At 73.1% G+C, this 57,671-nt stretch carries 47 protein-coding genes (1 of these 47 only partly in view); 27 read left to right on the top strand and 20 right to left on the bottom strand.

What is annotated here, in order from left to right; genetic code table 11:
• Together ACF073_RS21460 and ACF073_RS21455 are read right to left on the bottom strand one after the other, a co-directional pair.
• On the bottom strand, positions 1-1,038 hold the 5' portion of the coding sequence (locus ACF073_RS21460) for an APC family permease (RefSeq protein WP_392072212.1). 474 nt of this gene lie to the left of the window's left edge; only the first 1,038 of its 1,512 coding nucleotides appear in the window; it begins with the start codon at positions 1,036-1,038; its stop codon lies beyond the left edge, outside the window.
• A gap of 136 nt (positions 1,039-1,174) precedes the next feature.
• Positions 1,175-2,011 (bottom strand): diacylglycerol kinase, encoded by an 837-nt coding sequence (locus ACF073_RS21455; RefSeq protein WP_392072211.1) that lies wholly within the window; start codon positions 2,009-2,011, stop codon positions 1,175-1,177.
• Positions 2,012-2,208: 197 nt separating this feature from the next.
• Between ACF073_RS21455 and ACF073_RS21450 the strand changes: the two genes are divergently transcribed.
• Positions 2,209-3,492 (top strand): adenylosuccinate synthase, encoded by a 1,284-nt coding sequence (locus ACF073_RS21450; protein ID WP_392072209.1) that lies wholly within the window; start codon positions 2,209-2,211, stop codon positions 3,490-3,492.
• 82 nt (positions 3,493-3,574) lie between these two features.
• On the top strand, positions 3,575-3,802 hold the full coding sequence (locus ACF073_RS21445) for a hypothetical protein (protein ID WP_392072208.1): 228 nt from the start codon (positions 3,575-3,577) through the stop codon (positions 3,800-3,802).
• Positions 3,803-4,009: 207 nt separating this feature from the next.
• On the opposite strand, the gene ACF073_RS21440 is transcribed toward ACF073_RS21445, so the two are convergent.
• From ACF073_RS21440 to ACF073_RS21430, 3 genes are all read right to left on the bottom strand, one after another.
• Entirely contained in the window at positions 4,010-4,660 is a 651-nt protein-coding gene (locus ACF073_RS21440) for a hypothetical protein (protein WP_392072206.1), read from the bottom strand.
• A gap of 114 nt (positions 4,661-4,774) precedes the next feature.
• The gene (locus ACF073_RS21435) at positions 4,775-5,470 is read right to left on the bottom strand and encodes a GntR family transcriptional regulator (RefSeq protein WP_392072204.1); all 696 of its coding nucleotides are present in this window, start codon (positions 5,468-5,470) and stop codon (positions 4,775-4,777) included.
• A gap of 155 nt (positions 5,471-5,625) precedes the next feature.
• Positions 5,626-6,984, bottom strand: coding sequence for an aspartate aminotransferase family protein (locus ACF073_RS21430; protein WP_392072201.1), 1,359 nt, complete (start codon positions 6,982-6,984; stop codon positions 5,626-5,628).
• Between the two features lie 189 nt (positions 6,985-7,173).
• On the opposite strand from ACF073_RS21430, the gene ACF073_RS21425 reads away from it, so the two are divergent.
• Complete coding sequence (locus ACF073_RS21425; protein ID WP_392072472.1) at positions 7,174-9,153, top strand: serine/threonine-protein kinase; 1,980 nt, start codon at positions 7,174-7,176, stop codon at positions 9,151-9,153.
• 107 nt (positions 9,154-9,260) lie between these two features.
• Here the strand turns inward: ACF073_RS21425 and ACF073_RS21420 are convergent, their stop codons facing one another.
• Positions 9,261-10,010, bottom strand: coding sequence for an SLATT domain-containing protein (locus ACF073_RS21420; protein ID WP_392072199.1), 750 nt, complete (start codon positions 10,008-10,010; stop codon positions 9,261-9,263).
• 271 nt (positions 10,011-10,281) lie between these two features.
• Between ACF073_RS21420 and ACF073_RS21415 the strand changes: the two genes are divergently transcribed.
• From ACF073_RS21415 to ACF073_RS21385, 7 genes are all read left to right on the top strand, one after another.
• Positions 10,282-10,623 (top strand): YbaB/EbfC family nucleoid-associated protein, encoded by a 342-nt coding sequence (locus ACF073_RS21415; RefSeq protein ID WP_392072198.1) that lies wholly within the window; start codon positions 10,282-10,284, stop codon positions 10,621-10,623.
• A 73-nt stretch (positions 10,624-10,696) separates the two neighbouring features.
• Positions 10,697-11,296: a recombination mediator RecR gene (gene recR / locus ACF073_RS21410; RefSeq protein ID WP_030342446.1), complete on the top strand. Its 600-nt coding sequence runs from the start codon at positions 10,697-10,699 to the stop codon at positions 11,294-11,296.
• The gene (locus ACF073_RS21405; RefSeq protein WP_392072195.1) at positions 11,289-11,951 is read left to right on the top strand and encodes a DUF5063 domain-containing protein; all 663 of its coding nucleotides are present in this window, start codon (positions 11,289-11,291) and stop codon (positions 11,949-11,951) included. The genes recR and ACF073_RS21405 overlap by 8 nt, the downstream gene beginning before the upstream one ends.
• Before the next feature lie 195 nt (positions 11,952-12,146).
• Positions 12,147-13,418: an aspartate kinase gene (locus tag ACF073_RS21400; RefSeq protein ID WP_392072194.1), complete on the top strand. Its 1,272-nt coding sequence runs from the start codon at positions 12,147-12,149 to the stop codon at positions 13,416-13,418.
• Complete coding sequence (locus ACF073_RS21395; protein ID WP_392072192.1) at positions 13,418-14,485, top strand: aspartate-semialdehyde dehydrogenase; 1,068 nt, start codon at positions 13,418-13,420, stop codon at positions 14,483-14,485. The genes ACF073_RS21400 and ACF073_RS21395 overlap by 1 nt, the downstream gene beginning before the upstream one ends.
• 324 nt (positions 14,486-14,809) lie before the next feature.
• Positions 14,810-15,490: a SigE family RNA polymerase sigma factor gene (locus ACF073_RS21390; protein WP_392072190.1), complete on the top strand. Its 681-nt coding sequence runs from the start codon at positions 14,810-14,812 to the stop codon at positions 15,488-15,490.
• A 173-nt stretch (positions 15,491-15,663) separates the two neighbouring features.
• Positions 15,664-16,782: a hypothetical protein gene (locus ACF073_RS21385; protein ID WP_392072188.1), complete on the top strand. Its 1,119-nt coding sequence runs from the start codon at positions 15,664-15,666 to the stop codon at positions 16,780-16,782.
• A gap of 57 nt (positions 16,783-16,839) precedes the next feature.
• Here ACF073_RS21385 and ACF073_RS21380 read toward each other — a convergent pair whose 3' ends face one another.
• Entirely contained in the window at positions 16,840-17,628 is a 789-nt protein-coding gene (locus ACF073_RS21380; RefSeq protein ID WP_392072187.1) for an SURF1 family protein, read from the bottom strand.
• Positions 17,629-17,785: 157 nt separating this feature from the next.
• Between ACF073_RS21380 and ACF073_RS21375 the strand changes: the two genes are divergently transcribed.
• Positions 17,786-19,606 (top strand): prolyl oligopeptidase family serine peptidase, encoded by a 1,821-nt coding sequence (locus ACF073_RS21375; protein ID WP_392072185.1) that lies wholly within the window; start codon positions 17,786-17,788, stop codon positions 19,604-19,606.
• Between the two features lie 39 nt (positions 19,607-19,645).
• Here the strand turns inward: ACF073_RS21375 and ACF073_RS21370 are convergent, their stop codons facing one another.
• The gene (locus ACF073_RS21370) at positions 19,646-21,556 is read right to left on the bottom strand and encodes an NAD-binding protein (protein ID WP_392072470.1); all 1,911 of its coding nucleotides are present in this window, start codon (positions 21,554-21,556) and stop codon (positions 19,646-19,648) included.
• 159 nt (positions 21,557-21,715) lie between these two features.
• On the opposite strand from ACF073_RS21370, the gene ACF073_RS21365 reads away from it, so the two are divergent.
• Together ACF073_RS21365 and ACF073_RS21360 are read left to right on the top strand one after the other, a co-directional pair.
• Positions 21,716-22,735: a permease gene (locus ACF073_RS21365; RefSeq protein ID WP_392072183.1), complete on the top strand. Its 1,020-nt coding sequence runs from the start codon at positions 21,716-21,718 to the stop codon at positions 22,733-22,735.
• The gene (locus ACF073_RS21360) at positions 22,732-23,496 is read left to right on the top strand and encodes a TIGR03943 family putative permease subunit (RefSeq protein ID WP_392072181.1); all 765 of its coding nucleotides are present in this window, start codon (positions 22,732-22,734) and stop codon (positions 23,494-23,496) included. Before ACF073_RS21365 ends, ACF073_RS21360 begins: the two co-directional genes overlap by 4 nt.
• 34 nt (positions 23,497-23,530) lie before the next feature.
• Here ACF073_RS21360 and ACF073_RS21355 read toward each other — a convergent pair whose 3' ends face one another.
• Positions 23,531-25,579 (bottom strand): NAD(+) synthase, encoded by a 2,049-nt coding sequence (locus ACF073_RS21355; protein WP_392072179.1) that lies wholly within the window; start codon positions 25,577-25,579, stop codon positions 23,531-23,533.
• 201 nt (positions 25,580-25,780) lie between these two features.
• Here ACF073_RS21355 and ACF073_RS21350 point away from each other — a divergent pair, with 201 nt between their 5' ends.
• Together ACF073_RS21350 and ACF073_RS21345 are read left to right on the top strand one after the other, a co-directional pair.
• Positions 25,781-26,800, top strand: a complete 1,020-nt coding sequence (locus ACF073_RS21350) for an ATP-binding cassette domain-containing protein (protein ID WP_392072177.1) — start codon at positions 25,781-25,783, stop codon at positions 26,798-26,800.
• Complete coding sequence (locus ACF073_RS21345) at positions 26,797-27,591, top strand: ABC transporter permease (protein WP_392072175.1); 795 nt, start codon at positions 26,797-26,799, stop codon at positions 27,589-27,591. Before ACF073_RS21350 ends, ACF073_RS21345 begins: the two co-directional genes overlap by 4 nt.
• A 92-nt stretch (positions 27,592-27,683) precedes the next feature.
• Here the strand turns inward: ACF073_RS21345 and ACF073_RS21340 are convergent, their stop codons facing one another.
• From ACF073_RS21340 to ACF073_RS21330, 3 genes are all read right to left on the bottom strand, one after another.
• Positions 27,684-30,842, bottom strand: a complete 3,159-nt coding sequence (locus ACF073_RS21340) for an ATP-binding protein (protein WP_392072173.1) — start codon at positions 30,840-30,842, stop codon at positions 27,684-27,686.
• Positions 30,843-30,896: 54 nt separating this feature from the next.
• A complete protein-coding gene (locus tag ACF073_RS21335) occupies positions 30,897-31,175 on the bottom strand; it encodes a hypothetical protein (protein WP_392072171.1) in 279 nt (92 codons plus the stop codon).
• Between the two features lie 697 nt (positions 31,176-31,872).
• A complete protein-coding gene (locus ACF073_RS21330) occupies positions 31,873-33,450 on the bottom strand; it encodes a Na+/H+ antiporter (protein ID WP_392072169.1) in 1,578 nt (525 codons plus the stop codon).
• A gap of 235 nt (positions 33,451-33,685) precedes the next feature.
• Here ACF073_RS21330 and ACF073_RS21325 point away from each other — a divergent pair, with 235 nt between their 5' ends.
• From ACF073_RS21325 to ACF073_RS21285, 9 genes are all read left to right on the top strand, one after another.
• Positions 33,686-36,181 carry an ATP-binding protein gene (locus ACF073_RS21325; protein ID WP_392072167.1) on the top strand — a complete coding sequence of 832 codons (2,496 nt, stop codon included), beginning with the start codon at positions 33,686-33,688 and terminating at the stop codon, positions 36,179-36,181.
• Positions 36,181-36,981 carry a DUF4118 domain-containing protein gene (locus ACF073_RS21320; protein WP_392072165.1) on the top strand — a complete coding sequence of 267 codons (801 nt, stop codon included), beginning with the start codon at positions 36,181-36,183 and terminating at the stop codon, positions 36,979-36,981. Before ACF073_RS21325 ends, ACF073_RS21320 begins: the two co-directional genes overlap by 1 nt.
• A gap of 174 nt (positions 36,982-37,155) precedes the next feature.
• A complete protein-coding gene (locus ACF073_RS21315) occupies positions 37,156-39,009 on the top strand; it encodes an APC family permease (protein WP_392072163.1) in 1,854 nt (617 codons plus the stop codon).
• Between the two features lie 256 nt (positions 39,010-39,265).
• Positions 39,266-39,355, top strand: coding sequence for a K(+)-transporting ATPase subunit F (gene kdpF / locus ACF073_RS21310; RefSeq protein ID WP_016434100.1), 90 nt, complete (start codon positions 39,266-39,268; stop codon positions 39,353-39,355).
• An 8-nt stretch (positions 39,356-39,363) separates the two neighbouring features.
• Positions 39,364-41,025 carry a potassium-transporting ATPase subunit KdpA gene (gene kdpA / locus ACF073_RS21305; RefSeq protein WP_392072161.1) on the top strand — a complete coding sequence of 554 codons (1,662 nt, stop codon included), beginning with the start codon at positions 39,364-39,366 and terminating at the stop codon, positions 41,023-41,025.
• Between the two features lie 41 nt (positions 41,026-41,066).
• Positions 41,067-43,166 carry a potassium-transporting ATPase subunit KdpB gene (kdpB, locus tag ACF073_RS21300; protein WP_392072159.1) on the top strand — a complete coding sequence of 700 codons (2,100 nt, stop codon included), beginning with the start codon at positions 41,067-41,069 and terminating at the stop codon, positions 43,164-43,166.
• 5 nt (positions 43,167-43,171) lie between these two features.
• Complete coding sequence (locus ACF073_RS21295; RefSeq protein ID WP_392072157.1) at positions 43,172-43,879, top strand: potassium-transporting ATPase subunit C; 708 nt, start codon at positions 43,172-43,174, stop codon at positions 43,877-43,879.
• Between the two features lie 91 nt (positions 43,880-43,970).
• Positions 43,971-44,654 carry a response regulator gene (locus ACF073_RS21290; protein ID WP_392072155.1) on the top strand — a complete coding sequence of 228 codons (684 nt, stop codon included), beginning with the start codon at positions 43,971-43,973 and terminating at the stop codon, positions 44,652-44,654.
• A 1-nt stretch (position 44,655) separates the two neighbouring features.
• Positions 44,656-47,199 (top strand): DUF4118 domain-containing protein, encoded by a 2,544-nt coding sequence (locus tag ACF073_RS21285; protein WP_392072153.1) that lies wholly within the window; start codon positions 44,656-44,658, stop codon positions 47,197-47,199.
• Between the two features lie 246 nt (positions 47,200-47,445).
• Here the strand turns inward: ACF073_RS21285 and ACF073_RS21280 are convergent, their stop codons facing one another.
• Entirely contained in the window at positions 47,446-48,012 is a 567-nt protein-coding gene (locus tag ACF073_RS21280) for a universal stress protein (RefSeq protein ID WP_392072151.1), read from the bottom strand.
• Between the two features lie 274 nt (positions 48,013-48,286).
• Here ACF073_RS21280 and ACF073_RS21275 point away from each other — a divergent pair, with 274 nt between their 5' ends.
• The 3 genes from ACF073_RS21275 to ACF073_RS21265 all read left to right on the top strand — a co-directional run bounded on the left by ACF073_RS21275 (position 48,287) and on the right by ACF073_RS21265 (position 51,954).
• A complete protein-coding gene (locus ACF073_RS21275) occupies positions 48,287-48,643 on the top strand; it encodes an SAV_915 family protein (protein WP_392072149.1) in 357 nt (118 codons plus the stop codon).
• 14 nt (positions 48,644-48,657) lie between these two features.
• The gene (gene lysA, locus ACF073_RS21270; protein ID WP_392072147.1) at positions 48,658-49,983 is read left to right on the top strand and encodes a diaminopimelate decarboxylase; all 1,326 of its coding nucleotides are present in this window, start codon (positions 48,658-48,660) and stop codon (positions 49,981-49,983) included.
• A gap of 153 nt (positions 49,984-50,136) precedes the next feature.
• Positions 50,137-51,954, top strand: coding sequence for an amino acid permease (locus ACF073_RS21265; RefSeq protein WP_392072145.1), 1,818 nt, complete (start codon positions 50,137-50,139; stop codon positions 51,952-51,954).
• Positions 51,955-52,217: 263 nt separating this feature from the next.
• On the opposite strand, the gene ACF073_RS21260 is transcribed toward ACF073_RS21265, so the two are convergent.
• The 7 genes from ACF073_RS21260 to ACF073_RS21230 form a co-directional block, all read right to left on the bottom strand.
• On the bottom strand, positions 52,218-52,703 hold the full coding sequence (locus ACF073_RS21260) for a DUF5994 family protein (RefSeq protein ID WP_392072143.1): 486 nt from the start codon (positions 52,701-52,703) through the stop codon (positions 52,218-52,220).
• A gap of 190 nt (positions 52,704-52,893) precedes the next feature.
• Positions 52,894-53,271, bottom strand: a complete 378-nt coding sequence (locus tag ACF073_RS21255) for a hypothetical protein (protein ID WP_392072141.1) — start codon at positions 53,269-53,271, stop codon at positions 52,894-52,896.
• Positions 53,272-53,321: 50 nt separating this feature from the next.
• Entirely contained in the window at positions 53,322-53,609 is a 288-nt protein-coding gene (locus tag ACF073_RS21250) for an SCO5918 family protein (protein WP_392072139.1), read from the bottom strand.
• 172 nt (positions 53,610-53,781) lie between these two features.
• Positions 53,782-54,189 (bottom strand): CBS domain-containing protein, encoded by a 408-nt coding sequence (locus ACF073_RS21245; RefSeq protein WP_392072137.1) that lies wholly within the window; start codon positions 54,187-54,189, stop codon positions 53,782-53,784.
• Between the two features lie 89 nt (positions 54,190-54,278).
• Entirely contained in the window at positions 54,279-55,838 is a 1,560-nt protein-coding gene (locus tag ACF073_RS21240; RefSeq protein ID WP_392072135.1) for a DEAD/DEAH box helicase, read from the bottom strand.
• A gap of 227 nt (positions 55,839-56,065) precedes the next feature.
• On the bottom strand, positions 56,066-56,269 hold the full coding sequence (locus ACF073_RS21235; protein WP_031482971.1) for a cold-shock protein: 204 nt from the start codon (positions 56,267-56,269) through the stop codon (positions 56,066-56,068).
• A 233-nt stretch (positions 56,270-56,502) separates the two neighbouring features.
• Positions 56,503-56,841 (bottom strand): MerR family transcriptional regulator, encoded by a 339-nt coding sequence (locus tag ACF073_RS21230; RefSeq protein ID WP_392072132.1) that lies wholly within the window; start codon positions 56,839-56,841, stop codon positions 56,503-56,505.
• Between the last annotated feature and the right edge of the window lie 830 nt (positions 56,842-57,671).

Raw genomic sequence — 57,671 nt, 5'->3', positions numbered from 1 at the left:
GATGGTGTGCCGCAGCGAGGGCACGATGCCCTCCCGGCCCAGGGCGTACAGATAGCGGGCGGCGCAGTTGTGGAAGGCCATGCCGCAGGCCAGCGAGCCGGTGATCATCAGCCACTGCATGACGTCGACCGCCCAGTGGCCGACATAGCGCTCGGTGGGGTTGAAGAACATCGCGAGCGGGTTGGCGGAGGACGCGGCCCGCACCGCCTCCGCCTCGCCGTTGCCGGTGATGGCCATCCAGGACACGAGGACGTAGAAGACCCCGACGCCGAGCACGCTGATCATCGTCGCCTTGGGGATGATCCGCTTGGGGTCGCGGGACTCCTCGCCGTACATCGCCGTCGACTCGAAGCCGACCCAGGACCAGAAGGCGAAGAAGAGCCCGAGGCCGGCGGAGGTGCCCTTGAAGGCGTTGACCGGGTCGACGGGCGCGAAGGTGAAACCGTGCGGCCCGCCCCCGTGCAGGGCGACCGAGACCGCCATGGCCGCCAGCACCGTCACCTCGGTCGCCAACAGCACCACCAGCAGTTTCTCGGCGACGCTCACCCCGAACCAGGTGCCGGTGGCGTTGATCGCGAGCATCAGGACGGCGAAGGCCCACCAGGGCACGTCGAGGCCGGTCTGGTCCTGGAGCGTGGTCGTGGCGAAGGTCGAGAAGATCCCGATCAGCGCGGGCTCGAAGACGACGTACGCGAAGGTGGCGAGCAGCCCGGAGGCCAGCCCGGCGGTGCGTCCGAGGCCGTAGGAGATGAATCCGTAGAAGGCGCCTGTGGAGGTGATGTGTTTCGCCATCGAGGTGAAACCGACGGAAAAGATTGCCAGGACGACCATTGCGACGAGATAGCTCGCGGGCGCCCCGACGCCGTTGCCCGACGACACCATGAAGGGCACGTTGCCGGTCATCGCGGTGATCGGCGCGGCGGTGGCGACCGCCATGAACACCACGCCCAGCAATCCCACGGCATTGGGTTTCAGCCGGTGAACCGGTCCGTCGTCACCGTTCTCGGTCGCCGGGGCGACGCCCTCGTCCACAGCCATCGGGTGGCCCCTTCCCTGTCCTGTCCGTGGGTCCTGATGGAGCAGGATGATGGACGGAGCAGGGGCTCGGGAAGGGGTCGGCGCGGTTAAATATTTGTCACTAGACCTTTAGGAGGGTGGTGTGGCAGGGTGCGGGTCACCGGTCGGCCGGCAGGACGAGCCCCCAGGCTCCCTCCGCCACCCGCCAGGTCCGCCTGCGCACCGGCCCCGAGACCGCCGTGTCCGCCCGGTAGCGGAAGTCGGCCCCGGTGACCGTCACCGTGCGCCCGGCGGCCAGCAGGGGCGTCGCCTCCGCGCCCACCGACAGGGGCCGCACCTCCACCGAGGCCACCCCGTCCGTGCCCGCCGTCACCGACACCCCCTCCACCGGCTGGTCCAGGCCGATCACCGTCTGCCCGTCGACCTCCACCCGGAGCCGGGCCGCGCAGGGCGCGGGCACTCCGGGCAGCCGGACGGGCCGGGACGCGGCCAGGGTGCGCACCAGGGAGCGGTACCAGGTCCGGCCCGGGATCGCCGGCACCGGCTCGGCGTCGGCCGCCCGCACCGGCGGAATGCCCAGCCGCCCGAGGACGACCCCGTCGCTGTCGTCGACCAGCAGGTCGAGGCGGTGCTCGATCCCGTCGAGCACCGCACGCGCCGCCGCCACCGCGCCGCCCGGCACCCCCAGCGACTCGGCGAGCGCCGTGTCCCCCACCGGCACCACCGACAGCGCGCATCCGGCCAGCTCCCGCTGCCGGTGCAGCAGGGTGACGGCCCGCACCAGCGCCGCGCCGTCACCGATGACGACCGGCCGTCTCGAACCCCTCCGGCCCAGTGCGCGGGCGAACTCCTCGGGCCCCTCGGGCAGACACACCTTGGCCGCCGCACCCGCGCTGAGCACGTCTTTCGCGATCCGTACGGCCTCTCCGTCCGTCTGCCGTGCCGCTGGATCGATGATCACAAGCAGCTGATCGGACGTCGCGAAAGTCGCCACCTCGGTCCTGCCTCGCTTCCTCGGGTAGCATCTTTGTGCAAGAGCCCCTTGCGCTATTGCGCCAGGGGCTTCGTCTATTCCGGGGCATCCGGTCCGACGGTTGTGCGACCGATGACGGTCGCGGTGGTACGCGGCGGTGAACCTTACGCCGGGGCCCCCGACCTTGGACATGCCCCGCCCGGAAGGGGTGTACGCGCGTGCCCGCACTTGTGCTGCTCGGTGCTCAGTGGGGTGACGAAGGCAAGGGAAAGGCGACGGACCTGCTCGGTGGTTCCGTCGACTATGTAGTGCGCTATCAGGGCGGCAACAACGCCGGCCACACGGTCGTCGTGGGCGACCAGAAGTACGCACTGCACCTGCTCCCTTCCGGAATCCTCTCGCCCACATGTGTTCCGGTCATCGGCAACGGCGTCGTCGTCGACCCGTCGGTCCTGCTCTCCGAGCTGAGCGGTCTGAACGAGCGTGGCGTCGACACGTCCAAGCTCCTGCTCAGCGGTAACGCGCACATCATCACGCCGTACAACGTGACCGTCGACAAGGTGACGGAACGCTTCCTCGGCAAGCGCAAGATCGGTACGACCGGCCGCGGCATCGGCCCGACCTACGCGGACAAGATCAACCGCGTCGGCATCCGGGTCCAGGACCTCTACGACGAGTCGATCCTGACGCAGAAGGTCGAGGCGGCTCTCGACGTCAAGAACCAGGTCCTCACCAAGCTCTACAACCGGCGCGCGATCGCGGTCGACCAGGTGGTCGAGGAGCTGCTGGGCTACGCCGAGCAGATCAAGCCGTACGTCGCCGACACGGTGCTGGTCCTGAACCAGGCCCTGGAGGACGACAAGGTCGTCCTGTTCGAGGGCGGCCAGGGCACCCTGCTCGACATCGACCACGGCACGTACCCCTTCGTCACCTCCTCGAACCCGACCGCGGGCGGCGCCTGCACCGGCGCCGGCGTGGGCCCGACGAAGATCAGCCGGGTCATCGGCATCCTCAAGGCCTACACGACCCGGGTCGGCGCCGGCCCGTTCCCCACGGAGCTCTTCGACGAGGACGGCGAGGCCCTGCGCCGGATCGGCGGCGAGCGGGGCGTGACGACCGGCCGTGACCGTCGCTGCGGCTGGTTCGACGCGGTCATCGCCCGCTACGCGACCCGCGTGAACGGCCTGACCGACTTCTTCCTCACCAAGCTGGACGTGCTCACCGGCTGGGAGCAGATCCCGGTCTGCGTGGCGTACGAGATCGACGGCAAGCGCGTCGAGGAGCTGCCGTACTCGCAGTCGGACTTCCACCACGCGAAGCCGGTCTACGAGACGCTGCCCGGCTGGTCCGAGGACATCACCAAGGCGAAGTCCTTCTCCGACCTGCCGAAGAACGCGCAGAACTACGTCAAGGCGCTGGAGGAGATGTCCGGCGCCCCGATCTCCGCGATCGGCGTGGGCCCGGGCCGCGACGAGACGATCGAGATCAACTCGTTCCTGTAGGCACCGCGCACGGACGCCCGCCGACCGGCCCTCGGGCTAGATCGGCGGGCGTTTCCGCGTCCCGCGCGGAGACAATCGGTAGATGAGCGACCTCCGGAAGTCGCCATGCCGGGGACCGTACGGCGGTGAGGGCCACCGGGCCGAGGGCACGGACTGCTCCGACCCGGCCGTCTTCGAGGTGGCCCGGCACAACAGGCCCCCGCTGCTCGTGTGCCCGGTACACCTCGGCCCCGCCCTGCTGCTGGCGAGCGGCGTCCTGTGGCCCCCGTCCATCCGCCTCATCGGCCGCCCGCCCGGCCTCCAGGCGTAGCGCGCGCCGCCGCTGCGGTGCGAGCCGCTCGCTCCGCTCACCGTCCAGGCGGTCCTTCGGCCGGCTCCTCCCGGCGGCGTCGCACGTTCTCCCGGGGCCGTCTGCTCGACACGGGCCGACACCTGTGCGTGACGCCTCACCCGGTCCGGCGGGTACTTCGCCGCGGCGGTGCGGAAGGCGGTACCGCCCCGCCGCAGCGCGGTCGCGTCAGCTGAAGACGATCATCGAGCCCTGGGCGAGGGAGCGGGTCGCGGCGGCGTGCAGGCCCAGCCAGACGTGGCGTTCGCGGGCGAACGGGCTCGGGTCGTACGGCGCCGGGACGGCCGGCTCCTCCAGCTCGGTCGGGGCCGCCGGAGGGGTCGGGGCCGCCGGGGGGTTGGCGGGGTCGATGCCGATCGACGGTGCCACGTACTGCAGTTCCCGCAGCAGGCTCTGCGCCGAGCCCAACGGGCCGCCGCCCGCGAGGAGTTCCTCGTTGGACAGCGGGTGCGGGAAGTCCACGGGGACGTACGCGCCCGCGTGGTCGTAGTGCCAGACCAGGTGGGACTGCTGGGCCGTGGACTCGAACATCTCCAGCAGCTGCTCGTAGTCGCCGCCGAGCTCGTCCACCGGCGTCACCGGCAGTCCGCACACCTGCAACAGGTAGACCCGGCGCAGGAAGTGCAGGGCGTCGTAGTCGAAGCCGGCCACCGGGGCGACGTCCCCGGACAGGCCCGGCATGTACTGGTACACCGGCACCGGCGGCAGGCCGGCCTCGGCCAGGGCCTTGTTGTACTGCGCGAGTTCCTCGGCGAAGGGGTTGTCCGGGGTGTGGCACAACACGTCCACGAGCGGTACCAGCCACAGGTCACAGGCCAAAAGAGGGCTCCTCGCATCGGCAGGCGCGTGATCACGCACGGCAGCATGTGGTCAGGGAAGGGTAGTCCGTACCGGCCCGGGGAGGCTCCCCCCTGTACGGGCCGTATCGCTCACTTACCCGTTGGTCAGGTGTTCCAGCAGGGCCAGCGAGTGGGCGTTGGCGTCGGTGACGATCGCGCGGGCGGTCTCGGCCTCGCGCCGGGCCAGCGCGTCCACCAGCTCGGTGTGCCCGGCCCAGAGCCGGCCGCGCAGATCGGGCAGCCGGAGCAGGTGCTGCACCGCGCAGACCCAGGACTGCACGCGCAGCCGGTGCAGGAAGTCGCCGAGGTAGGGGTTGCCGAACAGGGCGCTCAGCTCCCGCCAGAACCGCAGGTCGTAGCCGATGAGGACGGTGAGGTCGCCCGCGGTCGCGGCCCGCTGGGCCTCCTCGCCGCGGCGGCGCACGGTGGCCAGGGCCGCGGCGGTGCGCGGATCGTCCGGCGGGGTGGCGAAGGCCGGGTGGCCGGCGGTGAGGGCCTGGAACATGCCGTCGGTGACCAGGATGCGGGCCTCGATCATGTTCCGGTAGTCGGTGACCGAGTACTCGGGCACCCGGAACCCGCGGTGCTGGTCCGCCTCAAGGATGCCCTGCGCCGACAGGTCGACCAGCGCCTCGCGGACGGGCGTGGCCGAGACGCCGTACTGGTCGGCGATCTCCTTGACGGTGAACGCCCGGCCCGGACGCAGCCGCCCCGCCAGCACCTCGTCACGGAGCGCGTCCGCGATCTGCTGGCGCAGGGTGCTGCGCGTCACGGTGCCGTTGCCGGGCATGGTGCGTGCCTCTCCTCACACGTCCGGGTGACGTACTCGTACGTACGCGCGATCCCCGCGCGTACCTCTTCCTACGAGCACGTCACCTTACGCGTTCGGATCGGCGGGGCGGCAGCCGTGGTTCGCTCACGCCCCGTGACGTCCCGCGCGGATCGTCACACGGTGTATTCGTCCGCCACGGCCAGGGCGGCGTCGAGCGCGGCCAGGCCCTCCTTCAGCTCGGCCTCGGTGACGTTGCACGGCGGGACGACGTGCGTGCGGTTCATGTTCACGAAGGGCCACACGCCGTGCTTCTTGGCGGCGGCGGCGAACGCGGCCATGGGGGCGTTGGCCTCGCCGGCCGCGTTGTACGGCACCAGCGGCTCCCGGGTCTCCCGGTTCTTCACCAGGTCCAGCGCCCAGAACATGCCGACGCCGCGCACCTCGCCGACGCTCGGGTGCCGCTCGGCCAGCTCCGCGAGGCCGGGGCCGACGACGCTCTCGCCGAGCCGCCTGGCGTTGTCGACCACGCCCTCCTCCGCCATCACGTTGATCGTGGCGACGGCGGCGGCGCAGGCGAGCGGGTGCCCGGAGTAGGTGAGACCGCCGGGGTACGGGCGCTTGCCGAAGGTCTCCGCGATCTTCCCCGAGACGGCCACACCACCGAGCGGCACATAACCCGAGTTCACGCCCTTGGCGAAGGTCATCAGGTCCGGTACGACACCGAACAGGTCGGCGGCGAACCACTCACCGGTGCGGCCGAAGCCGGCCATGACCTCGTCCAGGACGAAGACGATCCCGTACTTGTCGCACAGCTCGCGCACCCCGGCCAGATAGCCCGGCGGCGGGACCATGATCCCGGCGGTGCCGGGCACGGTCTCCAGGATGATCGCGGCGATCGTCCCCGGGCCCTCGAAGGCGATCGTCGTCTCCAGGTGCTCCAGGGCCCGCGCGGTCTCCTGCTCCTCGGTCTCGGCGTAGAAGCGGGAGCGGTAGAGGAAGGGCGCCCAGAAGCGGACGACACCGGCCGCGCCGCTGTCGGAGGCCCAGCGCCGCGGGTCGCCGGTGAGGTTGACGGCCTGCTGGGTGCCGCCGTGGTACGAGCGGTACGCCGAGAGCACCTTGGTGCGGCCCGTGTGCAGCCGGGCCATGCGCACCGCGTGCTCGACGGCGTCGGCGCCGCCGTTGGTGAAGAAGATCTTGTCCAGGTCGCCGGGGGTCCGCTCGGCGATCAGCCGGGCCGCCTCCGAGCGCGCCTCGACGGCGAACGCGGGCGCGAACGTCGTCATCCTCGCGGCCTGCTCCTGGATCGCCGCGACGACCTTGGGGTGCTGGTAGCCGATGTTGGTGAAGACGAGTCCGCTGGTGAAGTCCAGGTACCGGTTGCCGTCGTAGTCCCAGAAGTACGACCCCTCGGCGCCGGCGACGGCGAGCGGGTCGATGAGGTCCTGGGCGGACCAGGAGTGGAAGACGTGCGCACGGTCCGCGGCCTTCACTGCGGCGCCGGCTTCGGGGCTGGTGGGCTGAGGGGTCATGCCGGTGAGGGTAAATGTCCGCGATGCGGAAGCGACATCGGCGTCTTGTTCCGTGGACGGGAGGAATCCGCGACAGGTTGTCCACAGGCGGGCCCGTTACGGAACCGTAGACACAGGCCCGGGCCAGCGGTCGTATCACCACACTATTCTCGGTCGGTGCAGACCTATGGGGGGGAAGGCGGCGCGGGGATGGAGAAGCTGGGACCGGGGGATCCACAGCAGATCGGGTCCTACCGGCTGCTGGCGCGGCTCGGCGCGGGCGGCATGGGACACGTCTATCTGGCCCGCTCGGACCGGGGGCGGACCGTCGCCGTGAAGCTCGTCCGCCGGGAGCTGGCCGAGCAGGAGGAGTTCCGGGCGCGGTTCCGGCAGGAGGTGCGGGCCGCGCGGCGGGTCGGCGGGTACTGGACGGCACCCGTGCTGGGCGCCGACCCCGAGGCGGCCGTGCCGTGGGTGGCGACCGGGTACGTGGCCGGGCCGAGCCTGCACCAGGTCGTCGGGCAGGACCACGGGGCGCTGCCCGAGCGGTCGGTGCGGATCCTGGCGGCGGGGCTCGCGCACGCGCTGAAGGACATCCACGCGGCCGGGATCGTGCACCGGGACCTCAAGCCGTCGAACGTGCTGGTGACCATCGACGGGCCCCGCGTGATCGACTTCGGGATCGCGCGGGCGCTGGAGACGACGGCCGCCGGCGGGGAGGGGCTCACCCGGACCGGGTCGCTCGTCGGGTCGCCCGGCTTCATGGCGCCCGAGCAGGTGCGGGGCGACCGGATCACGCCGGCCTGCGACGTGTTCTGCCTCGGGTCCGTGCTCGCCTACGCTGCGACCGGGGCGCTGCCCTTCGGCAACGCCGACAGCGGGGCGCACGCGCTGATGTTCCGCATAGCCCAGGAGGAGCCGGACCTGACCGGGGTGCCGGAGGGGATGGCCGACCTGGTGCGGGACTGCCTGCGCAAGGACCCGGCGGCCCGGCCCTCGCTGGACACGATCCTGGAGCGGACCGGGGTGGAGGACACCGTGGCCGAGGGGCGCTCCCGGGACCCCTGGCTGCCCGGCTCCCTGGTCGCCCAGCTCGGCAGACACGCCGTACAGCTGCTGGAGGTCGAGAACCCGGAGGGGGGTTCTTCGGCGCCGGGGGCCGACGCGCCGTCGGCGGGTGCCGGGGCCGGTGCCGCTGTCGGTGCGGCCGGGCGGTCCGTCGCGGGAGGCGGGGGGTCGCCCGAGCACGCCGCCGTGTCCGACGGAGGGCCGGCCGGGGACCGCCGGCCGCCCGCCGCCGCCCCCGCCCGGACTCAGCCGCCCCGCGCGCCGCAGGCGCCTCCCGCATTCGGGGCCGCGCCGGGAGCGGCGTACGGGAACGCCGCGTACCCCCAGCAGCACCCGCACCTCCCCCAGCTGCCGTCACAGCCACCCCAGCAGTACCCGCAGCCGTCCCGGCAGCAGCCGCCCCAGCACGCCGCCTACGGGTTCCCGCAGCAGGCCGGCGGCGGTGCCTGGGGCGGGGGACCGCAGCCGTACAACCCGTACGCCGGCGGCGGGCTCGGATCCACCCCGCCCTACGGGCCGACGACCGTCGGTGCGCCCGGGGAGCCGGAGCCGCGCAACCCGCGGTCCACCGCGCTGCTCATCGTGGTCGCGCTGGTCGTGGCGCTGGGCGCGGGCGGTTCGGTGTACGCGCTGATGACGAAGGGCGGCGGCACCGAGGAGCGGGGCGGCGGCCCGGCGCCCACCGCCTCCGCCGGCTCGCCGGCCGGCTCCGGCGGTCCCACGCCGACCGGCTCGGCGCCCTCCCCGTCCGCCTCCGCCACGCCCGGGACGATCCCGGCCGGCTATCTGGGCACCTGGCGGACGAGCCTCGACAACGCGAGCGGAACGAACACCCGCGAACTGACCATCCGCCAGGGCGGGGTGGGCGAGCCGGTGCTGACGCTGGTCGCGGACGGCCCCACCGACGGCGGCGGGTCGTACCACTGTGTCTTCGCGGCGAATCTCGCCGAACGGCCCGGCAGCGGCGGCCCGCTGGAGATCGGACCGTCCTTGGTCACCAGCGGCGAGCCCGCCTCGGCCTGCACCCCGGGTGAGGCCACCGAGGTCACGCTGCTGCCGGACGGTCGGCTGAAGCGGGCGAAAGCCGGCGGCGGGGAGAGCCTGACGTACACCAGGCGGTGAGCGTCCTGCGGCCGGCACCCCGGCCGCGAGCTGTGCGCGTGGCCCCGGGCCCGCGTGACCCCGGGCCCGTGTGCCCCCGGGCCCGCGTGGACCTCGGGACCGCGCGGCTAGCGCGGCTCCGGCGGCCGTTGCCGGGGCATGTTCGGGCGGCTCCCGTTCGCCGGCGGCAGGGGGAAGCGGCCCGCCGCGCCCCCGGCCTCCTGCCGCGGCACCGACGCCACCGCCGTCTGGATGCCCAGCGGCGCCGAACCCGTCCGGAACTCCACCATCCAGTCCGTCGTCTCCGTGCGGACCAGCTCCGTGATGTCCTCCGAGAAGCGCCGCAGCACCGAAAGGCACCGCTCGGCCGCCTCGCTCGCCGTGCCCTCCGCCGGGCCCAGCACCTCCCGCACGCTCTCCGACGCCCAGTCGAACTGGAGCGCCTGGAGCCTGCGCTGCACCGCCTGTGCGGTGGCGACGTCCCTCATCCAGCCGGACGTGACCCCGAAGTACCGGTCGATGCCGACGCAGGCGACCGCGAGCAGCACCGCCGGGCAGCCCCAGGGGGCCGCTCCGCCGGCCGCCCCGGTGAGATCCAGCAGGGGCAGCGCCGCCCCGGCCACCGCACCGGAGGCCGCCCCGACCCGCAGCACGCGCGCCCCGCGCCGCTTCCAGACCCGGTCCCGCAGATACCAGGCCGCCGTCTCCAGGGCCCGCCGCTCCACCCACCGGTACAGCTCGTCCAGCCGCTCCGCGGGCTCGCCCCAGTCCCCGAGCGGGAAGGACCGCCCGGTCAGATCGCCCGGCCGCAGACCGGCCGCACCCTCGCCCCGCCCGTCCTGAGGCGGACCCTCGGGCTGCATCTCCGGCTGACCCACCCGGCACTCCCTACTGATCACGACCGGTCACGTTGCGTGACATTCCATGCCGACGCGCGGGCACCTTCCTACCGCCCAATGGGTGGCGGAGAGGGAGCTTTCCCGACTTTTCCGCCCGGAAGAGGGCCTTGATCAGGTATAGGCCACTCGTCATTCTCACTCGAAAGAGTGGCGGGGCAGTGGCCGCGTGGACCACGTAGGCTCGTTGACGACGGAGAACAGCGTCGGATCCGACGACGGACGACGACGCGGAAGACGCGAGGAGCTGATCGTGATCCCCGGTGGCCAGCCCAACATGCAGCAGTTGCTCCAGCAGGCCCAGAAGATGCAGCAGGACCTGCAGCGGGCGCAGGAGGAACTGGCGGACACGGAGGTCGACGGGCAGGCCGGCGGCGGCCTGGTGACGGCCACCGTGACCGGTGCCGGTGAACTGCGCTCCCTGAAGATCGACCCCAAGGCGGTGGACCCGGAGGACACCGAGACCCTCGCCGACCTGGTCGTCGCGGCCGTCCAGGCGGCCAACGAGAACGCGCAGGCGCTCCAGCAGCAGAAGCTCGGCCCGCTGGCCCAGGGGCTCGGCGGCGGCAGCGGCATCCCGGGTCTGCCGTTCTGACGCCGCCGCCTTCCGGGCGAGGGCGCGAGCCGACTACCGTACGTACCGAAAGGTCTCCAGGAAGGGCAATCCGTTGTACGAAGGCGTGGTCCAGGACCTCATCGACGAGCTGGGGCGGCTGCCCGGCGTCGGTCCCAAGAGCGCGCAGCGGATCGCCTTCCACATCCTGCAGGCCGAGCCGACGGACGTGAAGCGGCTCGCGCAGGCGCTCCTGGAGGTGAAGGCGAAGGTCCGCTTCTGTGCGACCTGCGGCAACGTGGCGCAGGAGGAGCTGTGCGGCATCTGCCGCGACCCGCGCCGCGACCCCTCCGTCATCTGCGTGGTGGAGGAGCCGAAGGACGTCGTCGCCATCGAGCGCACCCGCGAGTTCCGGGGCCGCTACCACGTGCTCGGCGGCGCGATCAGCCCGATCGAGGGCGTGGGTCCCGACGACCTGCGTATACGGGAACTTCTCGCACGGTTGGCCGACGGGACGGTCACGGAGCTGATCCTGGCCACGGACCCGAATCTGGAAGGCGAGGCGACGGCGACGTACCTCGCCCGCATGATCAAGCCCATGGGCCTGAAGGTCACCCGCCTGGCCAGCGGCCTCCCGGTGGGTGGCGACCTGGAATACGCGGACGAGGTGACCCTCGGCCGCGCCTTCGAGGGGAGACGACTCCTAGATGTCTGACGCCACGCTGCACGCCTCGTCGCAGAACCCGGACGACTTCGCGGTCCAGGTCGCGGACCAGGTCGAGAGCTTCCTGGTGGCCGTCACGGAGGTGGCGAGAGGGGACGAGCCCGGCTCGACGGTCCCCTTCCTCCTCCTGGAGGTCTCCCAGCTCCTGCTGGCCGGCGGCCGTCTCGGCGCCCATGAGGACATCGTTCCCGACGAGCGCTACGAGCCCGACCTGGGCCCCGAGCCGGACGTGGACGAGCTGCGGGAGAACTTCGCCCGGCTGCTGGAGCCGGTCGACGTCTACTCGGAGGTCTTCGACCCGTACGAGCCGCGCAGGCTCCCGGTGCCGGCCCGGATCTCCGACGATCTCGCCGACATCATCACCGACCTGAGGCACGGCATGGCCCACTACCGGGCGGGCCGCACCACCGAGGCCCTGTGGTGGTGGCAGTTCTCCTACTTCTCCAACTGGGGCTCCACCGCCTCCGCGGTGCTGCGCGCGCTGCAGTCCGTCCTCATCCACGTCCGCCTGAACCAGCCCCTGGAGGAGCTGGACGGCCTCGACACGGACCAGACCACCATGGGCGACGAGACCCTGGAGTTCGAGGCGGGCCGGGTCATGGCCGAGGAGATCGGCACCCCGCTGGGAATCCGGCAGGGGAAGTAGCCGCCGCCGGGCGGCCGTGACTGTGACCCGGGGCACTTTCCCGCGTGGTACGGCGGAGGCTGGGCAGGTGCCGGACGCGGGCGTCCGAGGGCCCGCCGGCCCGGTGCCGCATGTCTCACCATGCGGGAGCAGGGCGGTGGAATTCGGACGCTCGTTAGACTGAGCCGACATAAACGAACCGAGCGAGGAGCGCACGTGGGCCTTGTCGTGCAGAAGTACGGAGGCTCCTCCGTAGCCGATGCCGAGGGCATCAAGCGCGTCGCCAAGCGGATCGTGGAAGCGAAGAAGAACGGCAACCAGGTTGTCGTCGTCGTTTCCGCGATGGGCGACACGACGGACGAGCTGATCGATCTCGCCGAGCAGGTCTCTCCCATGCCTGCCGGGCGCGAATTCGACATGCTGCTGACCGCCGGAGAGCGGATCTCCATGGCGCTGCTGGCGATGGCGATCAAAAACCTGGGCCACGAGGCGCAGTCCTTCACCGGCAGCCAGGCAGGCGTCATCACCGACTCGGTCCACAACAAAGCCCGGATCATCGACGTCACGCCGGGCCGGATCCGCGACTCCCTGGACAGGGGCAACATCGCGATCGTCGCCGGATTCCAGGGCGTCAGCGCCGACAAGAAGGACATCACCACGCTCGGCCGCGGTGGGTCCGACACGACGGCCGTGGCACTGGCCGCCGCGCTCGACGCCGAGGTCTGCGAGATCTACACCGACGTCGACGGCGTGTTCACCGCCGACCCGCGCGTGGTGAAGAAGGCGAAGAAGATCGACTGGATCTCCTTCGAGGACATGCTGGAGCTGGCGGCCTCCGGCTCCAAGGTGCTCCTCCACCGCTGTGTGGAGTACGCCCGCCGCTACAACATCCCGATCCACGTCCGGTCCAGCTTCAGCGGACTGCAAGGCACGTGGGTCAGCAGTGAGCCGATTGGGGACATGAAGGTGGAGCAGGCGATCATCTCCGGTGTCGCGCACGACACCTCCGAGGCCAAGGTCACGGTCGTCGGTGTGCCGGACAAGCCGGGCGAGGCCGCCGCGATCTTCCGGACCATCGCCGATGCCGAGATCAACATCGACATGGTCGTGCAGAACGTGTCCGCCGCCTCCACCGGTCTGACGGACATCTCCTTCACCCTGCCGAAGACCGAGGGCCGCAAGGCCATCGACGCGCTGGAGAAGAACCGTCCCGGCATCGGCTTCGACTCGCTGCGCTACGACGACCAGATCGGCAAGATCTCCCTGGTCGGCGCCGGTATGAAGACCAACCCGGGCGTCACCGCCTCCTTCTTCGAGGCGCTGAGCAACGCGGGTGTGAACATCGAGCTGATCTCCACCTCCGAGATCCGTATCTCGGTCGTCACGCGCGCCGACGACGTGCCGGAGGCGGTGCGCGCCGTGCACACCGCGTTCGGGCTCGACTCCGACACCGACGAGGCCGTCGTGTACGGAGGCACGGGCCGCTGATGGCACCGACCGGGAAGCCGACGCTCGCGGTCGTGGGGGCGACCGGAGTCGTCGGCGCGGTCATGCTCCAGATCCTGTCCCAGCGGGCGGACATCTGGGGCGAGATCCGGCTGATCGCCTCCCCGCGCTCGGCCGGCCGCAAGCTGGCCGTGCGCGGGGCGGAGGTCGAGGTGACGGCCCTGACGGAGGACGCCTTCGCCGGGGTCGACATCGCGCTGTTCGACGTCCCGGACGAGGTCGCCGCCGAATGGGCGCCGGTCGCCGCGGCGCGCGGCGCCGTCGTGATCGACAACTCCGGCGCCTTCCGGCTGGACCCGGACGTGCCGCTCGTCGTCCCCGAGGTCAACGCGCACGCGGTACGGTCCCGCCCGCGCGGGATCGTCGCCAACCCCGGCTGCACGACCCTGACGATGATCGTCGCCCTGGGCGCGCTGCACGCCGAGTTCGGGCTGCGGGAGCTGGTGGTCTCCTCGTACCAGGCGGTGAGCGGGGCCGGGCGGGCCGGTGTGGAGACGCTGCGCGCCCAGCTGTCCCTGGTCGCCGGAACCGAGCTGGGCACCACCCCCGGGGACGTGCGGCGGGCCGTCGGGGACGACACCGGGCCGTTCCCGGATCCGGTCGCGCTCAATGTCGTCCCGTGGGCCGGGTCGCTGCGCGAGGACGGCTGGTCGTCGGAGGAGATGAAGGTCCGCGACGAGTCCCGGAAGATCCTCGGCCTGCCGAAGCTGCCGGTCGCCGTGACCTGTGTGCGGGTGCCGGTGATCACCACCCACTCGCTGACCGTCCACGCCCGCTTCCAGCGCGAGGTCGGCGTCGACGGCGCCCGCGAGATCCTCGCCACCGCGCCGGGCGTGGTGCTCTGCGACGATCCGGCCGCGGGCGAGTTCCCCACCCCCGCCGATGTGGTGGGCACCGACCCGACCTGGGTCGGCCGGCTGCGGCGGGCCCTGGACGACCCGACCGCGCTCGAACTCTTCGTGTGCGGCGACAACCTGCGCAAGGGCGCCGCGCTGAACTGCGTGCAGATCGCGGAACTCGTCGCGGCCGGGACGACCGGCCCCGCATAGGCGGTTTGTAGGACCTGTGTAAGAAGTGTGGCCGGGAGCATGGTCCAATCCACTTGAACCGTCCCCCTGGGCTGACAGAGGATTTCACTCCCCGCCTTCCGCAACCGTACGGAGGGCGGGGAGCGTCTTTGCGGTCACCCTTGCGGGGCCTGGGGACGTGATGATCCTGGCGTGGGGACGCCGTGATCGGGGCGTGGGGACGCCCGTTCAAATGGGACATAAGGGAAGAGCGGGACGCATGACGGCACTTGAGGCACGGCCGGTTGTCGCACATGTGACGCCCGGCACGTACAACCCCGGAGGGGGGAAGCGTGTCCAACTGGCGTGGCAGAGGTACTCGAACTCAGTGTGGCCCGCGGCGGTACGGCCCTGCGGCCCCGTGCGGCGCTCCGGCCCCGCACGCCCGGCGGCATGCCGGTGATCGCGCCCATGCCCGCAGCGCGGCCCGCCCGCATTCCCAGTCAGCGTGACGGCGCCGAGGACTCCGCGGGCTCCGTGGCGACCGAGGCGGCCGGCACGACCGTCGACCACCTCACCGAGACCTACCGGGCGCACTACCGCTCGCTGCTGGGTCTCGCCGCCCTCCTCCTCGACGACACCGCCTCCTGCGAGGACGTCGTCCAGGAGGCCTTCATCCGCGTCCACTCCGCGCGCAAGCGGGTCCGCGACCCCGAGAAGACCCTCGCCTATCTGCGGCAGACGGTCGTCAACCTCTCCCGGTCCACGCTGCGCCGGCGCATCCTCGGCCTGAAGCTCCTCTCCAAGCCGATGCCCGACATGGCGAGCGCGGAAGAGGGCGCCTACGACCAGCTGGAGCGCCGCGACCTCATCAAGGCGATGAAGGGCCTCCAGCGCCGCCAGCGCGAGGTCCTCGTCCTGCGCTACTTCGCGGACATGACCGAGGCCCAGGTCGCCGAGACGCTCGGCATATCCCTGGGCTCGGTGAAGGCGTACGGCTCGCGGGGCATCGCGGCGCTGCGGGTCGTCATGGAGGCATCGGCATGAGCGGCAACGCCGAGGAGGGCGATCCACATGACAGTGACCCCCGTGAGCGCCACTCCCCTGACAGCCATTCCCATGAACCCCACTCCCATGAACGTCACGAGCCCTACGCCTGGCACGAGCCGACAGGGCGCGACGGGCAAGAGCACACGCAATCGCACGCTGGGAACGGAACTGTGAACCACGGCCCCGAAGGCAAGGGCCCCGAGCGGCGCGGCCCGGGCATCGACGGACTCGACGGACTCGACGGATGCGACGGGCTCGACGAACTCGACGGGCTCGGCTCGGACGAGCTGGCCCTGCGCCGCCTGCTGCACTCGGCGGTCGACGACGTCGAACCGCGCACCGGCACCCTGGAGCATCTGCGCCGGGCCGTCCCCGCACGCCGCGCCCGCAAGCGGCAGGCGGTGGTCGGCATGGCCGCCGCGGCCCTGTTCATCGGCACCGCGATCCCCGCTCTCGTGCACGTCTCGCACGCCGGCGGCTCCGACCCCAACACCGCCATGGCCGGCCAGTCCTCCCAGGCCCAGGGCGGCACCGGCCAGGGCAAGGACAAGAACGTCGGCAAGGGCGGCGAGAAGGACCACGGGAGCACGTCGGTCAAGCCGGGCAAGGAGCACGGCAAGGGCGGCAAGAAGGACCAGAAGGGCACCAGCGGCGGCGGCTCCGCCGGCGGCGCCGACCCCTCCGCCACCCTGTCCTCGGGCACCCCGGTGTGCACGGCGGCCCAGCTGGGCTCGGCCACCGGCACCGCCAACGCCCCGGACACCGCCGGGGTCGTCTACGGCACCTTCCGCGTCACCAACACCTCGGGCGCCGCCTGCACCGTGGCCGGCGCGGGTTCCGTCACGCCGGTCGCCCAGGGCGCCGCCGACCCGGCCAAGATCGTCTCGGCCCGGCACGCGGCCGGGGACGCGGCGACCTCGCTGCCCGACCCGTCCCTGGAAGTCACCACGCTGGTCCTGCAGCCCGGCGAGGCGTACGTGGAGCAGTTCGCCTTCGTGCCCTCGGAGACCTGTCCCACCACCGGCGGCGGCAGCACGGGAGGCTCCGACACGGGCGGTGCGACGCCGGATCCGTCGACCACCCCGGACCCGGCTGCCTCCGGCGGCTCGACCGACACCGGCAGCGCGACGACGGGCACGACCACCCAGCTGGTCACCGAGGACGGCACGGCCGACGGCAGCGTCGCGGTCACCCACACGGCGGAGGGCGGCGCACCGACGGCCACGGCGGTGGTCCCGGGGGCGTGCGCCGGGACGGTGTACTACACCGGGGTGCTGGCCGGGGTCTGACGCGCCCGTGGGGCGTCAGACCCGCCCCCGGACGCCCCCGGCCACTGCCGGCGCCGGTCAGGCGCTCGGGCTCGCCACCGCCGCCTGCTCCTTCGCCGCCTCTTCCTCCGGCACCAGGCCCAGCGCGGCGTCCCGCTGGAACTCCAGCTCCCGCCGCATCAGCCGGAACCACATGAACACCACGAACCCGGCGAAGACGAACCACTCGCCGGTGTAACCGAGGTTCTGGAACGCCTTCAGATCGAGCCCCGAACCCTGCGGCGCGGCGGCGGGCACGGCCGTCATCCCGGCATCGGCCTTGTCCAGCGTGATCCACGCGTCGTACAGCTTGTACGGCACCAGGTTCACCAGCGACGCCGAGCTGATCGCGGCCGTCTGCCCGGCCGGGAGCCCGCTGTCCCCCGGCGCCTCGGACGCCTGCAGCGCACCGGTGACGGTGACCTCCCCGGCGGGCGCCGCGGGAGCCTTGGCCGCGTCCGCCGTGCCCGGCAGCCACCCCCGCACCACGGGCAGCGCCTTGCCGGAATCGGTGCGCAGCAGGGTGAGGACGTAGAAGCCGTTCTTGCCGTCAAGCTCCCGGCCGGGCACCAGCAGCTGCTCGCCGTACCGCCCGGTGGCGCTGGCCCGCCGCCCCGAGGTGCTCTTGTCGACGGGCAGCAGCGACCGCAGCGGGCGCGCGGCCTCGTGCCGGTCGGCGGTGGCCTGCTCGGTCAGGGTGCGGTGGTCCTGCACCCGGCCCTCGAACCGGCTCAGCTGCCACGACCCCATGAAGACGCAGAAGGGGATGGCGAGCAGCACGAAAACGTTGATGCCCCACCAGCGGGGTGTCAGCAGAAAGCGGTACACACCCCCACGGTACGGCGCCCGGCCGCGCGCTCCGGCCGGGGGGCGGCCCTTGCGCGCGCCTCCGGGCGGCCCGGGACACGGAAGTTATCCACAGGCTGCGCACACCCGGCACCCAATTGTCGTCGCGGCCAGGCAGTATGGGCGCATGACTGGGGCCATGAGTGAGAGCGGCGGCACGCCGAACACGCAGCACACACCGGACATGCCGGACTGGGAGAAGCGCTTCCGGGCGCCGCGGGTCTCGCTGCCCGACTGGGCGCAGGACGCGCCGGACCGCTCCCTGTTCGTGTCGAACGCGACGGGGACCTACGAGCTGTACGCCTGGGACCGCGCGACGGGTGAGCAGCGGCAGGCGACGGACCGGCCGAACGGCACGACGGACGGCGTGCTCTCCCCGGACGGCGCGTGGATCTGGTGGTTCGACGACAAGGACGGCGACGAGTTCGGGATCTGGCGCCGCCAGCCCTTCGCCGGCGGTCCGGACGAGGCGGCCGTGCCCGGTCTCGACCCGTCCTACCCGGCCGGTCTCGCCCTGTCCCGCGACGGCCGCACGGCGGTCGTCGGCCGCTCCACGGACGAGGAGGGTACGACGATCCATCTGGCCCGCACGGGCGCGGACCCGGTGGAGATCTACCGGCACCGCGAGTCGGCCGGCGTCGGCGACCTCGCGCACGACGGCTCCCTGATCGCCATCGAGCACACCGAGCACGGCGACGCCATGCACGCGGCCCTGCGGGTGCTCCGCCAGGACGGCACGACGGTCGCCGAGCTGGACGACACCAAGGGCGGCACCGAGGAGCTGGGCCTCGAAGTGCTGGGCTTCGCCCCGGTCGACGGCGACACCCGGCTGCTCATCGGCCACCAGCGCCGGGGCCGCTGGGAGCCGCTGGTGTGGGACGTGGCCTCGGGCACGGAGACGGACCTGGCCCTGGAGCTGCCGGGCGACGTCGGCGCCGAGTGGTATCCGGACGGCTCGGCCCTGCTCGTCGTCCACGGCTTCGAGGCCCGCAGCGAGCTGTTCCGGTACGACCTGGCGGACCGCGAGCTGACCCGCATCCCCACCCCGCCCGGCACGGTCTCCGGCGCGACCGCCCGGCCCGACGGCAGCGTGGAGTTCCTGTGGTCGTCGGCGGCCGAGCCCCCGGCGGTGCGCTCCACGGCCGGCGGCGTGGTGCTCGACCCGCCCGGCCTGGTCTGCCCGCCCTCGGTGCCGGTGGAGGACGTGTGGGTGGAGGGCCCCGGCGGCCGTATCCACGCGCTGGTCCAGAAGCCGGCCGGCGCGACCGGCCCGCTGCCCACGGTCTTCGATCTGCACGGCGGCCCGACCTGGCACGACAGCGACTCCTTCGCCGCGGGCCCGGCCGCCTGGGTCGACCACGGGTACGCGGTGGTCCGCGTCAACTACCGCGGCTCCACCGGCTACGGCCGCGCCTGGACCGACGCCCTCAAGCACCGGGTCGGTCTGATCGAACTGGAGGACGTGGCCGCGGTGCGCGACTGGGCGGTCTCCTCCGGTCTCGCCGACCCCGCCCGCCTGATCCTCACCGGCGCCTCCTGGGGCGGCTACCTCACCCTCCTCGGCGTCGGCACCCAGCCGGACGCCTGGGCCCTCGGCATCGGGGTGGTGCCGGTCGCGGACTACGTCACGGCGTACCACGACGAGATGGAGTCCCTGAAGGCCATGGACCGCACCCTGCTGGGCGGCACCCCCGAGGAGGTCCCGGAGCGCTTCGAGGCGTCCTCCCCGCTGACCTACGTCGACCAGGTCAAGGCCCCGGTCTACATCTCGGCGGGCGTCAACGACCCGCGCTGCCCGATCCGCCAGATCGACAACTACGTCAAGCGGCTGGAGAGCCGTGGCGCGGCCCACGAGGTGTACCGGTACGACGCGGGGCACGGCTCGCTGGTGGTCGACGAGCGGATCAAGCAGGTCAGACTGGAGATGGAGTTCGCGGAACGGCACCTGGGCGCGCGCTAGGCGCACCGAGCGGCGCGACCCGCGGGTGGCACGGAGGGCTCACCGCAGCTCCGCCAGCCCCCTGCGGGTCGCGGCGACCACCACCCGGTCGCCCTTCTCCAGGACGTGCTCGGGCGAGGTGTCGGTGCGGCCCTCCAGCGCCAGCACCCGCCAGGAGCCGGCCCGGAACGCCTCCCGTACGGTGCGGCCCTCCAGCTGGGGGTGGCCGTCCACGTCGACGGCGGCGAACAGCAGGACCCGCCGCTCGACCGCGATGGCGCCCAGCACCTGCCGCCCGAGCATCGCCCCGGCGAACGCGGGGGCGGCCAGATGCGTGACGCTGCGGCTGCGCGTCAGGGCGTGCGGGTACGCGATCCGGAGGGTGCGGTACACGGCGGTGGCGAAGTCGTCGTCGTACAGCCGCAGCACCACGCGCAGATCGGGCCGTACGGTCCTGGCGTACAGCACCGCCTCCAGGTTGGTGGTGTCCGCGCTGGTCACCGCGAGCAGCGCCTCGGCCCGCTGGATCTGGGCGGCCTCCAGGACGCCTTCCTGGGTGACGTCGCCGAGCACCACCGGCACCCGCAGCCGGCGGGCGGTGGCGAGCCCCCGTGCCTCCGGGTCGGCTTCCACGCACACCACGGGGATGTTCAGCTCCCGCAGCCGGGTCAGCACCCGGGTGCCGATCTTGCCGAGCCCGAGCAGCACCACGTGCCCGCTCAGGCCGCGCGGCGGCTTGCGCAGACCGGAGGCGGTGCGGAAGGTGCCGAGCGCTTCGAGGCCGGTGGCCAGCAGCACCGGCAGCAGCAGCAACCCGACGAGCGCGGAGAGGAGTTGGAGGAGCTGGCGGCCGAGGGGCTCCTTGAGGGCCGGGTCGTCGATCGCGAACAGGTCGAGGAGGGTGATGTAGCAGGCGCGCAGCGGATGGATGCCGGTCACCAGCCACAGGGCGACGGCGAGGCCGGCCACGCATCCGACCAGACCGGCCAGGGACCAGCGCAGCCGCCGGGAGAAGAGCGAGGCCAGCGGCATGACGCCGGTCATCCGGCGGCTGGGTGCGGCGGACTCCGTGCCGGTCGGGGTGGAGACGTGCTCCAGCACCACCGCCTGGCGCCCGGCGGCCCGCCGCACCTCCTCGTCGTCGGGGAGCAGCCGGGGCTGTTCCCCGGCGACGCCCGGTCCGTCCGGGCCGTCGGCGCCGGCCGGGTCGCCGCCGGACAGCAGGGCGAGGGTGAAGCGCCCGGCATCGGTGCCGGGTCCGTCGGCGGTGAGCGGCCGTTCGACGGCCCGCAGCAGCAGGCCCTCGGTCTGGACGACCTTGCCGGTGCCGGCCACGGCGGTGGCGGCCAGCGCGGGGGCGGCGGTGTCGGCGTCGGACAGGACGGTCGTGGAGGCCTCGACACCGCTGCCCGCACTCGCCGTTCCGCCCGCCCCGTCCGTTGCGCCGGTGCCGCCCGGTTCGTCCCCGGCGGCCAACGCGGCCGCCTGGTCGAGGAGTTCCTCGATGTGCTGGCCCAACCGCCGGTTGTAGAGCCGCAGGACGAGCCGCAGCCGGGGATTGAGCCGGCGGGCGGTCAGCGCGGCCCGGATGTTGGTCTCGTCGTCGTCGTACACGAGGGCCAGCGCGGTGGCCCGGGCCACCCCGGCCTCGGCGAGCACCGCCTCGGTCAGCTCGGCCGCCTCCAGCACCCCTTCGCCGTCCGGGCGTCCGCCGGGCGCGGTGCCGGGCGGCTGGCCGTTCCCGCCGGTCCCGCCCGTCCCGCCGGTTCCGCCGGTCCGGCCGACGGAGCCCACCGCGGCGTTGACCACGCGGTCGAACAGCGCAGCGGAGGCGGCCCGGGCCCGGCCGACCACCGGGGGCCGGGCGGTGCGGCCGTTCGGCGGCACGACAAGGGTGACCTGCTCGCCGTAGACCCCGCGCAACTCGGCGGCCAGCCGGTGCGCGAGCCCGTCGTCACCGCACACCACCATGTGCGCCGGCGGGCCCTGGGGCCACCCTTGGTACGGAACGCTCGCCACAAGGGAAAAGAGTGCCCCAAGGAGATGTGCGGTTCCAGCAAGTGAGTGAACGTTCGCGCCGGGGCCCGCGTACGGAAGGGGAGCGAGCGCAGCAGCCGGAGGTAACCGCCCGTGGCCATCACCGAAGACGCCCCGCCGGGCACGGACGCGCACCGTGCCGGGCCGCCGCCCGACCGCGCGGGCCGACGGCTCAGTTCCCCGCTCGTGCTGGTGCTGACCCTGCTGCTGGCGGTGCTGGCGCAGTCCCCGATCCGCGGGGCCCTCGGCTCCCCGGCGATGCAGAGCTGGATGACGGTGTTCGTGGCGGTGACCGTGCAGGCGCTGCCCTTCCTGGTGCTGGGCGTGCTGCTGTCGGCGGCGATCGCGGTGTTCGTCCCGGCGTCCTTCTTCGCGCGCGCCCTGCCGCGGCGGCCCGCACTCGCCGTGCCGGTGGCGGGGCTGGCGGGCGCGGTGCTGCCGGGCTGCGAGTGCGCGTCGGTGCCGGTGGCGGGCGCCCTGGTCCGCCGGGGTGTGACCCCGGCCGCCGCCCTCGCGTTCCTGCTCTCGGCGCCCGCGATCAACCCGGTGGTGCTGACCGCCACCGCCGTCGCCTTCCCCGGGCACCCGGAGATGGTCCTGGGCCGGTTCCTGGCGAGCCTGCTGGTGGCCTGTGCGATGGGCTGGCTGTGGCAGCGGCTGGGCCGTACGGACTGGCTGCGCCCGCCGGCCCGGGGCGCGCACGAGGGCGCCACCAAGGGGGAGGCGTTCTGGGGGTCGGTCCGGCACGACATCATGCACGCGGGCGGCTTCCTGGTGCTCGGCGCGACGGCCGCGGCCACCCTGAAGGCGGCGGTCCCGGCGGACTGGCTGAGCGCGGCGGCCGGTGTCCCCCTGGTCTCGGTGCTGGCCCTCGCCGTGCTCGCCGTCGTCCTCTCCATCTGCTCGGAGGCGGACGCGTTCGTCGCGGCCTCCCTCACCCAGTTCTCCCCGACGGCGAAGCTCGTGTTCCTGGTGGTGGGCCCGATGATCGACCTCAAGCTGTTCGCGATGCAGGCCGGCACCTTCGGCCGCGGCTTCGCGCTCCGGTTCGCGCCGGCCACCTTCGCGCTGGCGATCACGGGCGCCGTGCTGACCGGGGCGGTGCTCCTGTGAACCGCCAGGCCCAGGCGGCCGTGCTGTTCCTGCTCGGCGCGGCCCTGCTGCACGCGGGCGCCACCGATCTGGCGCTGCGCTACGTCAAGGCGGACCTGCGCCCGCTGCTGCTGGCCTCGGGCGCGGTCCTGATCGCGGCGGCCCTGGCGACGGCCTGGTACGAGCGCCGCGGCGGCCGGCGGGACCCGCAGCCGCGTCCCCGCTCCCGCCCCGAGGCCGGGCCCGGACCGCGGGGCCGAGAGCCGCACGCCCACCCCGAGCCCCGTACGGCCTGGCTGCTGCTGCTCCCGCTGCTCGCCCTCATCCTGATCGCGCCGCCGGCCCTCGGCTCGTACAGCGCGCTGCGCACCGGTACGGCCCTGCAGAAGCCGTACGCCTACGCCCCGTTGCCCGCCGGCGACCCGGTCCCGCTGTCCGTCGTCGACTACGCCTCCCGCGCGGCCTACGGCCACGGCCGCTCCCTGCACGGCCGCCGGGTCCGGGTCACCGGCTTCCTGGCGCTGGACCACGCGGGCCGGCCCTATCTGGTCCGGATGGCCCTCAACTGCTGCGCCGCGGACGCCCAGCCGGTGAAGATCGCGCTCACCGGCGAGCTGCCTCCGGTCCTCCGCCCGGACGCCTGGCTGGAGGTGACGGGCACCTACACCCCCCGGCTGGCCCGCGACCCGGTCAACAACGGCCCCGTCCCGTATCTGAAGGCCGCCTCCGCGCGGCCGGTCCCGGTGCCGCACGACCCGTACGACGAGACCTGGAACACCTGAGCGCCCGGCGGGCGGGCCGGCCGGCCCGGAGCCGTCACCGCCCGGTGTGCTCCGTCAGGTCGAAGCGGTTCAGGTCCCGCAGCCACGCCTCGGCGTTGCCGTCGGACGGGGCCCGCCAGTCGCCGCGCGGGGAGAGCGAGCCGCCGGCCGACACCTTCGGCCCGTTGGGCATGGCCGAGCGCTTGAACTGCGAGAACGCGAAGAAGCGGCGGCAGAACACCTCGAGCCAGTGCCGGATCTCGGTCAGGTCGTACGCCACCCGCTTGGCCTCGGGGAAGCCGGGCGGCCAGGCGCCGGCCGCCGCGTCGTGCCAGGCGTGCCAGGCCAGGAAGGCGATCTTCGAGGGCCGCAGGCCGTGCCGCAGCACCTGGAAGAGGGTGAAGTCGTGCAGCGCGTACGGGCCGATCTTCGACTCGGTGGACTGCATCTCCTCGCCCGGTACCAGCTCGGGGCTGATCTCGGTGTCCAGGATCGCGGCCAGGATCCCGCCGGTCTCGTCGTCGAACTGGCCGCTGCTGATGACCCAGCGGATCAGATGCTGGATCAGGGTCTTCGGCACCCCGGAGTTGACGTTGTAGTGGCTCATCTGGTCGCCGACGCCGTAGGTGGACCAGCCGAGCGCCAGCTCGGAGAGGTCGCCGGTGCCGAGGACGATGCCGCCGCGCTGGTTGGCCAGCCGGAACAGGTAGTCGGTGCGCAGACCGGCCTGCACGTTCTCGAAGGTGATGTCGTAGACCGGCTCGCCGGCGGCGAACGGGTGGTCGATCTCCTTCAGCATCAGCCGGGCGGTCGGCGTGATGTCCAGCTCGGCGGCGGTGACGCCGAGCGAGCGCATCAGCCTGTGCGCGTTGTCCTTGGTGTGGTCGCTGGTGGCGAAGCCGGGCAGGGTGAAGGCGAGGATGTCGCTCCGCGGCCGGCCCGCGCGGTCCATGGCGCGCGCGGCGACGATCAGCGCGTGCGTGGAGTCGAGTCCGCCGGACACCCCGATGACGACCTTGGGCCCGCCGATCGCCGCCAGCCGCTGCTGGAGCCCGGCGACCTGGATGTTGTACGCCTCGTAGCAGTCGAGGGCGAGGCGTTCCGGGTCGGCGGGCACGAACGGGAACCGCTCCACGTGCCGGCGCAGCCCGAGGTCGGTGAGCGGCGGGTCCAGCTCGAACGAGACCGTCCGGAAGGCGCCGGTGCGCTGCCCGTGGGAGCGCCGGTTGTCGTCGAAGGTGCCCATCCGGTGCCGCTCCTGACGGAGCAGGTCCAGGTCCACGTCGGCCACCGCGTACCGGTCGCCGAGCGGGAAGCGCTCGGTCTCGGCCAGCAGCGTCCCGTTCTCGTAGATCATGGTCTGCCCGTCCCAGGACAGGTCCGTGGTCGACTCGCCGAGGCCGGCCGCGGCGTAGACGTACGCGGCGAGGCAGCGCGCGGACGCCGAGCGGCACAGCAGCCTGCGGTCCTCGGCCCGGCCGACCGTGATGGGGCTGCCCGAGAGGTTGACCAGCACGGTCGCCCCGGCGAGTGCGGCCTCCGCGCTCGGCGGTACCGGCACCCACATGTCCTCGCAGATCTCCGTGTGGAGCACGAGGCCGGGCACGTCCTCGGCCGCGAACAGCAGGTCCACCCCGAACGGCACCTCGGCGCCCGCGACACGGATGGTGCCGCCCCGCTCGTCGTGGCCGTCGGCGATCTGCCGGCGCTCGTAGAACTCCCGGTAGTTCGGCGGGTACGACTTCGGTACGACGCCGAGGACGCGGCCCCGGTGGATCAGCACCGCGCAGTTGTAGATCCGGTGCCGGTGGCGCAGCGGGGCGCCGACGACCAGCACCGGCAGCAGCTCGGCCGACCCGGCGACGACCGTCCGCAGCGCCGCCTCGACCTGGTCGAGCAGCGCGTCCTGGAGCAGCAGGTCCTCGATGGAGTAGCCGGTGAGGCCCAGTTCGGGGAAGACGGCGACGGCGACCCCCTCGTCCGCGCACCGGCGGGCCTGGCGCAGGACCGCCTCGGCGTTGGCGGGCGGGTCGGCGATGACGGTGTGGCCCGTGCACGCGGCGACGCGCGCGAAGCCATGCTGATAGATCGACCAGAAGTTCAACGGACTTCCCTCACGACGCCACGGACCCCACAGACGAACGAATCTCCTACAGCAGAAGCCTAGATCTTCTCGCTCCGGATCTTCCCCCGGCCACTGTGGCAACCGTCCTGACCTGCGCCTTCCGCCATCCTGAAACTCCGCCCGGCCCGCTGAAACCGGGCTGAAGCCGCGCTGAACCGGTCCGGGCGCACGCTCTGGGCCATGACGACGACAACGCACGAACCCGCGATCGCGGCCACCGGGCTGCGCAAGGCCTACGGGGACAAGACGGTCCTCGACGGCATCGACATCCAGGTGCCCGCCGGCACGGTCTTCTCCCTCCTCGGGCCGAACGGCGCCGGCAAGACCACGGCGGTCAGCATCCTGTCCACGCTGATCTCCGCCGACGCCGGCCGGGCGCGGGTCGCCGGGCACGACCTCGCCGCCGAGGCCCAGGCCGTCCGGGCGGCCATCGGGGTCACCGGGCAGTTCTCCGCCGTGGACGGCCTGATCACCGGCGAGGAGAACATGCTCCTCATGGCGGACCTGCACCACCTGTCCAAGCGCGAGGGGCGCCGGGTCACCGCCGCACTGCTGGAGCGCTTCGACCTGGTGGAGGCCGCGAAGAAGCCCGCCTCCACCTACTCCGGCGGTATGAAGCGCCGCCTCGACATCGCCATGACCCTGGTCGGCAGCCCGCGGATCATCTTCCTGGACGAGCCGACCACCGGACTCGACCCGCGCTCCCGGCACACCATGTGGCAGATCATCCGCGAGCTGGTCGCCGGCGGCACCACGGTCTTCCTCACCACCCAGTACCTGGAGGAGGCCGACCAGCTCGCCGACCGCATCGCGGTGCTCGACGGCGGCAGGATCGTCGCCCAGGGCAGCGCCGAGGAGCTGAAGCGGCTGGTCCCCGGCGGCCATGTACGGCTGCGGTTCTCCGACCCGGTGGTGTACGAGCGGGCGGCGACCGCGCTCCGCGAGGCCACGCGCGACGACGAGGCGCTCACCCTGCAGATCCCCAGCGACGGCAGCCAGCGCGAGCTGCGCGCCGTACTGGACTGGCTGGACTCGGTCGGCATCGAGGCCGACGAGCTGTCCGTGCACACCCCGGACCTGGACGACGTGTTCTTCGCCCTGACCGGCGGCGACTCCGGTCCGGCCCGGTCCGCGAACCGGAACGCCAAGCACGCCGACGAGAACGCCGACGAGAACACCGACAAGGAGACCGTCCGATGAGCGCCGCCGCCCACACCCTCCGCGACAACCTCACCATGCTGCGGCGCAACCTGCTGCACGCCCGCCGCTACCCCTCCCTCACCTTGAACCTGCTGCTCACGCCGGTCATCCTGCTGCTGCTCTTCGTGTACGTCTTCGGCAACGTGATGAGCGCCGGCCTCACCGGCGGCCACGCGGACCGCGCCGAGTACGTCGCCTACCTCGTCCCCGGCATCCTCTTCCTGACCGTGGCCATGACCTCGCTCGGCACCGCGGTGTCCGTGGCCACCGACATGACCGAGGGCATCATGGACCGGTTCCGCACCATGGCGATCTCCCGCGCCTCCGTGCTGATCGGCCATGTGATCGGCAGCGTGATCCAGACGATGATGGCCCTGGTGCTCGTCCTCGGCATCGGACTGGCCATCGGCTTCCGGCCCGACGCGTCGCCGGTGGAGTGGATCGCGGCGGCCGGGCTGATGGCTCTGGTCACCCTCGCGCTGACCTGGCTCGCGGTCGGCATCGGTCTGGTGAGCCCCAACGCCGAGGGCGCCAGCAACATCGGGATGCCGCTGGTGATGCTCCCGTTCCTGTCCAGCGCGTTCGTGCCGGTGGACGCCATGCCGGGCTGGTTCCGCTGGTTCGCCGAGTACCAGCCCTTCACGCCGGCCATCGAGACCCTGCGCGGTCTGCTGCTGGGCGACGCGATCGGCACCAGGAACGCGGTGCTCGCCGTCGCCTGGTGCCTGGGCCTGACCCTGCTGGGCTACCTGTGGTCCAGGGCGCGGTTCAACCGCGAGCCGCGGCGGTGAGGCCGGGCGGGCCCACCCGCAGGCCCGTGCACCCGCAGCCCGCTCCACCCGCAGTCCGGTTCAGCCGCAGTCCGCTCCACCCGCAGTCCGGTTCAGCCGCCGGCCGGATCTCCGCCGGTCAGCTCCCGCAGCGCCGCGGCCCGCAGCTCCTCCCGCCCCAGGGCGGCGTACTCCGACCTCGCGTCGGTGTACGCCGCCCTGTCGGCGTTCTCGGCCGCCTCCCGGGACCGGCTCCAGGACAGGGCGGGGAACTCCCGTACCACCGGCATCCGTTCGGCGAGCGCCACCAGCCGTACCGCCCCCGTGTCGCCCCCGGCCAGTGCGGCGAAGCCGAGCGCCAGCAGGACCGTGCCGAACACCGGCAGTTCCACCGGGGCCCGGTCGGCGGTGCCCGAGACCATCCCGAGCAGCCGCTCCCGCAGCTCCCCGGCGAGGCCCGCCACCGGTTCGAGCCGGCCGGCCTGCGCGTGCGCCGCCAGCGCGGCCGACCGCACCTCCAGCGACCACGGCACCAGGAACGGGTCGTCGGGAAAGACCCTGCTGTCCTCCCGGGTCCTGGCCACCGCCCGGCGCCACAGCCCGAGCCCCACCTCGGTCAGCCCCCGGGCCAGCGCGATCTCCGCCCGGGCCGGCAGGTCGGGGGAGAAGATCAGGGCGGACTCCGGCGGCTGGTCCAGCTCCGCGAGCCCGAGCCAGTACTCCGCCTCGTCGACGTCCCCACGCTGCAGGCAGGCGAGCACCAGCGCCCAGTGCACCCCGACCGAGTCCGACCAGTCGCCGAACCGGCTGAACTCGCCGAGCGCGTCGAGCGCGGCCCGCAGGTGGTCGTACGCCTCCGAGCCCCGCTCGGTCTGCAGGCACAGCTCGCTGATCCGCCCGTGGCAGAGCAGCAGGGCGGCCGGATTGCCGAGCGGGGTCAGCGCGTCGAGCATCGAGCGGGCGTACTCCAGCGCGCGCTCGGTCTCGTGCTGGGCGTCCCACACATAGCTCGCCACGCAGGCCGCGATGCCCGCGAGCAGCGGCTCCCGCGACTCGCACAGCTCCTGGAGCCGTTCGAAGCGCGGCGGACGCATGTCCGGGACGGCGCACAGCACGATCGACAGCGCCCGCAGCAGGGTGTCCGGCGGTGCGGCCGGCAGCCGGCGCAGGGTCACCAACTGCCGTACGGCGTGCGGGCCGCGGCCCATGAACAGGCTCGTCGCGCACACCGCCGCCGCGCTGCGCACCGCCTCCACGTCCTCGGGGCTGTCGGGGGAGGGCCGGAACCGGGACAGCGGCCCGCCGGTCTCGGCGATCAGCGAGACGAGCCGGGTGTAGTGGGAGTCGATGGCCCACAGGGAGGCCAGTACGGCGGTGACGGCGGCCGTGCTCGGCCCGTCGGAGCGGGCCAGGGCGAGCCGCAGCGCCCGGACGAGGTTGTCCTGCTCGGCCCGGATGCGCAGCCAGGCGGGTACCGGGTCGCCGCCGAACAGCACGTCGTGGTGGGCGCGGCCGAAGTCCCGGGCCCAGGCGAGGAACCGGTCGGCGACCGCCTCCTGTTCGCCGGCCTCGGCCCGTTTCGCCGCGCCGAACTCCCGCAGCGTCTCCAGCATGTGGAAGCGCGCCCCGGAGGGGTTGTCGCCGACCCGGATCAGCGACTGGCCCGCCAGCTGCTCCAGCAGCTCCAGCGTGTCCCCGGTGTCGCCGAGCACGTACTCCGCGGCCTCCTCGGTGAATCCCCCGGGGAACACGGACAGGGCGCGCAGGGCGGCCCGGCCGTCGGGTTCCAGCAGGTTCCAGCTCCAGTCGACCACGGCCCGCAGGGTGCGATGCCGCTCGGGCGCGTCGCGGGCACCGCCGCGCAGCAGGGCGAACCGGTCCCGCAGCCGGCGGGAGATGTCGGCCACGGAGAGCACCCGGACCCGGGCGGCGGCCAGTTCCACGGCGAGCGGCAGTCCGTCCAGGTGCCGGCAGATCTCGGCCACCGCGTCCTCGGGCAGCTCCACACCGGGCCGGGCGGCGCGCGCCCGCTGGACGAAGAGTTCCACCGAGGTCGCCTGGGACAGCTCCGGAAGGCCGTACACGGACTCCGAGCTCAGCCCCAGCGGGGCCCGGCTGGTGGCCAGGACGCGCAGCTGACCGGAGCGTGAGACCAGCTCCTGGACGAGGGCCGCCGCGCCGGCGACGACGTGCTCGCAGTTGTCCAGCACCAGCAGGGCGGGTCCGGTGCCCAGCGCGGCGACGATGGTGCCGGCCAGGTCCGTGCCGCCGGGGAACTGGCGGCCCTCGCCGGCGCCGACCGCCGAGGCCACCTCGCCGGCGACGTCGGCGTCGGCGGTGACTCCGGTCAGGGTGACGAAGTGCACCACGGGCTGCTCGGCCGCGCGGCTCACCGCGTGGGAGAGGCGGGTCTTGCCGAGACCGCCGGGACCGGCCACGGTCACCACCCGGGAGGCGCGCAACAGCCCGGCCACGGCGGCGAGATCGCCGTCCCGGCCCAGCAGCGGGTTCGGCTCGTGCGGGACGCCGTGTCTGACGGGGGCCGCGTCCGCGCCGAGCAACTCCTGGTGAACGGACTTGAGTTCGCGGCCGGGGTCGGTGCCGAGGCCGTCACGGAGCCGGCGGCGGTAGGCGTCGTACCGGGCCAGGGCCGCGGCCCGGCCGGCGGTGGCGGCCTCGCAGCGCAGCAGCTCGGCCAGCAACTCCTCGTCGCGCGGCAGGTCACCGGCGAGTTCGGCGAGGGGGGCGGCGGCCTCCTCGCGCCGGCCGAGCCGGGCGAGCGCGAGCGCCCGGGACCGGGTCAGCGCGTGGTGCGCCCGGACCCGGCCGGTCCGCAGCGCCACCACCGGGTCGCGCGCGTCCTCGCCGGCCGCCGCGCCCACGGCGCCGTCCCACAGGGCGAGTCCGGCCTCGGCCTCGGCCAGCGCCGCCGCGTGGTCACCGGCCCGCGCCCGCTCGGCGCTCGCCGTCTCGCGCAGCAGCAGCGCGGAGCTGTCGACCTGTGTCTCGTCCAGCGCCAGCCGGTAGCCGGCCGGTGTGCTCACGATCAGCTCGGCGCCCAGCTGCGACCGCAGGCGCGACACGAGGATCTGCACCGCCTTGCCCGGCCGCTCGGGCAGGTCCTCGTCCCACAGGCCCTCCACGAGCCGGCCCGTGCTGCAGCCGGTGCGCAGATCCTCCGCGAGCAGCGCCAGCAGCCCGCGCAGCCGGGGCGCGGTGATCTCCCGGCCGCGGCAGGCGACGCGGGGCAGCAAGGTCAACTCGGTGGTCACGCTGGGAAGACTAGGGCGTTTCCCCGGGCGTGGACATGGAGAGCGCCTGTCCGGCTAGCCGAGGCGGTCGACGGCTTCCTTGGCTTCCCGCAGACCGGCGCCCGTGGTCTCCCGGTACAGCTTGATCGCCTGGACCGGCTTGCCCTCGCGGGCGAGCGCGGCGACCTCGTCGAGCCGCGGCTGCTCCTCGCGCAGGTCCAGGTGCTCCATGATCAGGTCGAGCTTGCGCTCGACGCGGGCGAGGCGCCGGTCGGCCCGTGCGAACCGGCTCTCGACGACCATGACGCAGCCGAGCGCGGCCAGGGCGAGAGCGAGGCAAACCACTATGTCCATGACTGTGATCGTATAAGTGCCCCCGCCCGCTGCGGAGTCGGACACGCACCCGTGCTTCAAGCGGTACGGCCGACCAGCGGGCCCATCACGTCGAGGGACCCGAGGCCCGGGTAGGAGCCCGCGAACATCGCCGGGACGATCGCGAAGTACCAAGGAATCTGCGGCACCCGTACGGCCCGGTCGCGGAGACCGTCAAGGCGCCGTCAAACAGGGCTGAGGAGCCGTCAGGGACCCGTCAAGGGCAGCCGAGGACGGCCGGATCCCGTCGCAGACTGATCCCCTACGGGGGAACGGGCGACCATCCGTGGTGTGCCGCGCAAGAGGCGCGCGACGGAGAGCGGTGGTCGTCCCGTCCGAGGGCAGCCCCGCACGGCGGTGGCGAGGGGGTTCGCAGACGGCCGGTCCGGGACCGGGGCTGCGCCTCGGACGACGGGCGGTGGCCGCGCGGGCCCCTCAGCGCCGTCGCGCCCGCGCCGCCAACCCACAACACCCCCGCACAGCCGCCCCCCCAGGGGCGCGGGGAACTGCGCGACAAGCCACCACGCACCCGCAGCCGACACACCCACGCCCGCCCCGGCTGACACACCCACGCCCCCCCGGCTGACACAGCCACGCCCCCAGCCGAGACACCCACGCCCCAGCCGACACACCCACGCCCCCGGCACCGCACCGTAGCCCCCCAACCCCAGTGGAACGGTCAGTCGGAGAGGCGGGCCTCCTCCAGGTCCAGCGCCCGCTGGAGCCGCCGCCGCGTGGTGTCGCTTATGGCGTGGGCGTCGTACAGCCGTTGCAGCTCACCCGTCTCGACGGTGATCAGATCGCGCCGCAGCTGCCGGTAGACCCGGTCCGCGGACTCCCGCCCCGTGCCGTCGCCGCCGTCGTCCCCGGCGGCGAGCCGATCGCGGGCGTCGTCGAGACGCGCGCTCAGACCGCGCCGCAGCCGGTCCAGGACGACCTCCGGCACGACCTCCAGCTCCGCCAGCTCCTCCAGCCGGGCGAGCCCCGTGTGGGCGAGGCGGGCGCGGGCCCCGGCCTCCTCGCGCGCGGTGTGCGCGGGCTCCAGCGCGATCCCGGAGGCGCGGACCACCGGGGCGAGGGTGAAGCCCTGCACGACCAGGGTGACGACCACCACCGAGGTGGTCAGCACCAGCACCAGCGGCCGGCCGGCGAGCGCGCTGCCGTCGCTCGCCGCCTCCGGGATGGACAGCGCGGCGGCCAGCGGCATCACCCCGCGCGTGCCCGCCCAGGTCAGCACCATCGGCACCCGCCAGTTCACCCGGCCGATGCCGCCCTTGCGCTGCACCAGCGCCGACAGGGGCGCCACCCACAGCAGGCGCACGGCGACGAGGGTGCCGGCGACGGCGAGGGCGTACAGCGGCCAGCCCCGGTCGCCGTGGGCCAGCGCCCGCACCTGGGCGGGCAGCGCGAGCCCTATCAGGCTGAAGACGACGCTCTCCAGGAGGAACACGACCGTGCCGTACACGGCGTGCAGCTGGAGTCGTATCCGCGCGTTGGTGAGCCGGTCGCCCCGGCCTCCGAGGACCACCCCCGCCACCACGCACGCGGTCACACCGGAGGTGTGCGCGACCTCCGCCAGCAGATAGGCGGCGTACGGGGTGACCAGGGCGATCACCGTCTCCAGGACCGGCTCCTCGGTACGCCGCCTGATCAGTGCGATCACCCCGGCGACGGCCGCCCCGATCACCGTGCCGCCGCCCGCGAGCAGCAGGAACTCGCCGCCGGCCGCCCCCCAGCCCGCGGCGGCCGAGGCCACGGCGATGCCCGCGGCCACCCGCACCAGCACCAGCGAGGTCGCGTCGTTGAACAGGCTCTCGGCCTGCACCAGCACCTGGACCCGCGGCGGCAGGGCGAGCCTGCGGCCGAGCGCGGTCACCGCCACCGGATCCGTGCTGGCCAGGATCGCGCCGAGGACGAACGCCATCTGCCAGGACAAGGGCGTGACCAGCGCCGCCACGGCGCCGACGGCCGCGGCGGAGGCGAGCACCAGCCCGATGGCGAGGACCCCGACCGGTTTCCACACCGCCCGCAGTTCCCGCCAGGGCATGTCCTCGGCGCTGGCGTAGAGCAGGGGCGGCAGCACGACGAGCCCGATGATCTCCGGGCTGATCTCGATCTGCGGGGTGCCAGGCAGCAGCGCCACCGCGAGCCCCGCGACCACCAGCAGGGAGGGGGCCGGGATGCGCCACCGGCGCGCGAAGGCGGCCACCACCGTGGCGAGGACCACGAGAGCGAGAACCGTACCGACGCCGCGCATGCCGTCCCCCTGGGGCTGACGGAAGCCACCCTGGCCTCCGGCCGACCAGACTTCCCGGCACACCTGGTCCCACCCTATCGGGCCAGGGCACGTCAAGGCGGTGTCAAAGTCCTCCCGGCCGCCGCCAAGGAACCGCTAACACCCGCCCCGACCACCGGGTGAAGCGGCTTCCTTGAGAAGGGAAACCCCTGCTGCGAAGGGGAGTTGGATCAGTGAGCGGAGCGCGTCGGCGGCGATGAGTGACGTACGGCCCGGACGACTGAAGGTCTACCTCGGGGCGGCTCCGGGGGTCGGGAAGACCTACCGGATGCTCGACGAGGGGCGCCGCCGTGCCGCGCGCGGGGCCGATGTGGTGATCGGGCTCGCCGAGTGCCACGGACGCCCGAAGACCCAGGCCATGCTCGACGGCCTGGAGGCCGTCCCGCGGGCGCCCTGCGCCTACCGCGGCGCACGCTTCGAGGAGATGGACCTGGCCGCCGTCCTGGCCCGCCGCCCACAGGTGGCGATCGTCGACGAGTTCGCGCACAGCAACATCCCGGGCGACGGCCGCAACCCCAAGCGCTGGCAGGACATCGAGACCCTGCTCGACGCCGGCATCGACGTCATCACGGCGCTGAACATCCAGCACCTGGAGTCCCTCAACGACGTGGTCGAGAAGATCACCGGGGTGCCCCAGCACGAGACCGTGCCGGACGAGGTCGTACGCCGCGCCTGGCAGATCGAGCTGGTGGACATGGAGCCCGAGGGGCTGCGCCGGCGGATGGCGCACGGCAACATCTACGCCCCCGAGAAGATCGACGCCGCGCTGGCCAACTACTTCCGGGCCGGCAATCTCACCGCGCTGCGCCAGCTGGCGCTGCTCTGGGTGGCCGACCGGGTCGAGGAGGCGCTCCAGGAGTACCGCTCGCAGCACGGCATCGGCCGGGTGTGGGAGACCCGGGAGCGGGTGGTGGTCGCCCTGACCGGCGGCCCCGAGGGGGACACCCTGGTACGGCGGGCCGCCCGGATCGCCGACCGGTCCGCCGGCGGCGACCTGCTGGCCGTGCACGTGGCGCGCAGCGACGGCCTCGCCGCCGGCGTCTCGCACGCCTCGCTGGCCCGGCAGCGCCGGCTCGTGGAGGACCTCGGCGGCAGCTACCACTCGGTCGTCGGCGACGACGTGGCCACCGCGCTGGTGGAGTTCGCGCGCGCCGAGAACGCCAGCCAGCTGGTGCTGGGCACCAGCAGGCGGGGGCGGCTCGCGCGGTTCCTGACCGGTCCCGGCACGGGGGAGACCGTCACCGAGCTGTCCGGCGACATCGATGTGCACCGGGTCACCCATGAGCGGGCCGGCCGGGGCACCCTGCTGCCCTCGCGGCGCCGCACGCTCTCCACGGCCCGGCTGATCGCCGGCCCGGTCGCCGGACTCGTGCTGCCGGTCCTGCTCACCGTCGTCCTCGCCCAGCTGCGCGGCACGCTGAACCTGACCAGCGAGGCCCTGCTGTTCCTGCTCGCCGTGGTGGGCGTGGCCTGCATAGGCGGCGTCGCCTCCGCGGTGATCGCGTCGGTGACGGCGTCCCTGCTGCTCAACTACTGGTTCATACCGCCCATCGGGGCCTTCACGCTGAACGATCCGAACACCCTGCTGGCCCTGGCCGTGTTCGCGCTCGTGGCGGCCACCGTGGCCGCCGTCGTGGACCGGTCGCTCCGGCTTTCGCGCCGCTCCGCCCGCGCCACGGCCGAGGCGGAGACCATGTCGTCCCTGGCCGGCAGCATCGTGCGCGGCGAGGCGACCATCCCGGCGCTGCTGGAGCGGACCCGCGAGACCTTCGGCATGGAGTCGGCGGACCTGGTGGACGAGCCCCCTGACACCGCGGGCGTGACGGTCGTGCCCGCCGGCCCCGGCGCCCATCTCGCGCTGCGGGGCCGCACGCTGTCCTCCTCCGAGCGCCGGGTGCTGGCCGCGTTCGCCGCCCACGTCGGCTCCGCCGTGGAGCGCGCCCGGCTGGCCCAGGCGGCGGCCGAGGTGGAGCCGGTGAAGGCCGCCGACCGGCTGCGCACGGCGCTGCTGCGGGCCGTCGGGCACGATCTGCGCACCCCGCTGGCCGCGGGCTGGGCCGCGGTCACCTCGCTGCGCAGCCGCGATGTCGCCTTCTCCGCCGAGGACCGCGAGGAACTCCTCGCCACCGCCGACGAGTCCATGGCCAAGCTCAGCCGCCTGGTGGAGAACCTCCTCGACCTCAGCCGCCTTGAGGCGGGCGCCCTCACCCTCAACCTGCGGGCCACCACCCTGGAGGAGGTGCTGCCGATGGCGCTGGCCGACGAACCCGGGGTCCGGGTGACGGACATGGAGGGCATACCGGCGGTGCTGGCCGATCCGCCGCTGCTGGAACGGGTGATCGCCAACCTGGTCTCGAACGCCGCCCGGCACAGCCCGCCCGGCAGGCAGGTGCTGGTCACGGCCAGCGCCCTGGCGGGCCGGGTGGAGCTGCGGGTGGTGGACCGGGGGCCGGGGCTGCCCGCCGACGGCCGGGAGCGGCTCTTCGAGCCCTTCCAGCGGCTCGGCGACACCGACAACACCGCGGGACTCGGACTCGGACTCGCCCTCGCGCGCGGTCTGACCGAGGCGATGAGCGGCACCCTCAGCCCCGAGGACACCCCCGGCGGCGGCATGACGATGGTGGTGTCGCTGCCGTTCGCCGCGCGGGCCGCGGACACCGAACCGACCGAGCACCGCGTAGGAGGTGCGTGATGAGCACGATGACCGGCACCTGGAAGCCGTACCGGCGGGACACGGACCGGGCCGCGCCCCGGACCCGGCCGGCGCGGGACCTGCTCGCCCTGGCGGCGGCCCTGGCCGGCCCGTTCCTGGTGGCGCTGGCGCTCGTCCCGTTCCGGACGGCCCTCCCGCACACCGACGCGGCGCTGCTCCTCGTCCTGGCGGTCGCCGCGGTGGCCGCGCTCGGCAGCCGGACGGCGGGCGTGGTCGCGGCCCTTTCGGCGGCGGCCTGGTACGACTTCTTCCTCACCCGCCCGTACCGGACCTTCGACATCACCGGGTCCGCCGACATCGGGACGGCGGTGCTGCTGCTGGCCGTCGCCGTCCTCGTCGCCCAACTCGCGGCGCGCGCCCGCCGGCTGGAGGTCGTCACCGTCACCGACGCGGCCCACCTCGCCCGGCTCCACCGCACGGCGGACCTGGCCCGGACGGCCAACTCGGCCGACATCGTGGTCGACCACGTCCGCGCCGAGCTGACCGGTCTGCTCGGCCTGCGCGCCTGCCGCTTCGAGTACGGCACCCTGCTGGGGCGTCCGCCGCGCCTGGAGAGCGACGGCGGCGTCACCGTGGGCCGGCGCACCTGGGACCCGGACACCGCCGGCTGGCCCGCGGGCGAGATCGAGCTGCGCGCCTACGGCAACGGGCGCTACCTCGGCCGCTTCCTGCTCACCCCCGGACCGGGCCCGGTGCCGCCGCGGCAGGCCCGCCTGGTCGCGGTGACCCTGGCCGGCCAGACGGGGGCCGCCCTGGACACCTCGGGCCCGGTCGCCTGAGCCGGGGCACCCCCCGGCGGGCACCGGCCGTCAAGGTCCCGTCAAAGGCGGCCGGTCCGGCGCGAAGAAGCCGCAAGGAACCGTCGAAGACGGCGGCACGCGGACAGAACCTGGGTGCACCCGCGCACACTTCGGTCCCCGGTGCGCGGCCGGAGAACGAAGGAGCACGCGCCGATGTCCGTCCTGACCACCGAGCCGGATGCCGTCCCCGCCGGCGAGGAACCGCCCGATACCGGTGAACGCCACCGGCTGACCGCCGTCACCGGACTCGCCGCGCTCTCGCTGGACGCCATGGCGTCGGTGGCGTACGGGCCGGAGGCGATCGTCCTCGTCCTCGCCGCGGCCGGTGCCCGCGGCCTCGGCTTCACGATGCCCGTCACGCTGGCCATCGCGGCCCTGCTGGCGGTGCTGGTGGCCTCCTACCGGCAGGTGATCGCCGCCTTCCCGGACGGCGGCGGCTCCTACGCCGTCGCCAAGCGGCACCTGGGCGCGCGGACCAGCCTGGTCGCCGCCGCCTCCCTGGTCCTGGACTACGTCCTGAACGTCGCCGTCGCCGTCACGGCGGGCGTGGCGGCCCTGACCTCCGCCTTCCCGGCCCTGTACGACGAGCGGCTGTGGCTGTGCCTCGCGGTGCTCGCGCTGATCACCTGCGTGAACCTGCGCGGCATCGTGGAGTCGGCGAAGGCGTTCATCGTGCCGACGGCCGTCTTCGTCGGCTCGGTCTTCGTGCTCATCGCGGTCGGCCTGTTCCGCTCCCACCCGGTGAGCACGGCCGCGGCGGCCGGGCACGCCTCGGTGCTCTCCGACAACGCCTCCACCGTGGGGGCGCTGCTGCTGCTGAAGGCGTTCGCCTCCGGCTGCGCCGCGCTCACCGGGGTGGAGGCCATCGCCAACGCCGTCCCGTCCTTCCGGGTGCCCCGGGCCCGGCGGGCCCAGCGGGCGGAGGTCGCCCTGGGCGCCGTCCTCGGCCTGATGCTGATCGGCCTCTCGGTGCTGATCGGCCGCTTCCACCTCCAGCCGGTCGAGGGCGTCACCGTCCTCGCCCAGCTCGCGGACGCCGCCCTCGGCCACAACTGGGCGTTCTACGTCATCCAGTTCGCCACGATGATCCTGCTGGCGCTCTCCGCGAACACCTCCTTCGGCGGCCTGCCGGTACTGCTGAAGCTGCTGGCCCGGGACAACTACGCGCCGCACGTCTTCGCCCTGAAGGCCGACCGCCAGGTCCACCGGCACGGTGTGCTCGCCCTCGCGCTGGTCTCGGCCGGGCTGCTGGTCTTCTCCGGCGGTGACACCAACACCCTGGTGCCGCTGTTCGCCATCGGTGTCTTCGTCGGCTTCACCATCGCCCAGGTCGGCATGGTCCGGCACTGGCTCCTGGAACGCCGGGAGCGGGACAGCCGGGGGTGGCGCGGCAAGGCGCTGCTCAACGGGTCCGGCGCGGTCCTCACCGGGGTCGCCGCCGTCGTCGTCACGGCGAGCAAGTTCACCGAGGGCGCCTGGCTGATCGTGATCGCCCTGCCGCTGCTCGTGGCCGCCTTCGAGGCCGTGCACCACGCCTACGGCCGGATCGGGGACCGGCTCGGGCTCGGCCGCATCCCGGCGGCCCCGCACCGCGAGCGCTCGCTGGTCATCGTCCCGGTGTCCTCGCTGTCCCGGCTCACCTCGGAGGCGCTCACGGCGGCCACCTCCCTCGGCGACGAGGTCCGCGCGGTGACCGTGTGCTACCCGGACCCCGAGGACCGGGCCCAGCTGCACGCCCTGGAGCGCGCCTGGGCCGACTGGGACCCCGGGGTGTCACTCGTCCGGCTGAGCAGCGGGCGGCGCACCCTGGGCCGCCCCATCGCCGCCTACGTCCGCGAGGTCGCCGCGGCCGAGCCCGCCACCCGGGTGACCGTGCTGATCCCGGAGGCCGAGCCGGAGCGGCTGTGGCAGCGGCTGCTGCAGAACCAGCGGGGCGCGGTGGTGGCGCACGCCGTGCGCCGGGAGACGGACGCGGTGATCTGCAGGCTGCGCTTCCGGCTGATGTGAGCCGGGTCACCGAAAGCGACGGGGGGCTGCTCCCCGGTACGGGCCAGGGCCGTAAGGGTCCCGTCAAAGCCGTACGGGCCGCCGTAAGAGAGCCGTCAACGGGCGCTCGATTCCGGCCAGGGAGACGCTTTCCTCGAATCGTCCGTTTCAACCGAACCTCACTCCAGGAGTTCGCGATGGCCGATCTGGCCTTCGTCGTCACCGTGCTCGCGGGTTTCGCGCTGGTGGCTCTTGTCGCCAAGGGGGTGACCAAGCTGTGACCGCCGAGAACATCGTCGGCCTCGTCGTGGCCGTCGCCCTGCTGGGCTATCTCGTCCTCGCCCTGATCTTCCCGGAGAGGTTCTGAGAACAGACATGGGTCCCGTACTGGCCGGCGTGCTGCAGCTGCTCGCCCTGATAGGCGCTCTGGCGCTCGTCTACATCCCCCTCGGCACCTACATGGCCCGGGTCTACTCCTCCAGGAAGCACCTGCGGCTGGAGAAGTGGATCTACAAGGGCATCGGTGCCGACCCCGACACCGAGATGACCTGGACCGCGTATCTCCGGGGCATCCTGGCCTTCTCCGCGGTCGGCGTCCTCTTCCTCTACCTGCTCCAGCGGCTCCAGGGCGTCCTGCCCGGCTCGATGGGCTTCTCCTCGGTCAACCCGGCGCAGTCGTTCAACACGGCCGTGTCCTTCGTGACCAACACCAACTGGCAGTCGTACTACGGCGAGCAGACCATGGGTCACGTCGTGCAGACCGCCGGTCTGGCCGTGCAGAACTTCGTCTCCGCCGCCGTCGGCATGGCCGTCGCCGTGGCGCTGGTGCGGGGCTTCGCCCGCTCCCGCACGGGTGAGCTGGGCAACTTCTGGTCCGACCTGGTGCGCGGCACCGTGCGGATCCTGGTGCCGATCGCGGTCGTCGGCGCGCTCGTGCTGGTCGCCTGCGGTGCCCTCCAGAACTTCTCCGGCATCCACGAGGTCGGCCAGTTCATGGGCGGCTCGCAGCAGTGGAACGGCGGCGCGGTCGCCTCCCAGGAGGCCATCAAGGAGCTGGGCACCAACGGCGGCGGCTACTTCAACGCCAACAGCGCCCACCCCTTCGAGAACCCGACGCCCTTCACCAACCTGTTCGAGATCTTCCTGATCCTGGTGATCCCGTTCTCGCTGACCCGCACCTTCGGCGTGCTGGTCGGCTCGGTGCGGCAGGGCTACGCGATCCTCGCCGCCATGGGCGCCATCTGGCTCGGCTTCACCGCGCTGATGATGTGGACCGAGTTCGCCCACCACGGCCCGGCGCTCCAGGCGGCGGGCGGCGCGATGGAGGGCAAGGAGGTCCGCTTCGGCGTCGGCGGCTCGTCGATCTTCGCCGTGGCGACCACGCTGACCTCGACCGGTGCGGTGGACTCCTTCCACTCCTCCTTCACCGGACTCGGCGGCGGCGTCACCATGCTGAGCATGATGCTGGGCGAGATCGCGCCCGGCGGCACCGGCTCCGGCCTGTACGGCATCCTGATCATGGCCGTCATCGCGGTGTTCATCGCCGGCCTGATGGTCGGCCGCACCCCCGAGTACCTGGGCAAGAAGATCGGCGGGCGCGAGATGAAGCTCGCCGCCTGCTACATCCTCATCACCCCCGCCCTGGTGCTGGTGTTCACGGCGGCCTCCATGGCCCTGCCGACCCCGCCGAACTCGATGCTCAACTCCGGCGCGCACGGCTTCTCCGAGGTCCTGTACGCCTTCACCTCGGCCGCCAACAACAACGGCTCGGCCTTCGCCGGCCTGAACGCGAACACCGACTGGTTCAACACCATGACCGGAATCGCGATGCTGCTCGGCCGCTTCCTGCCCATGGTCTTCGTGCTGGCGCTGGCCGGCTCGCTCGCCGAGCAGAAGCCGGTCCCGGCCACGGCGGGCACCCTGCGCACCGAGAAGCCGCTCTTCACCGGCCTGCTGGTGGGCGCGATCCTGATCATCACCGGCCTCACCTACTTCCCGGCCCTCGCCCTGGGTCCGCTCGCGGAAGGGCTTGCGTGATGAGCACCCGTACCGAGAAGTCAGAGAAGTCAGAGGACTCCATGTCCACAGCCACACCCACCAGGGCGCCGCACAGCGACGTCCCCACCGGGCACAAGCCCGCCGAAGGACGGGTCGGCGCAGGCCTGTTCGACCCCAAGCAGCTGGTCAAGTCGCTGCCGGAAGCGTTCCGCAAGCTCGACCCGCGGGTGATGATCAAGTCCCCCGTGATGTTCGTGGTGTGGATCGGCTCCGTGCTCACCACGGTGTTCTCCGTCAAGGACCCGGGCGACTGGTTCGGCTGGACGATCAGCGCCTGGCTGTGGCTGACCGTGATCTTCGCCAACCTCGCGGAGGCGGTCGCGGAGGGCCGCGGCAAGGCGCAGGCCGACACCCTGCGCAAGGCCAAGACCGACACGGTGGCCCGCCGCCTGGCGGGCGACGCCGAGGAGCGGGTGCCCGGCACCGAGCTGAGGATCGGCGACCTGGTCGTCTGCGAGGCCGGTGACGTCATCCCGGGCGACGGCGACGTCGTCGAGGGCGTCGCGTCCGTGGACGAGTCGGCGATCACCGGTGAGTCCGCCCCCGTCATCCGCGAGTCCGGCGGCGACCGCTCGGCGGTGACCGGCGGCACCAAGGTCCTCTCCGACCGCATCGTCATCAAGATCACGACGAAGCCCGGCGAGACCTTCATCGACCGGATGATCAACCTGGTCGAGGGCGCCGCCCGGCAGAAGACGCCCAACGAGATCGCGCTGAACATCCTGCTCGCCTCGCTGACGATCGTCTTCCTGCTCGCGGTGGCCACCCTGCCGCCGTTCGCGGACTACGCCGGCACCCATCTGACGATGGTCGTGCTGGTCGCCCTGCTGGTCTGCCTGATCCCGACCACCATCGGCGCCCTGCTCTCCGCGATCGGCATCGCGGGCATGGACCGCCTGGTCCAGCGCAATGTGCTGGCGATGTCGGGCCGCGCGGTCGAGGCCGCCGGTGACGTCTCCACACTGCTGCTCGACAAGACCGGCACCATCACCCTCGGCAACCGCCAGGCCGCCGAGTTCGTCCCGGTCCAGGGCACCACCGAGGCCGAGGTCGCCGACGCCGCCCAGCTGTCCTCGCTGGCCGACGAGACGCCCGAGGGCCGCTCCATCGTCGTCCTGGCGAAGGAGAAGTACGGGCTGCGCGAACGCCACCAGGGCGAGCTGGCGCAGGCCGAGTGGATCGAGTTCACCGCCCAGACCCGGATGTCGGGTGTGGACGTCGACGGCCGCAGGATCCGCAAGGGCGCGACCGCCTCGGTCATCGCCTGGGTCGAGCAGCAGGGCGGCTCCGTCGCCAAGGACGCCGACACCGTCGCCAACCGGATCTCCGAGGCCGGCGGCACCCCGCTGCTGGTCGCCGTCCACGACGACGAGGGCGCCCGCGTGCTGGGTGTCATCCACCTGAAGGACGTCGTCAAGGAGGGCATGCGCGAGCGGTTCGAGGAACTGCGCCGCATGGGCATCAAAACGGTCATGATCACGGGTGACAACCCGCTGACCGCCCGGGCCATCGCCGAGGAGGCGGGCGTCGACGACTTCCTCGCCGAGGCCACCCCCGAGGACAAGATGGCCCTCATCAAGCGGGAGCAGGCCGGCGGCAAGCTGGTCGCGATGACCGGTGACGGCACCAACGACGCCCCCGCGCTGGCCCAGGCGGACGTCGGCGTGGCCATGAACACCGGCACGTCGGCCGCCAAGGAGGCCGGCAACATGGTCGACCTCGACTCCAACCCGACCAAGCTGATCGAGATCGTGGAGATCGGCAAGCAGCTCCTCATCACCCGGGGCGCGCTCACCACCTTCTCCATCGCCAACGACGTCGCGAAGTACTTCGCGATCATCCCGGCCCTGTTCGCGGCGGTCTACCCGGGCCTGGACAAGCTGAACATCATGCAGCTGTCCTCGCCCGACTCGGCGATCCTGTCGGCCGTCGTCTTCAACGCGCTGATCATCATCGCGCTGGTGCCGCTGTCCCTGAAGGGCGTGCAGTACCGGCCGGTGAGCGCGGACAAGATGCTCCGCCGCAACCTCGGCATCTACGGCATCGGCGGCCTGGTCGCGCCCTTCATCGGCATCAAGATCATCGACCTGCTCATCTCCCTCATCCCCGGAATCGGCTGATCGCGATGACCAACTCCGTAACCAACACCCTCCGGTTGCTCGGGGCGGGCCTCCGGGCGCTCCTCGTGCTGACCCTGGTGACCGGTGTCATCTACCCGCTGGTCGTCACCGGCGTCGCGCAGGCACTGTTCCACAACAAGGCGAACGGCTCCGAGATCAAGGCGGACGGCAAGGTCGTCGGCTCGTCCCTCATCGGGCAGTCCTACAACCTGCCGCTGAAGAAGGGCCAGGAGACCCCGGACGCCGACCTGAAGTGGTTCCAGGGCCGCCCGGCAGGCGGCCTCGGCAGCAACAGCCTCAACACCCGGTACAAGCTGATCCTCTCGGGCGCGACCAACCTCGCAGCCGACAGCGGCGCGGTCCACGGCACCTGCCCGGCCGAGCCCGCGGACGGCACGCTCTGCGCCCAGGTGGTGTCCGCCAGGGCCGCCGTGGTCAAGGACAACTCGGTGGCCGGCTACACGGTCAAGCCGTCGCAGGTCCCCGCCGACGCGGTGACCTCCTCCGGCTCCGGTCTCGACCCGGCCATCTCCCCCCAGTACGCCGACCTCCAGGTGCACCGGATCGCCGCGAGGAACGGCCTGTCCGTCGCCGCGGTGGAGAAGCTGGTCGAGGACCACACCCAGGGCCGCGCCCTGGGCTTCATCGGCGAGCCGCGGGTCAACGTCCTCGAGCTCAACATCGCGCTCAAGGACCTCGTGGCCCGCAAGTGACGGGCTTACGCGAACGACACGGGAGCCGGCGGCCCGGGAGACATCCCGGACCCGCCGGCTCCCGCAGCCATGACAGGAGAGGCACACACCCATGACCCGGGTGCTCGTGGTGGAGGACGACCCGCAACTCGTACGGGCCCTCGTCATCAACTTGCAGGCACGCCGGTACGGCGTGGACGCCGCGCCCGACGGTGCCACGGCCCTGCGGCTGGCCGCCGCGCGCCAGCCCGACGCGGTGCTGCTGGACCTCGGACTGCCCGACATGGACGGCGTCGACGTCATCAAGGCCCTGCGCGGCTGGACCCGCGTCCCGGTCCTCGTCCTCTCCGCCCGCCAGGCGTCCGACGAGAAGGTCGCGGCCCTCGACGCCGGCGCCGACGACTACATCACCAAGCCGTTCAGCATGGACGAGCTGCTCGCCCGGCTGCGGGCCGCCGTCCGCCGCACCGAGGACACCCCGCTGGTGCCCGAGGCGACCCTGGTCGAGACACCGGACTTCAGCATCGACCTGCTCGCCAAGAAGGCCGTACGGGACGGGCGGGACGTCCGGCTGACCCCGACCGAATGGCATCTGCTGGAGATACTCGTGACCAACCCGGGCCGGCTGATCACGCAGAAGCACCTCCTCCAGGAGGTCTGGGGCGTCTCGCAGAGCACCAAGACCAACTACCTGCGCGTCTACATGGCCCAGCTGCGCCGCAAGTTGGAGACCGACCCCTCCCACCCCCGCTATCTGATCACCGAGCCCGGCATGGGCTACCGCTTCGAGGGATGACATGGCACGCGGCAAGCTCCGGATCTACCTGGGCGCGGCACCCGGCGTCGGCAAGACGTACGCGATGCTGTCGGAGGCGCACCGCCGTACCGAGCGGGGCACCGACTGCGTCGTCGCGTTCGTGGAGCACCATCACCGGCCGCGCACCGAGGTGATGCTGCACGGCCTCGAACAGGTGCCGCGCAAGGAGATCGGGTACCGGGGCAGCACCTTCACCGAGATGGACGTGGACGCCGTCCTCGCCCGCCGCCCCCAGGTGGCCCTGGTCGACGAGCTGCCGCACACCAACATCCCCGGCTCGCGCAACGCCAAGCGCTGGCAGGACGTCGAGGAGCTGCTCGCCGCCGGCATCGACGTCGTCTCCACGGTCAACATCCAGCACCTGGAGTCGCTCGGCGACGTCGTGGAGTCGATCACCGGCGTGCGGCAGCAGGAGACCGTGCCGGACGAGGTCGTCCGCCATGCCGACCAGATCGAGCTGGTCGACATGGACCCGCAGGCCCTGCGCCGCCGCATGGCCCACGGCAACATCTACCAGCCGGACAAGGTCGACGCGGCCCTGTCCAACTACTTCCGCCCCGGCAACCTGACCGCCCTGCGCGAACTCGCCCTGCTGTGGGTGGCCGACCGGGTCGACGAGTACCTCAACGAGTACCGCAGCGAGCACCAGGTCTCGCAGATCTGGGGCTCGCGGGAGCGGATCGTCGTCGGCCTGACCGGCGGCCCCGAGGGGCGCACCCTGATCCGCCGGGCCGCCCGGCTCGCCGAGAAGGGCGCCGGCGGCGAGGTCATGGCCGTGTACATCGGCCGCAGCGACGGGCTGAGCGCGGCCTCCCCGAAGGAACTCGCCCACCAGCGCACCCTCGTGGAGGACCTCGGCGGCACCTTCCACCACGTCGTCGGCGACGACATACCGGCCGCGCTGCTGGACTTCGCGCGCGGCGTCAACGCCACCCAGATCGTCCTCGGCGTCTCCCGCCGCCGGACCTGGCAGTACGCCTTCGGGCCCGGCGTCGGCGCCACCGTCGCCCGCGAGTCGGGACCCGACCTCGACGTCCACCTCATCACGCACGACGAGGTGGGCAAGGGCCGCGGACTGCCCGTGGCCCGCGGGGCCCGGCTCGGCCGCTCCCGGGTCGTCCGGGGCTGGCTCGTCGGCGTGCTCGGCCCCGCGCTGCTGACCCTGCTGCTCACCCGCGCGGCGCCGGAGGTCGGCCTCGCCAACGACATGCTGCTGTATCTGACCCTGACGGTCGCGGCGGCCCTGCTCGGCGGCCTCGCCCCGGCACTGGCCTCGGCGGTGGTCGGCTCGCTGCTGCTCAACTGGTTCTTCACCCCGCCCGTCCACACCCTGACCATCGCCGACCCGAAGAACATCGTCGCCATCGCGATCTTCGTCGGGGTCGCCGTGTCCGTGGCCTCGGTGGTGGACCTCGCGGCCCGGCGCACCCACCAGGCGGCCCGGCTGCGCGCCGAGTCCGAGATCCTCTCCTTCCTCGCCGGCAACGTGCTGCGCGGCGAGACCAGCCTGGAGGCGCTGCTGGAACGGGTCCGCGAGACCTTCGGCATGGAGTCGGCGGCCCTGCTGGAGCGGACCGGCGAGACGGACCCCTGGACCTGCGCGGGCAGCGTGGGCCCGCGGCCCGCCCGGATCCCGGAGGGCGCGGACGTCGACGTACCGGTCGGCGACCACATGGCCCTGTCGCTGAGCGGCCGGGTGCTGCCGGCCGCCGACCGCCGGGTGCTGGCCGCGTTCGCCGCGCAGGCCGCCGTCGTGCTCGACCGCAGGCGCCTGAAGGACGAGGCGGGCCGGGCCAGGGAACTGGCCGAGGGCAACCGCATCCGCACCGCCCTGCTGGCCGCCGTCAGCCACGACCTGCGCACCCCGCTCGCCGGCATCAAGGCCGCCGTCACCTCACTGCGCTCCGACGACGTCGAGTGGTCCGAACAGGACCGGGCGGAACTGCTCGCGGCCATAGAGGAGGGCGCCGACCGGCTCGACCACCTGGTCGGCAACCTGCTGGACATGTCCCGCCTGCAGACCGGCACGGTGACCCCCATCATCCGCGAGACCGACCTCGACGAGGTCGTGCCCATGGCACTCGGCGGGGTGCCCGAGGACAGCGTGGAGCTGGACATCCCCGAGACGCTGCCGATGGTGCACATCGACCGGGGCCTGCTGGAACGGGCCGTCGCCAACATCGTCGAGAACGCCGTCAAGTACAGCCCGGACCGGGAGAGGGTCCTGGTCTCCGCGAGCGCCCTCGCCGACCGGGTGGAGCTGCGCGTGGTGGACCGCGGGCCCGGCGTCCCGGACGAGGCCAAGGACCGCATCTTCGAGCCCTTCCAGCGGTACGGCGACTCGCCCCGCGGTGTCGGCGTCGGCCTCGGCCTCGCGGTCGCCCGCGGCTTCGCCGAGGCGGTCGGCGGCACGCTGCGCGCGGAGGACACCCCGGGCGGCGGCCTCACGATGGTGCTCGCGGTACCGACGTCCCCCGAACGCGAACACCCCGGCGGACTCGTCACGTCGGGCGAACGGGGGTAGCCGGGGCCCGGCCCGCGCCGCCGGCAGGGGGCGCCGCGGTGAACTCCCGCTTTCAGGACCGGCGTTCCAGCGGCGGCTGCGCGGTGGCGCGGGGCTGCGCCGGGGGCGGCCGGTGGCTCGCCGCGCACGGAGGGCGCTCCGGGCGGCGGGTTCACGTGGTGCGCGCGGTGCCAGAACGCGTGCGGCCGGGCGGAGTTGTCGTGTCGGGCGGCCGGCGGCTCGTCGTACGCGGAGGGCGCCCGGGGCTCACGCCCGCGGGGGCACCGTGTGGAACTCCCGTTCCAGCAGACCGGTGTCCAGGCGCAGGCCCAGGGCGTTGCGCCGGTGCAGGGCGGTGAGGGCGGCGTGCAGCGGGGACGGCGGTACCGCGAGGACGGGGCAGCCGGCGCGGGCGAGGCAGTAGCGGCTGACCGAAGGCCACAGCGCCCGGCGCAGCCGGCCCCGGCCGCCGGCGCCGACGACGAGGAGGTCGTCGTCCCGGTCGGCGGTCCGCACCAGCGCGAACCCCGGGGTGCCCCGGACGACGAGCGCCTGCCCCGGCAACCCGGTGTCCGTACCGCCGAACACCTCGCCCAGGGCCTGGACCAGCCGTTCCCCCGCGAGCCGCGTCCACTCCTCGACCAGGACGACGGCGGCCGGGGACCGGCGGGCGGCCAGGTCCCCGCCCGGCGGCTCCCAGGCCAGCACCGGCCACAGCTCGGCACCGCGGCGCCGGGCCTCGTCGGCGGCCCGGGCGAGGGCGGTGAGACTGCCCGGGGAGCCGCTCACTCCGACCAGGACGCGAGCGGCTGAGGGCGGGCGGGAATCGGACATCGGATCCTCCTCGGAACTCCTCCATCCCACCGCGCGCCCAGCGGTTCGAACAGCCCGTACGCCCGTTCTTGGCGCCCTTCTGACGGCCTCCTCCACCCTCTCCCACCAGGCCCGTCAGCATCCCGTCAAGGTCGCCCGGAACACCGTATGCGTCCCGTCAGGGCGCGTCCGGCAACCGGGGGCGCCGGGCATAACGTCGACGCCGGGCCCCGGTCCGCCTCCCCGCCGCCGGGGCCCGCAGACCATGTATCCCGCTGCCTTCCGGAGGCACCCCATGGCAGAAATCCGCTACGGCGACGACGCCGAGCCCTCCGATCGATTCCCGGCCGGACCCCTCTGCGTCCCGGTCCGGCCGGGCCCCTCCGGGTATGCGACCCGGCTTTTTCGCACCCCGCTCGGCGAACGCACCGCCGTGGGCTTCACCTCCGCACGGAGGCTGACCGACGTCCTCGGCCCCGGCCAGGCGTGGATCCGGCTCGCCGAGCCCGCCCTGCGCGCCCTGACCGCGCCGCTCGGCATCACCACCGTCACGGTGGACCCGCAGTTCACCGCCCCCGCTCCCGCCCCGGTCGCCCCGGTCGCACGGGTCGCGGCGGTCAAGCCCGAGATCCCCGCGCTGCGGACCGCCTGAGAGGGGCAGCCACGATGACCACGGTTCACGAACCCACCACCGCAGTCGGCCTGTCGGTGTGGCCCGCCTCCACCGCCCGGGCCCCGCACGGCGACCTCGCCGTGGGCGGCGTCCCGCTCGCCGAGGTCGCCGACCGCTTCGGCACCCCCGCCTACGTCCTGGACGAGGCCGAGGTGCGCGACCGCTGCCGCACCTACCGCGACGCCTTCCCCGACGCCGAAGTCCTCTACGCGGCCAAGGCGTTCCTGTGCCGCGCGATGGCCCACTGGATGGACGAGGAGGGCTTCGGCCTCGACGTCTGCTCGGCCGGCGAACTCGAACTCGCCGTCACCACCGGCTTCCCGCCCGGGCGGATCGTGCTGCACGGCAACGCCAAGTCACCCCGCGACCTGGACACCGCCCTGCGCCTCGGCGTCGGCCGGATCGTCATCGACAGCCCCGCCGAGATCGCCCGGCTGGCCGCCGCGGTCGGCCCGGACGGCCACCAGAAGGTGATGGTCCGGGTGGTGCCCGGGATCAGCGCGGGCGGCCACGAGAAGATCCGCACCGGCACCGACGACCAGAAGTTCGGCCTGTCCATCGCCGACGGCTACGCCCAGCACGCCATCGCCCGGATCCTCGACCAGCCGCAGCTCGAACTCACCGGTCTGCACTGCCATCTGGGCTCGCAGATCACCAGCGTCAAGCCGTACCTCGTCGCCGTGCGCCGCCTGGTCGGCCTGATGAGCCGGCTCCACGAGCAGCACGGCCTGATCCTGCCCGAACTCGACCTCGGCGGCGGCCACGGCATCGCCTACCGCCCCGGCGAGGAGGCCCTCGACCTCACCGCGCTGGCCCGCAAGGTCCGCGCCGAACTCGCCGACGCCTGCGCCACGGCCGGGCTCCCGGTGCCGCGCCTGATCATCGAGCCGGGCCGGGCCATCGCGGGCCCGGCGGGCGTCGCCGTCTACCGCGTACTGGCCGTGAAGCACACCGGCGAGCACGTGTTCGTGGCGGTCGACGGCGGCATGAGCGACAACCCGCGCCCGGCCCTGTACGGCGTCCGGTACGCGCCCCGGCTGGTCGGCAGGGCCGGCACCGCGGCCCCGGCCCGGGTGACCGTGGTCGGCCGGCACTGCGAGGCCGGCGACGTCCTCGCGGCCGATGTGGACCTGCCGTCCGACATCCACCCCGGTGACCTGCTCGCCGTCCCGGTGGCCGGCGCCTACCACCTCTCCATGGCCTCCGGCTACAACCTGGTCGGCCGCCCGCCCGTGGTCGCCGTCCGCGACGGGCTCGCCCGGCTCCTGGTCCGCCGCGAATCGCTGGAGGACATCCGCAGCCGCGACGTCGGCCTGTAGCCGGCGCCCCGCGGCGAGCGGGCCCCGAGACCCCCGGGCGGGCCGGTCATCCTCCCGCACGCCGACCGGCCCGCCCGGGTGCGCCGGCGGGCGCGCGCCCCGCCCGCCCCGCAGACTGGGTCCGACCGCCCGACCGGCCCCGGCGAGGTCCCGATGGTCTATGGCCTGGCACGTCGCGAACTGCGACCGAGAGTCCCGCTGCGCCCCGGCGAGGGCGAGAAACACCATCTGACCAGCCTGGAAGGGCTGGCCGCGCTGTCGCTCGACGCACTCAGCTCGGTGGCGTACGGCCCCGAGGCGATCGTGCTGGCCCTGGTGGCCGCCGGCACCGGCGCGCTCACCGCGACCCTGCCCGTCACCCTGGCGATCGTCCTCCTCCTCGTCGTGCTGGTGATCTCCTACGCCCAGGTCATCGCCGTACACCCGGACGGCGGAGGCGCCTACGCCGTCGCCAAGAAGGACCTCGGGCCGACCGCGAGCCTGCTCGCCGCGGCCAGCCTGGTCGTGGACTACGTGCTCACCGTCGCCGTCAGCCTGGCCGCCGGCGCCGACGCGCTCGCCTCCGCCTTCCCCGCCCTCGCCCGCGACAAGCCGCTGGTCTGCCTGATCGGCCTGGCCCTGCTGACGGCGGTCAACCTGCGCGGCATCACCGACAGCGCCCGGGTCCTCATGCTGCCCGCCGCGCTGTTCATCGGGTCGATCCTGGGCGTCGTCGTCGTGGACCTGCTCCGCTCGCACCCGGCGGCCACGGTCGGCACGGACCTCGCCTTCCCCGCCCACGAGTCCCTCGGCCCGCTCCTGATCCTCAAGGCGTTCTCGTCCGGCTGCTCGGCGCTCACCGGCGTGGAGGCGATCGCCAACGCCGTCCCCACCTTCCGCGTCCCGCGCGTGCGGCGGGCCCAGCGCACCGAACTCATGCTCGGCGCCCTCCTCGGCGTCATGCTGATCGGCCTGGCCGTCCTGATCCGCCGCGACCGGGTGGCCCCGCGCGGCGACGTCACCGTCCTCGCCCAGCTCACGGCCGGCGCCTTCGGCACCGGCTGGCTCTACTACGCCACCAACCTCATCGTCACGCTCGTGCTGCTGCTGGCCGCGAACACCAGCTTCGGCGGCCTCCCGGTCCTGATGAGCCTGCTGGCCCGCGACCACCGCCTGCCCCATCTGTTCGGCCTGCGCGCCGAACGCCCCGTCTACCGCTACGGCGTGGTCGCCCTGGCCCTGCTGGCCGCGCTGCTGCTCCTCGCGACGGACGCCGACACCCACCGCCTGATCCCCCTCTTCGCGATCGGCGTCTTCATCGGCTTCACCCTCAGCCAGCTGGGCCTCGTCCGGCACTGGGTCCGCGAGAAGCCGGCCGGCTTCAGACCCCGCGCGCTCGTCAACGGCACCGGCGCGGTGCTCACCACCCTGGCCGGCGTCATCCTCCTCACCACCAAGTTCCTGGCGGGCGCCTGGGTGGTCGTGGTGGCCGTCCCCCTCCTCATGCTGCTGTTCGCCCGCATCCAGCGCTACTACACGGCCGTCGGCGAGGAACTCGGCCTCGGCCGCATCCCGGGCCCGCCGGACCGTCGAGCCGCCAGCCTGGTCATCGTCCCCGTCGGCGAGGTCTCCCAGCTCGCCCGGCACGCCCTCGGCGCCGCCCTCGCGCTGGGCGACGAGGTCGTGGCGGTGGCCGTGCACGCCGACCCCGAACGGCAGCGCGCCCTCAGGGAGGCGTGGGACCGCTGGAACCCGGGCGTACGCCTGGACGTGATCGACAGCCCGCACCGCTCCCTGGTCCAGCCGCTCGTCGACTATGTCCAGCGCGCCGCCCGGGACGGCCGCCAGATCGCCGTCCTCATCCCCGAGGTCGAACCCCGGCACCGCCGCTACGAGATCCTCCAGAACCAGCGCGGCCTGCTCCTCGCCACGGTGCTGCGGGCCCGTACCGACGTGGTGGTGTGCCTGCTGCCGTACCGGCTCGACCTGTGAGCGCCGGGCCGGGGCCCGTTCGGGTGACAGCGGTCAAGTACCGGTGGACGCCGAGGCGTTGAGCCCTACGGTGGGTGGCCGGGAACCTCGATGGCGGCGGTGGTGTTCGGTTGGGCGGCGGCGGTGGCGGTGGTGGCGGCGATGGCGGGCAGGATCGCCGTCCTGCCGCTCCGTCCTGCCACTCCGTCCTGCCGCCCGGTGACGGCCCCCGGAACCTGGCTTCCGGCTCCCGGAACCCGGCCCCCCACCGGCCCGGCCTCATGTCACCCGCGGTCCTCCCCGAAACCGGCCTCGGCGAGCGCCAGCATGTGCGCGGCCGTCAGCCTGTTGCTCGGGTCGGCGGCCGCCGTCAGCAGCCAGGTCGCCGCCGCGACCGACCGGCCGGGCGGGATGACCAGCAGTTCCCAGCGGCCCAGGGCGCCGCATTCCAGGGCGATGGCGTGCGCTTCGGAATCGACGTCCGACAGGGCCACTTCGATCAGGCCGGCGGGCGCCGCGACCGTGCGCGGGACGTCCGGCCAGGCGACGGCGTCCACCGTGACACGGGTGACGGTGCCGAGGCCGGGGGCCAGCGAGCCGACCAGCGCGGGCAGCTCCAGTTCCAGCAGATCGCAGCGCGGCCACCAGGCCCCGTCCAGCGGACCGCGGCTGACACCCGCGGTGAGTGTCAGCCGTGGCACGGGCATGCGGTAGGTGTGGTCCGGGCCCGGGAAGGCGCCTTCCGACGGCATTCCGGCGACGTCTCTCATGCGATCCCGTCCCGGTCGGCACCTGGCCGTCCGCTTCGTCGTTCGCCGGGAACGGCACCGCCGTGGTCGCGTTGCGCGAGATGCTCTCGGTGAAACCAGCGTACGTCCGGGGCCGGCCGGGCAGGGGGCGCCCGAAGGCCACAGGGGCGGGAACAAGCCGTGGGGAACGTACGGGTGGTACGGCCGCCGTTCACTGGTCCGCGTAGCCGATGTCCCCGATGGTCCAGGCGCTCACGTCCTCCAGGGCGACGCGGTACATGCCGCCCGAGTCGGGGATGCCGAAGCTGCCCTGGAGGATCCGGGCGACATGGAAGTGGAGGTGCGTGGGCCCGCCGGGCCGCTGCGGCGGGCCGCCGCTGTCCTCGGGCGGAGCGAAAGCGGCGGCGAACCGCCCCAGGTGCTCGGAGTCCCGCAGGACTTCGGCCACCCGCTCCTTCCACAGGGATTCCGGCGCCAGCCGGCCGGTGATGACGGCTCCCGGGACCACCACGGTCAGGGACATCCGACTGCTGTGCTGCGACTCCACCATCTCGGCGATACCGACGAGCAGTTCGTCAGGGTGCGACATGTCTGAGGAGCCTAGCCCAGCGAGGGCGCGGCGCCGGGAAGGATCGAGGGTTACCAGCCCTCGGCGCTCTGTCCGGCGGGCGTGTCCCAGGCCGGTGTGGCCGGAGCCGGCTCGTGGCAGGCGAAGCCGAGCCGGGTCAGTGCCCGGCGCATCTCACCGCTGGTGAAGTCGCGTCGGTTCTGCCTGGTGATCACTTCCCCGACCTGCATGACGGAGAAGACGCGGCCTTCGATGGTCACGGCCAGACCGGCGACGGGTTCGGGTGTGATGCCGCTCATCGACTGCTCGACCTCGCTCTTGATGAGGTCGAAGGGGAATCGGGCGATGACACAGCGCATGGATGCCTCCACAGAGTTGGGGGAGAAACACCGGAGGGGTCAGGAGCGGCCTTGGAACAGTCTGGAGCGGTGTGCAGCGGTGTGGGAGCGGTCTGGAGGATCTCGATGGCCCGGTGGGCCCGGTGGGGAGCCCCGGGGGAACCCGGAGGGGCCGTCCGGGTGACGCGGCGGGTCAGCGGGGGAGGGCGAGGACGCCCAGGGCGTAGCCGTGCTCGTCGATCACGGGGGACGCGTCGAGGGTGCGCCCGCGCATGGCGATCACGGCCTCCCCGAGCACGGCCCGTGACGCGGTGAACGGGCCGCGGTCGAGCGGGATGTCCCGCAGCCGCGTCCGGTTCTCGTACCACGAGCCGCCCCGGTGCGCGGAGAGCTGGGCACGGGTGACCAGTCCCGCGCACCGCCCGTCCCCGTCCTGGAGGAGCAGATGCGGGACGCGGGCGCCGATGAGCACGGACAGCGCCTCGTCGACGGTCATGTGGTCGTCCACCTGGGGCCCGGGAGCGTGCATGGCGTCACCGGCGGTGAGGCCGGTGCCCTCGGAGCTGGTGGCGGGCCGGGTACGGCGCTGAATCGGCGTCATGGGCTTCTCCTCTTCGTCGGGGCGGCAGGAGGGGCCATGGCCCTCCCCGACCGCCGGGAGCGCGTCCCGGTGCCTGGGCTACGGGTTGGCTACGGGTTGTTCCTCGGGGTGGAGCGACGGGCCCGTGCGGCGGTCCGGCCGTTGCCACCGCGTCCGCCGGCGGGCCGTCCCCTGCGCCCGCGTCCGCCGGCCGCCCCCGAGCGTTCCCCGCGCTCGCTCTGCGCGGCGACCGGGGCGGGGATGGTGACGGGCACGCCGGAGGGGGTCCGGGCGCCGGTGATGCGCTGCAGCTCGGGGTCGCCGGGGCGGACCCGGGCGGTGCTCGGCGTGATGCCGGCGTCGGCCATCAGCCGGTCCATCGAGCGCCGCTGGTGCGGCAGGACGAGGGTGACGACGGTGCCGGACTCGCCGGCGCGGGCGGTACGGCCGCCGCGGTGCAGGTAGTCCTTGTGGTCGCCGGGCGGGTCGACGTTCACGACGAGGTCGAGGTTGTCGACGTGGATGCCGCGGGCGGCGACGTTGGTGGCCACCAGGACCGTGACCCGGCCGTCCTTGAACTGGGCGAGCGTCCGGTTGCGCTGCGGCTGGGACTTGCCGCCGTGCAGGGCCGAGGCGCGCACGCCGACGGACAGCAGGTGCTTGGCCAGCCGGTCCACCGCGTGCTTGGTGTCCAGGAACATGATCACGCGCCCGTCGCGGGCGGCGATCTCGGTCGCGGCGTCGTGCTTCTCGGCGTCGTGCACATGCAGCAGGTGGTGCTCCATGGTGGTGACGGCGCCCGCGGACGGGTCGACCGAGTGCACCACGGGGTCATGGAGGTAGCGGCGTACCAGGAGGTCGATGTTGCGGTCCAGGGTGGCCGAGAAGAGCAACCGCTGCCCGTCGGGCCCGACTTGGTCGAGCAGCGCGGTCACCTGCGGCATGAAGCCCATGTCGGCCATCTGGTCGGCCTCGTCGAGGACGGTGACGGCGACCTGGTCCAGGCGGCAGTCGCCGCGCTCGATGAGGTCCTTGAGGCGGCCGGGCGTCGCGACGACGACCTCGGCGCCGCCGCGCAGCGCACTCGCCTGACGGCCGATCGACATGCCGCCCACCACGGTGGTGAGCCGCAGCCGCAGGGCGCGGGCGTAGGGGGTGAGCGCGTCGGTGACCTGCTGGGCCAGTTCCCGGGTGGGGACGAGGACGAGGGCGAGCGGCTGCCGGGGCTGGGCGCGCTGTCCGTCCAGCCGGGCCAGCAGCGGCAGACCGAAGGCGAGCGTCTTGCCCGAGCCGGTGCGCCCGCGGCCCAGGACGTCCCGGCCGGCCAGCGCGTTCGGCAGCGTGGCCGCCTGGATCGGGAAGGGCACGGTGACGCCCTCGGTGCCGAGGGCGGCCAGCAGGCGTTCGGGCATGTCCAGCTCGGCGAACGTCTCGACCGCGGGCAGCGGCTCGGTGAGCGTGACCGGCAGGGCGAACTCCTGGCGGCGTGCGCCGGAGCGTGCTCCTTGGCCGTTCGACCGCCCGGCGGCCGGGCGGGAACCCTGGCGGCGGGTCTCCTGGCCACGGAGGCGGCTGCCGCGGGGGGAGCCTGCCGAGCCCGTGGAGCCTCGGTCCGCGCGGAAGCGGGCGGAGCTGCCGGAACTGCCGCCGGAACGACGGGTGCGGTTCATGAGGGAGAACCTTCCTCGATGCGGCACGTATCGAGGAAGTCCGCCCAGCGGTGAGACCGCACGGGGATTCACAAGAATGAGCCGAAGAAAATGCGAAAAGCCGGGCCTCGCTGAGAGGAGGCCAGGGCCGTCACTTATGCGGAGAAAGACCGCAAAGTGGAGAAAGCAATGAGCTGGGACCCGCACCCCAAGAGCGCGGGCCCCAGCTCTGTGTTATTGCGTCAGCGTCAGGCGGGAACGATGTTCTCGGCCTGCGGGCCCTTCTGGCCCTGCGTGACGTCGAAGGTAACCTTCTGGCCTTCCTGAAGCTCGCGGAAGCCCTGGGTGGCGATGTTCGAGTAGTGGGCGAACACGTCCGGGCCGCCACCCTCCTGCTCGATGAAGCCGAAGCCCTTTTCCGCGTTGAACCACTTCACGGTGCCAGATGCCATATTGAATCTCCCTTGGGGGGCAGTGCCGGATCCCGCACTTTGCGGAACCCGAGTCGCCGCGATGATCACCCCTCCGGAAAGATCCGGAAAGCTCTGCAAAGAAACAAGTCTCTGGCAACCAAAACTGCAACTGCTATCACGCTAACACAGGGTCGGCTGGACGCGCCTGTAGGTTTCCGGCCTGACTCGGGAATTCTCAGCCCGCCGGTGGCCGTAATCCTGTGCTGGCGGGACTAGGTATCTGCGCGGTGTCTGTCCAGCTCGCGGTGCATATCCCGGTTCCGGCGGAGGGCCTCGTCGAGCTGGTCCTCGAGGGAGACGATGCGGCACGCGGCCTCGATGGGGGTGCCCTGGTCGACGAGTTCCCGGGCGCGGGCGGCGACGCGCAGCTGGCGGCGGGAGTAGCGGCGGTGGCCGCCCTCCGAACGCAGCGGGGTGATCAGCTCGGCCTCGCCGACGGCCCGGAGGAAGGCGGGGGTGGTGCCGAGAACGTCGGCGGCCCGGCCCATGGTGTAGGCGGGGTAGTCGTCGTCGTCGAGGTTGCCGGCGGCAGGGGCGTTCTCAGCGGGCATAACACCTTCGTTTCGGGGACGAGGCGAGGGACCCGGGCGTATGCGGCACCCGTGCCCCGAAGGATTCAGCACCTTCTGCCTCGTGCGACCAGCCTAACTCCGCCAGGCATGGAGATGTGGACCCGCCGTAGCAGAATTCCTGCCGCTGAACGGGCAAGGTCGCGTATCTCGGACGGAACCGCCTGCCGCCCCCGCCGTGGCCCGGCTCACCGCGTCGGACGAATACCGCGGCGTCACTCTGACGCCTTTCACACCCCCCACGTGACCGAGACCACGCCGCACACCCCCGACGCCCCGACAACACGCGGTGGCCACACCCGTACGACCGGACCGTCGAAGAGGAGCCCGAGCACCCGCTACCCCTCGACGAACATGACGGTCTCGCCGAGCGGCGCCCGGCCGATACGGGCGGAGCCCACCGTGGCGTCCTCGAACCCGATCGACGTGCCGCACAAGAGGAGGAGTACATCCGGCGGCGACACGACCTCCGCGACGTTGGTGCTCCGGGCGCTCCCGCGCAGGAACGGGACCGCCGAGTTCCCGGACCGGCCCGCCGCCCCCCCCCGACTGCCGGCCACCGGTCGGACGACCCCGAAACCCTCGCCGCCGCCGAACTGACCGACCTGCTCCCACCCGGCGCCGCCGCCGACGACACGGCCCTGGTCATGGTGCCCCTCTGAACCGGACCGTGCCGCCGGGGCAGCCATGTCTCCGGAACCACTCAGGAGCCCGACCCGCTCTCGCGGATCAGGCACCTGAATTGGTACTGCGGCGTCGGGGTGGCGGGATTGATCCCACGACCATCCCGGGAACCGCCCAAGGCGGCCAAG

The organism is Streptomyces sp. NPDC015171 (assembly GCF_043079545.1).
GTDB lineage: Bacteria > Actinomycetota > Actinomycetes > Streptomycetales > Streptomycetaceae > Streptomyces.
Note: the sequence above shows the minus strand (reverse complement) of the source record. Positions and strands in the feature narration are given on the sequence as shown.

Coding starts and splice junctions, on each gene's coding strand:
- ACF073_RS21315 (WP_392072163.1), top strand. CDS start 37,156: ATGTCCGTCCTGACCACCGAGCCGGATGCCGTCCCCGCCGGCGAGGAA.
- kdpB (WP_392072159.1), top strand. CDS start 41,067: ATGTCCACAGCCACACCCACCAGGGCGCCGCACAGCGACGTCCCCACC.
- ACF073_RS21445 (WP_392072208.1), top strand. CDS start 3,575: ATGAGCGACCTCCGGAAGTCGCCATGCCGGGGACCGTACGGCGGTGAG.
- kdpA (WP_392072161.1), top strand. CDS start 39,364: ATGGGTCCCGTACTGGCCGGCGTGCTGCAGCTGCTCGCCCTGATAGGC.
- ACF073_RS21350 (WP_392072177.1), top strand. CDS start 25,781: ATGACGACGACAACGCACGAACCCGCGATCGCGGCCACCGGGCTGCGC.
- ACF073_RS21275 (WP_392072149.1), top strand. CDS start 48,287: ATGGCAGAAATCCGCTACGGCGACGACGCCGAGCCCTCCGATCGATTC.
- ACF073_RS21290 (WP_392072155.1), top strand. CDS start 43,971: ATGACCCGGGTGCTCGTGGTGGAGGACGACCCGCAACTCGTACGGGCC.
- ACF073_RS21295 (WP_392072157.1), top strand. CDS start 43,172: ATGACCAACTCCGTAACCAACACCCTCCGGTTGCTCGGGGCGGGCCTC.
- ACF073_RS21245 (WP_392072137.1), bottom strand. CDS start 54,189: ATGACGCCGATTCAGCGCCGTACCCGGCCCGCCACCAGCTCCGAGGGC.
- ACF073_RS21430 (WP_392072201.1), bottom strand. CDS start 6,984: ATGACCCCTCAGCCCACCAGCCCCGAAGCCGGCGCCGCAGTGAAGGCC.
- ACF073_RS21345 (WP_392072175.1), top strand. CDS start 26,797: ATGAGCGCCGCCGCCCACACCCTCCGCGACAACCTCACCATGCTGCGG.
- ACF073_RS21435 (WP_392072204.1), bottom strand. CDS start 5,470: ATGCCCGGCAACGGCACCGTGACGCGCAGCACCCTGCGCCAGCAGATC.
- ACF073_RS21235 (WP_031482971.1), bottom strand. CDS start 56,269: ATGGCATCTGGCACCGTGAAGTGGTTCAACGCGGAAAAGGGCTTCGGC.
- ACF073_RS21265 (WP_392072145.1), top strand. CDS start 50,137: ATGGTCTATGGCCTGGCACGTCGCGAACTGCGACCGAGAGTCCCGCTG.
- ACF073_RS21320 (WP_392072165.1), top strand. CDS start 36,181: ATGAGCACGATGACCGGCACCTGGAAGCCGTACCGGCGGGACACGGAC.
- ACF073_RS21240 (WP_392072135.1), bottom strand. CDS start 55,838: ATGAACCGCACCCGTCGTTCCGGCGGCAGTTCCGGCAGCTCCGCCCGC.
- ACF073_RS21330 (WP_392072169.1), bottom strand. CDS start 33,450: ATGCGCGGCGTCGGTACGGTTCTCGCTCTCGTGGTCCTCGCCACGGTG.
- ACF073_RS21405 (WP_392072195.1), top strand. CDS start 11,289: ATGTCTGACGCCACGCTGCACGCCTCGTCGCAGAACCCGGACGACTTC.
- ACF073_RS21375 (WP_392072185.1), top strand. CDS start 17,786: ATGAGTGAGAGCGGCGGCACGCCGAACACGCAGCACACACCGGACATG.
- ACF073_RS21260 (WP_392072143.1), bottom strand. CDS start 52,703: ATGAGAGACGTCGCCGGAATGCCGTCGGAAGGCGCCTTCCCGGGCCCG.
- ACF073_RS21285 (WP_392072153.1), top strand. CDS start 44,656: ATGGCACGCGGCAAGCTCCGGATCTACCTGGGCGCGGCACCCGGCGTC.
- ACF073_RS21395 (WP_392072192.1), top strand. CDS start 13,418: ATGGCACCGACCGGGAAGCCGACGCTCGCGGTCGTGGGGGCGACCGGA.
- ACF073_RS21255 (WP_392072141.1), bottom strand. CDS start 53,271: ATGTCGCACCCTGACGAACTGCTCGTCGGTATCGCCGAGATGGTGGAG.
- lysA (WP_392072147.1), top strand. CDS start 48,658: ATGACCACGGTTCACGAACCCACCACCGCAGTCGGCCTGTCGGTGTGG.
- ACF073_RS21335 (WP_392072171.1), bottom strand. CDS start 31,175: ATGGACATAGTGGTTTGCCTCGCTCTCGCCCTGGCCGCGCTCGGCTGC.
- ACF073_RS21425 (WP_392072472.1), top strand. CDS start 7,174: ATGGAGAAGCTGGGACCGGGGGATCCACAGCAGATCGGGTCCTACCGG.
- ACF073_RS21370 (WP_392072470.1), bottom strand. CDS start 21,556: ATGGTGGTGTGCGGTGACGACGGGCTCGCGCACCGGCTGGCCGCCGAG.
- ACF073_RS21250 (WP_392072139.1), bottom strand. CDS start 53,609: ATGCGCTGTGTCATCGCCCGATTCCCCTTCGACCTCATCAAGAGCGAG.
- ACF073_RS21280 (WP_392072151.1), bottom strand. CDS start 48,012: ATGTCCGATTCCCGCCCGCCCTCAGCCGCTCGCGTCCTGGTCGGAGTG.
- ACF073_RS21230 (WP_392072132.1), bottom strand. CDS start 56,841: ATGCCCGCTGAGAACGCCCCTGCCGCCGGCAACCTCGACGACGACGAC.
- ACF073_RS21325 (WP_392072167.1), top strand. CDS start 33,686: ATGAGTGACGTACGGCCCGGACGACTGAAGGTCTACCTCGGGGCGGCT.